Source organism: Rhizobium ruizarguesonis, from assembly GCF_012349115.1.
GTDB classification, from domain to species: domain Bacteria; phylum Pseudomonadota; class Alphaproteobacteria; order Rhizobiales; family Rhizobiaceae; genus Rhizobium; species Rhizobium ruizarguesonis.
On sequence record NZ_PQIG01000035.1, the window covers coordinates 56,470 to 112,412 of the forward strand.

Consider the following 55,943-nt stretch of genomic DNA (forward strand, 5'->3'; position numbering starts at 1 on the left):
CCAGATCAGCTCTGCTGTTGTTTCGCCCCTGACCCTTTCGAAGATGCTGGTGATATTGGCCTGGTAGGTATTGAGCGGCACTAGAGCCCGGGTCGTCCCCTCATCATGGCGAAGGTCGTGCAGCCCGCAATTTAGATGTACGACGTCCGGCCGTTTTGAAATCACCCAACGATCGAGGTTGCTCCATATGACATCTGACGACTGGCAATTTTCTTCTGGACCCCAGACGTTGGCTTGACCTTCAAAAGCCTTGATGACGTGCGGTTGATAATGCAGGCGGATGGAGTCGCCTATCAGGAGAACGGTCTTCATTGGCAAGCCTGAGTTTGGTTGCTGCGCTTCGACCTGATAGCCAGGGGATTTGTTGCTGTTGTGACAACCTCTTAGCTCTGGTGCGCGTTATTTGGCCGCCCGTTCTGGCGCAATCCGGCCGCTTTAGTTCCCCCTGAATGGCCTGGTGACATCATACTCTCATTTTTGATCTAGGAAGCGAACCGCCACACTGTCGTCTTCTTGATTTCGCTGTCCTCCAGCGCCCGCGTTACCGGCACCTCATAATCCGCGCAGAATTCCAGCCGTTCTCTCGGCAGGTAACTGCGTCCGGGGTCTCCGACCAGCACCCACTTGCCGTCGGCTGCCAGCTTCGCGAACCAGGGAACGAGCGCGCCGGCGAAAGCGCGATCGTAGAAGACGTCGCCGGCAAGCACGATATCCGCATCGACCGCCTCCCCGATCAGATCTGCGCCAATAAATCCGAGCGAAACGTGATTGGCCTCGGCATTCAGCCGGACTGCCGCCTCCGCCCAGGGATCGATATCGCTAGCCATGACCTCCCGGGCACCGGCCATCACGGCCGCAATGCCGACAAGGCCGGAACCGCTGGCGAAATCAAGCACCCGCTTGCCGCGCACCGCTTCCGGATGATCGAGAACGTAGCGCGCCAGTCCCTGGCCGCCCGCCCAAGCAAAAGCCCAGAAGGGCGGCGGCAGGCCGATCGCTTCCAGTTCCTCCTCCGTCTTCAGCCAGAGCTCATGCGCCTCGCTTGCCAGATAGAGCGAAATCTCCGGCACATGCGGCGGCGGCATCAGGCTGGTATTGGCGCGGATGAAGGCTTCTGGATCAGTCTTCAACGCGGCGGATTGTCCAGTCCGCCCATCCGGCAGACTTCGAGATATTCTTCCTCGGTGACTGGCTGCACCGACAGCCGCATCGAGGTGACGAGCGCCATCTTGGCGAGCTTCTCGCTCGCCTTGACATCCTTCAGCGTCACCGGCTTCGGCACGTCCATGACGGCGCGGATGTCGACGCAATCCCACTTCGGATCGCCCTTGGCGGAAGAATCGGGATGCGACAGGGCGCAGACTTCGACGATGCCGACGATCTCCAGCCCGTCATTGGAATGATAGAAGAACCCTTTGTCGCCGATCTGCATCGCCCGCATGTTGTTGCGCGCCAGATAATTGCGGACTCCGGTCCATTCCGTGCCCTTTTCGCCCGCAGCCTTCTGTTGCTCCCAGGACCAGGAAGCGGGTTCGGATTTATAGAGCCAGTGCGCCATGCTCACGCCTCCGGTTTGTTGAAGACCCAGTTATAGGCCTTGACGTCGACGCTTTCGAACAGTCCGGCCTTGGCATAGGGATCGGCATCGGCAAGCGCACGCGCCGCCTCTTTCGATTCCGCTTCGACGATGATCAGGCTGCCGCAGGGCTTGCCGTCATCATCGAGAAACGGGCCGGCGATCTTCAGCGTGCCCTCGGCATTCAGCTTGTTCAGATGCTCGATATGCGTCGGACGCGTATCCATGCGCACGTTCAGATGTCCCGGTTTGTCCTTGCAGAGAAGGGCGAAAAGCATGTCTGTCTCCTATTCGGTGGTGATCGGACGCGTCATCAGCTGCTCTATCGCCTCTGATATATCGAGCTTGCCGTCGATGATGGCGGAAATGGCATCGGTGATCGGCATGCTGACCTTCAACTCCGCCGCAAGCCGCGAGGCGACGGAGGCTGCAAAAGCGCCTTCCACCAGCGCACCCTGCAGGGGATCGGTCTTTTCGCCGCGCCCGAGCGCGATGCCGAAGCGCAGGTTTCGCGATTGATGGCTCGTTGCCGTCAGCACCAGATCGCCGAGGCCGGAAAGCCCGCGCACCGTGTCCGCCTGCCCGCCCTTGGCGACGACGAAACGCGACATCTCGGCAAGACCGCGCGCAATCAGCGCCGCGCGCGCGGAATCACCGATGCCACGGCCTTCGACGATGCCGCAGGCGATCGCCAGCACATTCTTCAGCGCGCCGCCAAGCTGCACGCCGATCCGGTCGTTGGAGGCGTAGAGCCGGAAGGTCCGGCCGGAAATCGCCTGCGCCAGCCGCTCCGCGGTCTCCATGTCGGCTGCCGCAATCGCCATCGCCGTCGGCAGGCCCTTGGCGATATCGGCGGCAAAACCCGGGCCGGAGAGCACGGCGACGGAATGGTCCGGCAGTTCCCGTTCCAGCATGTCGGTCAGAAGATTGCCCGTCGCCCGCTCGATGCCCTTGGCGCAGGTAACGACCACGGCATCCTTGGAAAGATAAGGTCCGTATTGCCGCACCGCATCGGCCTGCGCCTGCGATGGCATTGCAAAAAGCACGATGGAAGCGCCGGCGATCGCATCCGCCTCGGCCGAAAATTCCAGCGTATCGGGCAGGAGAATGCCGGGCAGCACCGCATCGTGCAGCCGTTCGGTCTTCAGATCGGCAATCAGTGACGGATCACGCCCGACGAGCGTCACGGCGCTGCGGCCGGCAAGCGCGATGACGGCGGCAAGCGCCGTGCCGAAAGCCCCCGATCCGACGACGGCGATGGTTTCGCTCATGCCTTGGCCCCTCGTTTTCCGAAGCCGATCAGCGTTTCCGCATTGGAATCGAGCGGCCAGCGCGAACGTGGTTGTACGTCGAGCGTATCCGGCGCGGCACCGGTCGCCATCCGTTCCAGTCCTGCCCAGGCGATCATCACGGCGTTGTCGGTGCAGAGGTGCAGCGGCGGCGCGACGAAGCGGAAACCGTTCTTGTCGCACAGCGCCTGCAGCGTGCCGCGCAGTTCGAGATTGGCGGCGACACCGCCGGCAACGACGAGCGCCGGCTTTTCGCCAGTAGCAGGGCCAGTAGCAGGGCCAGTAGCAGGGCCAGTAGCAGGGAATGTCGTCGGAAATTCCGCCTTGAACCGCTGCAGGCCACGGCCGATACGGTCCTTCAGCGTCCGCGAAACTGCCTTCTGGAACGAGGCGCAAATATCCGCCACGTCCTGATCGCTGAGCGGCGCGATATCCTGTGCCGCCTGCCGCACCGCCGTCTTCAGGCCGGAGAAGGAGAAGTCGAGCCGTGCCTCGCCGACCAGCGGCCGCGGAAAGTCGAAGCGATCGGAATTGCCGTCCCGCGCCATCCGCTCCACCGCCGGCCCGCCGGGATAAGGCAGGCCGAGCAGCTTTGCCGTCTTGTCGAAGGCTTCGCCGAGCGCATCGTCGATCGTCGTGCCCCAGCGCTCATACTGCCCGACGCCGCGCACCAGGATGAGCTGGGTATGGCCGCCGGAAACCAGCAGCATCAGATAGGGAAAGGACAGCCCGTCCGTCAACCGCGCCGTCAGCGCATGGCCTTCAAGATGGTTGATCGCATAGAGCGGCTTGCCGGCGGCTCTGGCGATCGCCTTGCCGGTCATCAACCCCACAAGCAGCCCGCCGATCAGCCCCGGCCCCGACGTGGCGGCGATGGCGTCGACATCGTTGAGCGACACGTTGGCGCGCTTCAGCGCCTCCTCGATCAGCTCGTCCAGCGCCTCGACATGGGCGCGTGCGGCGATCTCTGGCACCACGCCGCCATAGGCGCTATGCTCGTCGAGCTGGGAAAGCACCACGTCCGACAGCACGTTGGAACGCCCCTCAGCATCGCGCTCAACGACCGCGGCGGCGGTCTCATCGCAGCTCGTTTCGATGCCAAGGATGCGCAGAAAGGGAACCATGAAGCCTGTTCGTTGATTGCGATGGGATGGAAACCCGTTTACGAGAACTCCGGTAACAACGGAATAGAGCGGATGCAAACAAAACCTTTCCGGATCGGCACGCGGGGCAGCCCGCTGGCGCTTGCCCAGGCGCATGAGGCCCGCGACAGGCTGATGGCGGCGCATCATCTGCCCGAGGACATGTTCGAGATCGTCGTGCTGACGACCAAGGGCGACCGCATCACCGACCGGTCGCTGGCCGAGATCGGCGGCAAGGGCCTGTTCACCGAGGAACTTGAACAGAAGCTTACCGCCGGCGAGCTGGATTTCGCCGTGCATTCCGCCAAGGACGTGGCGACGAAGCTGCCTGAGGGGCTTTATCTCTCCGCCTACCTGCCGCGTGAAGATATCCGCGACGCCGTCATCGGCCGCACCGCGCGCAAACTGATCGACCTGCCGCATGGCGCCACCGTCGGTTCCTCATCGCTCCGCCGCCAGGCGCTGATCCGCCGCATGCGGCCTGACATCAACGTCATCACCTTCCGCGGCCTGGTCGAAACGCGCCTGCGCAAGCTCGAAGAGGGCGAGGTTGATGCGACCCTGCTGGCGCTTGCCGGCCTGAAACGCCTCGGCAAGGTCGACGTACTGACCGATATCCTCGATCCCGACACCTTCCCGCCGGCGCCGGCGCAGGGGGCGATCTGCATCGAAAGCCGCATCGGCGATGCCAGGATCGACGATCTGCTGGCGCCGGTCAACGATATCACGACCTTCGACACAGTCTCCTGCGAACGTGCCTTCCTCGCAGCACTCGACGGCTCCTGCCGCACGCCGATCGGTGGTTATGCCGTCTGCGAAGGCGACCTGATCCGGTTCTCCGGTCTCATCATCACTCCCGACGGCCGCAACCAGCATGCGGTGACGACCGACGGCCACCGCCGCGATGCGGCAGCGCTCGGCACCCGCGCCGGCCAGGACGTGCGCGCAAGAGCCGGCAGCGCCTTTTTCGACGACTGGCACTGAAGCGGCCATGCGTGTGCTCGTCACCCGCCCTGCGCATTCGGCGACGAGAACCGCACAACGTTTGCGCGATATGGGCCACGAGCCCCTGCTGCTGCCGCTGCGTCAGCCGCTGCACGACAGCGCCGCCGCCCTAGCCGCGCTTGCAACCACCAGCGGCGCTATCGCCGTGACCAGCGCCGAAGCCATCAGGGTCCTCTCCGCGCTCGGCGAAAAACTTCGTCCGCATCTCGCCCGCCCGCTTTTCGCGGTCGGCGAAACGACCGCGGAAGAAGCGCGCAGCCTCGGCTTCCGATCGGTCGCCTCATCCCAGGGCAACGGCCGCGATCTCGCCGATCTCGTCGCGACGCAGGGAGCGGACGGGTTGCTTTATCTTGCCGGCTGGCCCCGCGCCGAAACTTTCGAAGCAGGATTGCGCGAACTCGGCATCCGCTTTTCTATCGCCGAATGCTATCGCATGCAGCCGATCGTTCCCGGCCCGGCCGAGATCGAAGCGATTTTCTCAAGGTCTCGTCCTGAGGCCATTCTCTTCTATTCCCGGCAGACGGCCGAGGATTTCTTTCGTGTGCCGGAACTGCGATCAGCCGTGCCGGAACACAGCGGAATCCGCTTTCTCTGCCTTAGCGAGGCAGTGGCGGAGGCCATCCCGACGGCTCTGAAAAAAGCCGTAACGATTTCACCGATGACGGATGAGCAAAGCCTTTTGTCGCTGCTTTGAGGCTCCACCCGCCCAAATTTGATCTAACCTCTTCCCTTAACTGGCATCACTGTCTAGTTTCGTTGCAATGCAGAATAAAGAGGACCTCATGGTATCGGGAAACCCGCCACGCCATTCGAAGAGCGCCGACGAGCCGGTCACGATCGACCTCGATGCACAGGAATTCGCCTCTGCAGCCGATACCGAAAAACCGGTAGACAATGAAACTGCCGACGCCGACAGCACCGCCGCCGCCGATGCCGGCCTGCCGCCCGAAACCGAGCCTGCATCGCATGCCGAAGATGAAGAAAAGCCTGTGATGGATGCGCCGGAGGAGGAACCGGCAGCTCCAGAACCCTCCTTCACCCCTCCTCCCGAACAGCCTGCGCCGAAGAGCGCCGCCACCTCCGGTCTCATTGCCGCCGGCATCGTCGGCGGCCTCGTGGCGCTGCTTGGCGCCGGCGCTATCCAGTATGCGGGTTACCTCCCGGGCTCCGCCGTGCCGCAGACGACCTCGCCGGAGACTGCCGATCTTGCCGGTGAGATCGACGGCCTGAAACAGACCATCGCCAACCTTGCCGCCAATCCGGCGAGCGCGGATAATGGTGAGCTCGAGAAGCGCGTCGCTGCGCTGGAAACGGCTGCGAAGGCCCCCGCAGTCGCCGCACCGGCCGATTCGGGTAACGTCGAGGCACTCAACCAGAAGATTGCGGAACTGACCGGTCAGGTCGACCAGCTGCGCTCAACGCTTACCCAATCATCCGAGCAGCAGACGACGAGCGGCGCCGATATCGCCAAGCGCCTCGAAGAGGCCGAAAAGAAGCTGAACGAGCCGCGCGAGGACGTCGCCGTTGCCCGGGCGATCGCCGCTGCCGCCCTGAAGGCGGCGATCGATCGCGGTGGTCCTTTCCTGGCCGAACTCGACACCTTCGCCAGCGTCGCACCCGACGATCCGGCCGTCGCCGACCTTAGAGCCTTTGCCGAAACCGGCATTCCCTCACGCACCGAGCTGGTGCGCGAAGTTCCCGATGTCGCCACCGCGATCGTCGAAGCCGTCAACCAGCCGGACCCGAACCAAAGCTGGTCGGACCGGCTGATGTCGAGCGCCAAGTCGCTGGTGAGTGTCCGTCCCGTTGGCAATATCGAGGGCGAAAGCGTCGAAGCCATTGCCGCCCGCATGGAGGAGAAGGTGAAGAGCGGCGACCTGCCCGGCGCATCTGCCGAATGGAACAACCTGCCGGCTCTCGGCAAACAGGCCTCCGCCGCCTTCAAGCAATCGCTCGAAGCGCGCATCCGCGTCGAGGAACTGGTCGGCGGGGCGCTGTCGAAAGCGGTTTCCGGCACCGGCAAGGAAGGATAAGACCATGCTGATCCGCCTTGTCGTCTTCGCCCTCTTCGTGTTGCTTCTCGCCTATGGCTTCTCCTGGCTTGCCGATCGTCCCGGCGACCTCTCGCTGATCTGGGAGGGCCAGATCTACCAGACGACGCTGATCGTCGCCGCCAGCGCGATCATCGCTCTCATTGCCGCCGTGATGATCGCCTGGTGGTTCGTCCGTCTCGTCTGGACCTCGCCGCATTCGGTGACCCGTTATTTCCGCGCCCGCAAGCGGGATCGCGGTTATCAGGCGCTGTCGACCGGCCTGATTGCCGCCGGCGCCGGCAATGCGCTGCTCGCCCGCAAGATGGCTGCCCGCTCGCGTGGCCTCATCCGCGCCGATCAGGAACCGCTGATCAACCTGCTCGAGGCCCAGGCCGCCCTGATCGAAGGTCGCCATGACGAAGCGCGCGCCAAGTTCGAGGCCATGGCCAACGATCCCGAGACCCGCGAGCTCGGTCTGCGCGGTCTCTATCTGGAAGCCCGCCGTCTTGGGGCCAACGAGGCCGCCCGCCAATATGCCGAAAAGGCTGCCGACAACGCGCCCTATCTTCCCTGGGCCGCACAGGCGACGCTCGAATATCGCAGCCAGGCCGGCCGCTGGGACGATGCGATCCGCTTGCTCGAACAGCAGAAGGCCGCGCGCGTCGTCGAAAAGGCCGAAGCCAACCGTCTGCACGCCGTCCTCCTGACGGCGCGCGCCGGCGAGAAGCTGGAAAGCAACCCGACCGGTGCCCGCGACGACGCCCTGCAGGCGCTGAAGCTTGCCGCCGATTTCATTCCGGCAGCCCTCATTGCCGCAAAGGCGCTGTTTCGCGAAGGCGGCGTGCGCAAGGCCGCCTCGATCCTCGAACAGGCATGGAAATCGGCACCTCATCCCGAGATCGGCCAAGCCTATGTCAGGGCCCGCAGCGGCGATTCCACGCTCGACCGGCTGAAGCGCGCCGAGCGGCTGGAAGGGCAGCGCCCGAACAATGTCGAATCCCTTCTTGTCGTCGCCCAGGCAGCCCTCGACGCGCAGGAATTCGCCAAGGCGCGCGCCAAAGCGGAAGCGGCGGCCCGCATGCAGCCGCGTGAAGCCGCCTACCTGCTGCTGGCCGACATCGAAGAAGCCGAGACCGGCGACCAGGGCCGCGTGCGCCATTGGCTGGCCCAGGCGCTCAAGGCGCCGCGCGATCCGGCCTGGGTGGCAGACGGCTTCGTGTCGGACAAATGGCTGCCGGTATCGCCCGTGACCGGCCGTCTCGACGCCTTCGAATGGAAGGCGCCCTTCGGCCAGATCGAGGGTCCGCTCGAAGACGGTTCGGCGCCGGCCTCGATCGAAACGGCTTTGAAGACATTGCCGCCGCTGCGTGACGTCAGGCCGGAAAGCCCCGTCAACGACCATCGCATCATCGAGCTGGAACGCGCCGCGACGATTGCCGAGGCTGTGCGCCCCACGCCGGCACCGGCACCGGCACCGACATCGTCAAAACCGAAACCCGTCGAACCGGCCGCGGGCGATAAAGCGCCCGCGCCGAGCGAGGCGAAACCTTTCTTTGGCGGACTGCCGGATGATCCCGGCGTTCGCGATCCCAGGGTGGAACCGGAACCCAAGACACGGCTCCGCCTTTTCTGAAATGGAACGCAAACCGCATGTTCGAACGCTTTCAGGCATTCTTCCAAAATCTCACCGCCGACCACCCGAAGAAAGGTTTTGCCCCTGATGATCCGCGCATCGCAGTGGCAGCGCTCTGCATGCAGGTCATGGAGGCCGACGGTCAGATCAAAGCCAGCGAGAAGAAGCGGCTGCGCAAGCTCCTGAAGGAGCAGTATGCACTCGACGGCAAACAGCTCGATGCTCTGATAGCAGCCGGCCTTGAGGCCGAAAGCTCCGCCGTCGACTATTATCGCTTCACCGCCGACCTGAAACGTCATCTCAATACCGAGCAACGGCTGGAGCTGATCGGCGTCCTCTGGGACATCGTCTATGCCGATGGCGAACGCAGCGAGATGGAAGACCATGTGATCTGGCGTATCGCCGATCTGCTCGGCGTCTCCTCGCGCGAGCGCATCCAGAAGCGGCAGGAGGCCGCCGCCAGGGTGACAGACGTCCAGGTTGCGCAAGATGATACCGACTGAGCAAAACCCGAACCGCGACGGGCGCCCGATCCTCATCGTCCTGCATCAGGAACGGTCGAGCCCCGGCCGTGTCGGCCAATTGCTCGTCGAAAAGGGCTACCGCCTCGATATCCGTCGACCGGTTCTGGGTCAGTCGCTTCCGACAACGCTTAAAGACCATGCCGGCGCCGTCGTCTTCGGCGGGCCGATGAGTGCCAACGATCCCGATGACTTCGTCAAGAAGGAGATCGACTGGATCAACGTTCCGCTCCGGGAAAAGCGCCCCTACCTCGGTATCTGCCTCGGCGCGCAGATGCTGGTGCATCATCTCGGTGGCAAGGTGCAGCCGAATGCCGACGGATCTACGGAGATCGGCTGGTATCCGCTGCACCCGACCGAGAAGGGCCGCCTGCTGATGCACTGGCCGAGGATGGTCTATCATTTCCACCGCGAGGGCTTCGAGCTGCCGCGCGGCGCCGACCTGCTGGCCGAAGGCGATGCCTATCCGAACCAGGCCTTCCGCTACGACGACAACGCCTGGGGGCTGCAGTTCCATGCCGAACTGACCCGGGTGATGATGCATCGCTGGGTCGTGCATGGCGCCCATCGCTTCATCTTGCCGAACGCCCAGCAGGGCCGCGAACATCTCGAAGGCCGCATGCTGTTCGATGCGCCGCTGAGAGCCTGGCTCACCGAATTCCTCGACATCGTCTTCGAGGGAAAGACGGCGAAGGCGGCGTCCTCTATCGCTCTTCGCGCATAATCGGTTTCTAAATCGATTCCGACGATACAGTGGGCGCGTCCAGCGTATCGATCCCGCGCAGTTTGGGGAAACTCGACGCCCAGATCGCCGCCACGACAAGCGTTCCGATCCCGCCGATGACGACCGCCGGCACCGCGCCGAAGAGCGCCGCCATCGTGCCCGCCCTGAATTCCCCGAGCTCGTTCGAAGCGCCGACGAAGACCATGTTGACCGCATTGACACGGCCGCGCAGCTGGTCCGGCGTCCAGAGCGCAATCAGGCTCTCGCGGACATAGACCGACACCATGTCGGCCGCCCCCATCAGCGCCAGCGCCGCGATCGAGACCTCGGTATTGGTCGAGACGCCGAAGATGATCGTTCCGACGCCGAACAGGGCGACGCCGATGAACATGTAGATGCCGGCGCGATGTTTGAGCGGATAGGCGGCAAGGAAAATCGCCATGACGATGGCGCCAAGTCCCGGTGCGGCGCGCAGCAGTCCGAGGCCCCAGGGGCCGAGGGTGAGGATGTCACGTGCGAAGATCGGCATCAGCGCCGTCGCGCCGCCGAGCAGCACGGCAAAGAGGTCGAGGGAGATCGCTCCGAGCACCACCTTTTCGGCGCGGATGAAACTGAAGCCGCCGAGGATCATCGCCCAGCTCTTGGTTTCGCCCGTCGTCTTCTGCACCGGTTTCGGGATCATGTAGAGAAGGGCCGCACCGAGCACGGAAAAGATCACCGCCACCGTATAGGCGGTCGTCGCGCTGACGCCGTAGAGCAGACCGCCAAGCACCGGGCCGGTGATTGCCGCAAGCTGCCAGGACGACGAATTCCAGGCGATGGCATTGGAAAGATCCTGCTCCGGCACGAGATTGGGTGCCAGCGACTGCACCGCCGGCGACATGAAGGCGCGTTCGATGCCGAAGATCAAAAGCACCGCGAAAACAGGCAAGGGCGTGAAGGTCCCCATGACAGTCATGACCAGCAGCGCCAGCGTGCAGAGTGCGCTCACCAGCGAGCAGAGTGCGGCAATCGCCCGGCGATTGTACCGGTCGGCCACCGAACCGGTGACCAGGATGAGCAGCAGCGACGGCAGGAACTGCACGAGACCGATCAAACCGAGATAGATCGCGCTGCCCGTCTGGTCGTACATCTGCCAGCCGACGGCGACGCTGACGATCTGCTGCGAGAAGGAAAGCAGGAAGCGCGCGAAGAAGAAACGCGTGTAGGACGAATGCCGGAACGCGGCAAAACGGTCTCCGGTGGGCGAAAACGACATGGAGGTTTTCCGAGGAGACGGGCGCCGGAATAGCTGCAAAGCCGCCCCATGATTCACCGCGCGTTTCCACACGGCACTTGCCCGTTTAGTCGCCAATGTCTACATGTCTGTCAACAACGAATTGGAGACGATGATGTTTGCGCTGTTTCAAACCATTGATTTGGCTTTGAATATTTACACCTGGATCCTGATTGCCAGTGCCGTTTTTTCCTGGCTCTATGCCTTCAATGTTATCAATTCCAGCAATCAGTTCGTCAATTCGGTCGGCACATTCCTCTATAATGTCACCGAACCGGTGCTGAAGCCGATCCGTCGCCTGCTGCCGAACCTTGGCGGCATCGACATTTCGCCGATCATCCTGCTGCTGATCATCTTCTTCCTGCGCACCCTGCTCTGGACCACGCTGTACCCGCTGGTCGCTTGAGCCGTCCCTGGAGCCTTTTCGATGACCATCTGCGCCTCGCCGTCCGGCTGACGCCGAATGGCGGGCGTGACGCGATCGATGGCATTGAGGCCGACGGCGAGGGTGAAGCGTTGCTGAAGGCACGCGTCACCGCCGTGCCCGAAAAAGGCAAGGCCAACAAGGCACTCATCCTTTTGATCGCAAAATCCCTGCGCATTCCCAAATCCAGCATCAGTCTCGTCTCGGGTGAGACCGCGCGCAAAAAAATCCTCCGAATCGACGGCGATCCGGAGGATTTGGTAAAAAAGCTCGAGATATTTTTAGGCTGAACAATCAGCCTTTCTTCTTGGCGCGCTCGACGGCTTCGAGGATGAGTTCGCCGGCTTCCTTGGAGTCGCCCCAGCCGAAGATCTTCACCCACTTGCCGGGCTCCAGATCCTTGTAGTGCTCGAAGAAGTGCTCGATCTGCTTCAGGGTGATCTCGGGAAGATCGGTGTAGTCCTTCACCTTCTCATAGCGCAGCGTCAGCTTCGGCGACGGCACGGCGATGATCTTCTCGTCCTTGCCGGAATTGTCTTCCATCTTCAGGACGCCGATCGGACGCACATTGATGACGCAGCCGGGAACCAGCGGGCGGGTGCTGGCGATCAGTACGTCGATCGGGTCGCCGTCTTCCGACAGTGTGTGCGGCACGAAACCATAATTGCCCGGATAGGTCATCGGCGTATAGAGGAAACGATCGACCACCAGCGTGCCGGCTTCCTTGTCCATCTCATACTTGATGGGATGGCCGCCGACCGGAACCTCGACGATAACGTTGACGTCCTCAGGTGGATTGTTACCGATTGAAATGGCGTCGATGCGCATAAGAAACTCCCGCGAGGTTGAATTTGCTGGCAGCCAGATAATCAGTTTCATGTGGCAACGCAACATGGCAGAGCGTCAATGCTTAACTGCACCGGCGCACATTCACATCAAAAGTTTCTAATAGGAGATAGTCGTACGCTGACTCCAGCGCCGCGCATTTTTTCAGACGCGCAAAAGACTCTGCAGCATTTTGAAGTGCATAATTTAGGGAATGATGCAGCAGGCCGCTCAGCTCCAGATGAAGCCGATCTTCTTCAATTGCCTGTGGTCGAAACTTTCCATGCCTTCGCAGAAATCGACGCCGCCATGATTGCGGTAGAAGTCACTGGCGTTCTCGTTTTCCTCGAGGCACCAGACAACCAGCCCGTTGCAGCCGAGCGACTTCAAGAGCCGGCGCGCCTCGCCGAACAGCATCCTGCCGAGGCCGATGCCCTGATACTCAGGCCGAAGATAAAGCTCGTAAATCTCGCCTTCCTGCGGCAGAGCGCGGGCGCGATTGAGGCCGAGTGTCGCGTAGCCGGCAACTGTTCCGGCAACATCGAGAACCAGCAGCGTTGCCGGTCCGCGCGTCGCCTTGCGCCACCAGCTTTCGCCGCGCCGCTCGATCATCTGCGTCAGCGCGCGATGCGGAATGATGCCGGCGTAGGTGTGTTGCCAGGCAAGCCTGTGTGTTTCCGATATGGCTCGGGCATCTTGCGGCTCGGCCCGCCGGACATCGATCGACAACGTCTTCATAACGTTTACTCTGGTCCCGCCGAGGGCAATTAACCATATGCACAGGGGCATTGTGATCGATTGCCCACAGACTTGATATGTGGACGACAATCAAAAGTTAACGCTTTTTTAACGATTGTCACAAGATGGAATCGACGCGGCGCACAATAAAAAACCCCGGCGCGAAGGCCGGGGTTTCTAAGGTTTTCTGAAAGATTGCGACGCGCTCTAGGCTCTCAGAGGGCGGCCTTCGACTTTTCGAAACGCTTGCGATCGTTTGCGTCGAGATACATCTTGCGCAGACGAATATTCTTCGGTGTCACTTCCATCAACTCGTCATCCTGGATCCAGGAGAGAGCGCGATCAAGCGTCATGCGGATCGGCGGCGTCAGCTTCACCGCTTCGTCCTTGCCGGCGGCGCGGATGTTGGTGAGCTGCTTGCCCTTCAGGACGTTGACTTCAAGATCGTTGTCACGCGAATGGATGCCGATGATCATGCCGGCATAGACCTTTTCGCCCGGCTCGATGATCATCGGGCCGCGATCTTCCAGGTTGAACATCGCATAGGCGACGGCTTCGCCGGGAGCGTTGGCGAGCAGCACGCCGTTGACGCGGCCACCGATCACACCCTTGTAGGGCTGGTAGTCGTGGAACAGGCGGTTCATGATCGCCGTGCCGCGCGTATCCGTCAGCAGCTCCGACTGGTAGCCGATCAGGCCACGGGTCGGTGCGTAGAAACGCAGGCGAAGACGGTTGCCGCCCGACGGACGCAGCTCGACCATTTCGGCCTTGCGCTCGGACATCTTCTGCACGACGACACCGGAATGTTCTTCGTCGACGTCGATGACGACCTCTTCGACCGGCTCCAGAAGCTGGCCGCTTTCGTCCTTGTGCATCACGACGCGCGGACGCGACACGGCAAGCTCGAAGCCTTCGCGACGCATGGTCTCGATGAGAACGGCGAGCTGAAGTTCGCCACGGCCGGACACGTAGAACGAATCCTTGCCTTCGGCTTCTTCGATCTTCAGGGCGACGTTGCCTTCCGCTTCCTTGAAGAGACGGTCGCGGATGACGCGGCTCGTCACCTTGTCGCCTTCGGTGCCGGCCAGCGGGCTGTCGTTGACGATGAAGGACATGGTGACAGTCGGCGGATCGATCGGCTGCGCCTGCAGCGGCTCGGTGATCGAGGGATCGCAGAAGGTGTCGGCGACCGTGCCCTTGGAAAGGCCGGCGATCGCGACAATATCGCCCTGATGCGCTTCTTCGATCGCCGTGCGCTCGATGCCGCGGAAGGCGAGGATCTTGGAAATACGGCCGGTTTCGATCGTCTTGCCGTCGGCGTGGAGAACCTTCACTGCCTGGTTCGGCTTGATGGAACCGGAATTGATACGACCGGTGATGATGCGACCGAGGAAGGGGTTGGCTTCGAGGATCGTGCCGATCATCGTGAACGGACCTTCGTGGACGGTCGGCTCCGGAACATGCTTGAGCACCAGGTCGAGAAGCGGCGTAAGACCCTGATCCTTCGGACCTTCCGGATTGACGTTCATCCAGCCGTCGCGGCCGGAACCGTAGAGGATCGGGAAGTCGAGCTGCTCGTCGGTCGCGTCGAGGTTCGCAAAGAGGTCGAAGACTTCGTTGATGACTTCTTCGTGGCGGCCATCCGGACGGTCGATCTTGTTGATCGCGACAATCGGACGAAGACCGACCTTCAAGGCCTTGGAGACAACGAACTTCGTCTGCGGCATCGGGCCTTCAGAGGAGTCGACGAGAACGATCGCGCCATCCACCATCGAGAGAATGCGCTCGACCTCACCGCCGAAGTCGGCGTGGCCGGGGGTGTCGACGATGTTGATGCGGACACCCTTCCATTCCACCGAGGTCGCCTTGGCGAGAATGGTGATGCCGCGTTCCTTTTCGAGATCGTTCGAGTCCATCACGCGTTCAGCGACACGCTGATTTTCGCGGAACGAGCCGGACTGCTTGAGAAGCTCATCCACCAGGGTCGTTTTGCCATGGTCAACGTGCGCGATGATCGCGATATTGCGAAGTGACATATGTGAAATCTCTGAGGCTGGGGCGCACGCTCTAGAGGACGCGCCTATTAGTTTGGGGCGTCCATACAGTTTTTTTTGCGTTTGCGAAAGGGGGGAACGCGCAAAAGCTGCGGCAAGGCTGTCGCCCCGCCGCATCATGGCATGTCATCAAATTGTCTTAGGCGTCGCTGCCTGTCAATTCCTCGAAGGTCGAAAGTCCCTTTTTGACAAGCATTGCATCCGGGCTCGGCAGCTTGCCGCGGAAGGCCTTGTAGGCGTCCTCCGGATCGACCGAGCCGCCGACCGAATAGATATTCTCCTTGAGCTTACGCGCCATCTCGCCGTTGAAGGCGTCTCCCGTCTCCTCGAAGGCGGCAAAGGCGTCGGCGTCGAGCACCTCCGACCACATGTAGGAGTAATAGCCGGCCGAATAGCCGCCGGAAAAGATGTGCTGGAAGTGCGGCGTCGCATGGCGCATGACGATCGACTTCGGCATGCCGATCTCGGCCAGTACCTCGGCCTGCACCGCCATCGGGTCCTCGACGGCCGTTCTCGTGTGAAACGCCATGTCGACCAGCGCCGACGAGGTGAACTCGACGGTATTGAAGCCGGCATTGAAGGTCCGGGCGGCAAGCACCTTCTCGAGCAGGGCCTGCGGCATCGGCTCGCCGGTTTCGACATGCACGGCGTAACGCTTCAGGATAGCGGGCACCGTCAACCAGTGCTCATAGAGCTGCGACGGCAGTTCGACGAAATCGCGAGAGACGCCGGTGCCCGCAACCGAGGGATAGGTGACGTTCGAAAGCATGCCGTGCAGCGCATGGCCGAATTCGTGGAACAGCGTACGGGCATCGTCGAGCGACAGCAGCGCCGGCTTGCCTTCCGCCGGCTTGGCGAAGTTGCAGACATTATAGATGATCGGCAATTCGCCATGGCGGCCGTTCTTCAGCTCCAGCCGGTGCTGCGATTGCAGCGAGCTCATCCAGGCGCCTGATCGTTTCGAGCTGCGGGCAAAATAATCGCCGAGGAACAGGGCGACGAGCTTGTCTTCGCGGTCCCTGATTTCGAACGCCCTAACGTCAGGGTGATAGGCGGCCACGCCCTTCTTCTCGACGGCCCGGATGCCGAACAGCCGTCCGGCGACGTCGAAGCAGGCTTCGATAATCTTCTCGAGCTGCAGGTAGGGCTTGAGCTCGGCCTCGGAGAAATCGAACTTCCGCGCCCGGATCTTTTCGGCATAGTGGCGCCAGTCCCAGGGCATGACCTCGTGGTTCCGGCCCTCCTCGGCGATCAGCGCCGCAATATCGGCCTCCTCCTCGCCGGCGCGTTTCACCGCCCGCGCCCAGACGGCCCTCAGCAGGCCGTTTACGGCTTCCGCCGTCTTCGCCATCGTATTGTCGAGCTTCAGCTCGGCGAAATTGCCGTAGCCAAGCAGCGTCGCCACCTGATGGCGCAGCGCCAGCGTTTCCCTGATGACAGCGCGATTGTCCGTCTCACCATCATTTTCACCGCGCGCCACCCACGCCTTGAAAGCCTGCTCGCGCAGATCGCGGCGCTCCGAGAATGTGAGGAACGGCTCGATGATCGAGCGTGACAGCGTCACCGCATATTTGCCCTCCTCGCCGCGTTCGCGCGCTGCCCCCGCCATCGCGTCACGAAGGAATTCCGGCAGGCCCTCGAGCTCGGCGTTGTCCGAAAGGACCAATGCCCAGGCTTTCTCGTCGGCCAGCACGTTCTGGCCGAATTGCGTCCCGAGGCCGGCAAGCTTTTCATTGATCGCGGCGAGTTTTTCCTGCTCGGCCTTTTCAAGCTTGGCGCCCGATTTGACGAAGCCTTTCCAGTGGCGTTCCAGCACCCGTGTCTGTTCGAGCGTCAGGCCCAGGCTGTCGCGGCTCTCCCAGAGCGTGTCGATGCGGGCAAAAAGCGCGGCATTCATCCCGATCTTCGAATAGTGGCGCGACATCTTCGGCGAGATCTCCCGCTCCAGCGCCTGGATCACATCATTGGTATGGGCGCCCGCCTTGTTCCAGAACAGCGCCGAAACGCGCGACAGTGCATCGCCGGCAATCTCCAGCGCCACGACCGTATTCTCGAATGTCGGCGCATCGTCGTTTCCGGCAATCTCATCGATCTCCCTTTCATGCCCGGCAAGCGCGGCTTCGAAAGCGGCGGCAAAATCACCGTCATCAAGGGCATCGAAACGCGGCAGGCCGTGAAGACCGTCCCAGGTCACCAGCGCCGGATTGAAATCATGTGGAGAAGGCATCGGAGAATTCCTTTTGGCATGCAGATGGATCGTCAATATAGGAGGGCTGTCGTAGAATTGGTATGTTGACGGTAAGGACCTTTTGCCTCGCCTGCCGAATTTTGCGGGCGCCAGCCAAATCTGGTGGACAACAATTGATACGTGAAAATTAACCAATCGTTAACGATTGACGCGAATCACGCGCAGGCGCTAGTTTTCCGATGTTCTTCTTGTAAGGGGACATGCGCCATGGAAATTTTTTCTGTGCGGTCTTCTCAGAGTTTGCTTTTTAAAAACAATCCTAATAACGCAAAAAGTTCGAAGACCTCTGATATTGAAATCGAGACCAGAGCTGTCGCCCCGGCCTCGTTCCAGATCGAAGACGAAGTTGGCGAAGGCCCGGATTTCACCGCGGTCAGCCCTGGAGAGCTGCGCAATTACGCACGCCAGAGTTTCGATAGCGGCCTGATCGATCAGAATACCTACGCCGCGATCTCCGAACCGCTGCCGATGCATGCGATCGATCCGCTCGGCAACATCGTCGATCTCTCCAGCGTCACCGACGGCACCAGCTTCAATTTTTTCGATTATTACAAGAACCAGCTGCAGGTCGCCATGTCGATCGGCGATGCTGACGAGGTCCAGACGCTAAAATCGATCGTCAATTTCCTGGATGGCTGATCTCATGCATGACGCCCAAAAGTGCGCAGCGGTTTTGGGATAGCGACATGCATAACGACAAAGACAACCGCGTCGCATGATTCAAGTTTGGCGCGACGCGCTTTAATCAGGCCTTGCGCCAGCCGAGCAGGCCGGGTGTTGCGTGCCAGAGCGCCTGGGCGGCAAATCCCATGAAAAGCACGCCGGAGCAGCGCACGATCAGCCGCTCATGGGCGCGATAGAAGCGCCGCACAGTACCGGCGCCGATGATGCCGATCAGGATGATGTCGGCAGTCACGAAGCCGACGAAGGACACGCCGAGCAGCACCGGCAACGCCTCGAAATCGAGCGCGCCGGCCGAGCCGGCAACCAGTGCTGTGAAGGTGGCGAGCGCCACCGGATAACCCTTCGGATTGGTGACGCCGAAGATCAGACCGCGGCGAAACGGCCGCTCGACCACGACAAGCGCCTGCCCTTCCGCCTTCGGCTTGGCATTGACGGCGCTCCAGCCGATCCAGGCGAGGTAGAGACCGCAGGCAAGGCCGAGCAGATCGAAGACGAAGGTTCCGATCGTCTTTGCGCCGACGATCGCGATCAGCGCCAACGACGACCAGATGAGATCCCCGACCAGATGCCCCATCATGAAGAAGGCGCCGGCCTTGCGCCCCTGCCCGGCGCCGATGCCGAGCAGCTGCAGGAAGGCGGGTCCCGGAATGAGCACGTAGAAGAGCGCCGCCAGAAAGGCGCCGAAGAGCAAAGACTGCGTCATGGAAATGCTCCGGAGGATGATTGCAGCAGACTAAGCGATCCCGGGTGTTCGTCAAGGGTAGTGTACTGCCATGAAGAGTGGGATCAGGTAGCAAACGCTACCGGAGGCGGCTTTCGGCTCGAGGCGGACATCTGTTCGTTGTTGAAGGATGCGGCTGCTTTGCGCCCTCTTATCGGTCGTAGAGCCCGCCATGGCCGTTTCCGAAAGCGGTCATTTGAGCGACCAAGCAGGACCGCTTGTTCACTGCAAAGGCCGACTTGACCAGATCGTAGGCAACACATCAGCCATCCGGCGAGTGAAGCGACAAGGCTTGACTTCCCATCACAATGAGGCGACGGCCCGTGTGCTGGTTAGTCATGGATACTGTTAACCTGAAGTCGTTCTAGGAGTGCGCCGGGATCTCCGGTTTCGCCTTGGCAGCCGTCTTGATTGCGGGGACGCAGCCCCCCTGAAACGGTTGTCAATCTGATCGAGCGTCGCCCGCGCAGAATAGGCATTCACCTCAAGCAGTTCCTCAAAAAGAGTTGTGCCGATGTTGCGAGTGCTGGGTCCAAGCCGATGAAGCGTCACCGCTATGTCGACAAAATCGGGAGCGACTGCAGACGTCCCAGTCCGGATATCCCCGAGATCGCTGCGCCACTTTTCGACGAGGGCCGTGGCGATCCTGCCAACCAGTAGAGCTTGATGCGGTAATAGCGTTTGAAGACGATCCACGATGAAGGTGGACTCTCGGCTGCTCGCCCCTTTCAGATTATCGGCAAGAATGGAGAGTAGTGGTGTCCAATTTTCGTCCGGCTCGATTTCATCGACTAGCCTAAACAAGTCGAGGATCGCGTGCCAGATTTTGGGTGTCGCGATTGGCGCTAGCTGCTGAAGTATCTGCGACGAAGCCGCGGCCGATCGCGACTCACGGTCCGACCAGACATTTACAGCAGCGTACGCGACACCAACGCGCTCGTCTTCTGTGCCCTCGGAAATGATATCCGACAACATCGGTTTCGGCCAGTCGAGTTCGGGGCGAATGAGCGCCGCGAGTGCAATAAGCTCGCCATATGCCTGGCGCACCAGCGGCGCTTCCGCTGCTTTCCAGTCGGCTACAATTGCGCGGACGAGGTCGGGGACTGTCCATAGTGAATGAGTCAACATCATCGCAGCCTCGCGTGTTGTTGACAAATTGGGGTAGCGTTTGAAAAGCGTGTCAATAAGCGTTGCGAGCTTACTGAGGTCCGTAGGTCGGATATAGGCGAACCAGCGCAGTAGAGCGCTCCATATCCGCTGTCCTTCATCGCGCTTCAGCTGCGAGGTCAAAAGGTCTACGATACGGTCAGGGTCCTTCCGCTGAAGAAATATCCGGATCAGAGTCTCGATGATGGGAAAGTTGCCGTGGGGCAGGATCGAGAGTCCTCCCATGCCCCACAAGACGCTCCCCTCTCTCTCGCCTTCCTGCACCGAAGAGATTTTTTGGTCAGATGGCTTGGTGAGGTCGTCGTCTTCATCGCCATCGTGGTCCGGCTCGTCGATATTAGGACTGGATAGCCAGGCCGTCACCAGCTCGATTGTTGCGTCGTCAACAGGGTAGTCTCGCCGGATTAGTCGTTCGATGGCTCCTGCCGCACGGCCCCTGAATTCTTCCCCTTCGAAACCGCGGGCATCGGTGTCCTTGATCAGGTCAATTACCACCGCTGGGTCACTAGACTCAGCCATCGCGTCAATGGCGTAACCCGCCGCACGTGTCCCGTAAGAAGGCTCAAATTGATCGATAAGACGCTTGGCGCGCTCCGCGTTAGTTTTGGAGAACTCCGCGAATTCGCGCGCCAGCTGGATGTTTCCGCCCTTGCGCCAATGCTTCGGATTGTCCCAACCAGTCGCGTCTGGCAATTGTTTGAACGCGTTGACAATGTCTTTGTCACTCGCCAGCGCAAGGCTCTTCGCCTCGATGGTCGATCCGATAAAGGTTGGTCCATAGAAGGTCGCGCCGGTGCGGTCGTCCGGAAAGCGCCGGCGCTCTTCGGTGATGTGGCGTTTCACTGCATTTGACGTCCGCTCCTCAGGAAGTGCCGAGAGAACTCGCAGCTTCAGCTTTCGAATGAGCTGGTCGAAGTATTGCCTGCCCTTGGCATCAAGTCCTTCTCTGGGTCGGGGTCTATAACTGAGCACAGCAGTTTCAAATTGCTGTAGCTCTTCATCTGACCAATAGGGGCTTACCGCCCCGACGAGGCGTACCGCCGTTGCCGTCATGTCCTGAGAATTGCCAAGGTGCAGGCGATTTAGATTGTCGATAAAGAACCGGAGCGAACGAGTTGCGAAACGCTGAGGTTGGCTCGCCAGACCATGAGCAAACAATCTCTGAGCGGGCACGGCATCTTCGGTCTCGATCTCGCTCAGCCACTTCTCAAATCCAGCTGGATCCTGCTCTGCGAAACTCTCCATTGCTACGCGGAACGCGCCGAGGATAGATTTCTCAGGCAACTCGATGTCGTCACGTTCTCCTTCAAATCGGAGGTCCAACAGATAGGAGATGGCAAAGCCCGGACCGTCCATGGCTTTTAGAAATCGGCGAAGCGCGGTGAATACCTTGGTGAACCAAGGCCAAAGATGCTGTAGGAATAGCGAAGGGCTTTCAACTGCCAACGCTTCGAGACTGTCCCAGCCATCAGACTCCACGACGCTAGTTATCGGCTCTGCAGTTGAGTTCCTCATTTGCCAGAGAACTCGGGTTGTCTCGTCTCCCTCTGGCTCCGCCAGCGATGTGCGCCGCTCTGACTCGGCGATCCCTTTATCTAGCTCCGCGTACAGCTTCTTTGCGACAAGCCTGATCGCTAAGTCAGGATGTGAAACACCTACCACCCCAACCATGTCGTCAAATGCGTATGGTGACAAGGTCGAACGACTTGCAACGACCTCAGCGATCCTTAAGACGTCTTCGGACCAAGCCGGGCAGCCTTTAATGACTGTCCATATGGCATTGTCGTGGTTTACATCTGGTAGCCAATATTCCTGAATCAGCGCTATGACATCGGCAGGTGCAAACTTCCAGGCGGCATCGAGAATGCCAGCCGCGACATTCCCCTCACTATGAGAGGCCATGGCTTCTGCGATCGTTGAGCGGAACCGTTCGAACCACCCTTGACTACCGATCATTGCTTGCAGCGCTGTGCGACGATGCCCCGACTTCAGGGCCTCAGCGAACAGAACCGCTTCCGAGTCGGTAGGAGAGTTTTGCTGCCCGAGAAACTCGATCAGCAGGATTCTCAAATGTTTGCGAAGTGTAGCGACCCCCCAGATCGTGCGCAGTTCCGCGAGATATGTATCGGGTTCGACGCCGCGCAAATAGGCTAGCGAGGTCCACAGTTTTGGTCTGATGAAGAGCGATGACTCGCGCTCTAGAACGTATGCGGACAGGCTTCCAGTTTGCTGAGCGAATGCCCGAGCAAGAGCGTGCTCGAAGACGGTTTGGTGTGAGAAGCCAATGCTGCCTGGACCGCCGAAATACGCGAGGACTCCGCTAGCGACAAGCGAAGCAAGTGCTGGTGCTTGGCCGTCGTAGCGGGCCGATGCAAGCCAAAGCGCCTCTTTCTCCGCCATGTCTTCGGCGATGGAAGACGCCAAGGAGGACAGCTGTGGTCCATTGGGTTGGTTGAGAATTCGCTCGCGCCACAGATAGTCCAGCATCTCGTGGTACTTGAGAAAGGGCTCAATCGATGCCGGACGCTCCAGTTTCAGGAAGGTGGACAGCGCTTGCGGCGTGCGCATAACCTCTTGTGCGTCGAGTGGCCAGCCAGCTGCCGCCACACCGTGCTCCTCAAGAATTTTGAGAACAGTGCTCCAAGGCGGAAGGGCAAGCGTAATACTCTCAGCCTGCACAGTTTTTAACCGTGTGTCGTGCTCATACTCAAACGAGCGTGCCGAAAGCACGATGTGAATATTTCGTTCGCCACCAAGCCGCCGAACCAGATTCAAGAGGACGCTCAATCTACCCGTGGACAGATCGACGTAGGTGGCTAGCGCGTCAAGTTGATCAATGACCAGCACGACCGAACGAAGCGAGGCAATTTCGCGCAGCATGACGCTTGGCCGCTTGGACAGTCCGAGGAAGTCTTTAAGATCGTCCTCTGTGTCGACGGACGGATCCAACAGGTCGGCCTTGATTGCCAATATGGGAATGCTTCTTTTTCGCAGCTCGATGCCCAGTGCCGCTAGAAGAGCGGATTTGCCTGAGCCTGGAAGTCCGAGCAGCGCGGTCGTGCTGCTGTCGGTACTCTCTATTGTCGAAAGAATCTGCTCGAGCTCGGGTCTAGAAATCTCCGTGCCGTCAGGAAGTGAGCGCGGCCAGTTGAGGAGCGAACGCGAGGCAATTTCGAGAGTTCTTCGATCCTCTGTGGCCCGTTCGTAGTCTTCCTCCCGCAGAACAGAGATGACGTTGACGCCAAATTCTTTGCGCAGGTACGTCGCGGTCTCAGCGCTCTTAATCGTCTCAACGTCATCTTCGGTCACCCGCAAGAAAAGCGAGAATGACCCAACCTTGGTCCTGATAACGCTGATGTGCGGGTTTCCGGTCAGTGCCTTCAAGCCGGCTACGATGCTCTCGACGCGTTCGGTCGGATAGTCAGCCTCACGGCCTTTCAACGTAAGGACGAGATTGCAATCGGGTATTGCGTCTGCCTGGACAACATGCGCAAGAGGTCCTTCCGGCTGCTCTTGGCCTTTCACGTCAGCAGGAGAGCTCGCTGGAAAAGGTGGCGGTGACGTTATTGACATCACTTCCCCGTGACGTGGATTGCTTGCGCCATAAGCGTCGATGAGCTCGAAAGCAAATGCGCTGGCGTGCGCCGCCGCGATTGGTTGGTCGATGAGGTCTTGTCCGGGTTCTTTGCCTTCACGCAAGTCGGAAATACCTCTGATGACTATCAGCGGTTTGCTTTCTCGCTCTGCCGCAAAGACGGCACCGTATCCCTCCATCTCCAGCCCAGTAGCATCGCCGTAATGCTGGGTTATCCGCTTCTCGAGCTGAACCCTTGAGTTGGATACGACGGCCTCTACGGACACTATAGGGGCAGTGAGTGCTTTCGGCGGAAAGAGAGCGGGATAGTCCGGCGAACCGGGCTTCGCAAATCCAGCCGGGGCATGCACTCGTGTCGGCCAGTCACCATCTCTTGCTATTTTCCGCGCCAGGTGAACAAGGGCGGGCTTAACCGGTATCGAATGCGGCCTCGCACTGAATGCTTTTGCCTCTTTGCCTGAATACGGCCAGTAGAGGTGGGTAGCGGCAAGTACACTTCCGATTCCGGCATCCTTCGGTTTTCTGGACGCAGCAACCCCGACAAATACGATTAGCTCTGCATCACCGATCGTAACGAGCGCGTTAGTGACAGCACCCGACGCTTCAAGGTTGCCCGCGCCACTCTCTACTACCACCACCAGCCAGTCATTTCCGGTACCGGAGAACCGACCTAACTCGAGAAAATTGCCGTCACGCCCCTTAATCGTACCGAGATTGGCGAGGTGTGCTCGAACTGCCTCCATTTCCAGCCCAAGCGCAGTAACAACGACCACGCGGCGAAGGCCCTGCGCATCCGCCTCGGTAAGTATCTGGGTTGGATCAACAAGCTTCATACGATCTCCAGGCTAGACAGATGCGTTATCGCGTGTTGCCAATTTTTTCATCCGAAAAGTGTGGACGCACCTAGTTATTCAGTCTTTTTCCACTCACGGTTTGCGATGCGAATTCGGACATCAGCGCAGTCGACTTGCTTCGCTCGTCCGTGGCATTTGCATGGAAACTGCACTGAGGCACGCCATTGGGGAGTGCAGCCGAGTTCGCAGGTGTGGAAATGTGGGTTTTTGAGATAAACTAGAACCCCGTACATTGAAAATGTACGTCAGCTATTGACGACGTAGCGCATAAAGCCGCCAGTCTTCGTTCCGATTTCCGCGGCCAGAACCGGACGGTCCGCTTCCGGCCCCGTAGCGGTCGTTTATCCAAGCCGAGCCGATGTCCGTTGTTGATGCAATCCAGCCATCCAAAACGCTCTAAGAGTTTGGTGGTGTTTGCCACCTCACTCCACGAAAAAGCCCGCGCGGCGATGCCGGCGGGCTCATATCCGGTTCGAAGGCGAACCGTGATTACTTCACGAGGTTGCGCTTGGCGAGCGTGCGCAGGCGCAGCGCATTGAGCTTGATGAAGCCGGCCGCATCCTTCTGGTCGTAGGCGCCCTGGTCGTCCTCGAAAGTGACGAGTTTGTCGGAATAGAGCGACTTTTCGCTTTCGCGGCCGATGACCATGACATTGCCCTTGTAGAGCTTCAGCGTCACCTCGCCTTCGACATGCTCCTGGCTCTTGTCGATCAGCGCCTGCAGCATCTCGCGCTCCGGCGAAAACCAGAAGCCGTAATAGATCAGCTCGGCGTAACGCGGCATGATGTCGTCCTTGAGATGGGCGGCGCCGCGGTCGAGCGTGATCGATTCGATGGCGCGATGCGCCGTAAGCAGGATGGTGCCGCCTGGTGTCTCGTAGACGCCGCGCGACTTCATGCCGACAAAGCGGTTCTCGACGAGGTCGAGACGGCCGATGCCGTTGTCACGTCCGTAATTGTTGAGCGCAGCCAAGAGCGTCGCCGGGCTCATGCGCACGCCGTTGATCGAAACCGCGTCACCCCTCTCGAAGCCGACCTTGATGGTCGTTGCCTTGTCGGGTGCGGCCTCAGGCGAAATGGTGCGCATATGCACATATTCAGGCGCCTCCTTGGAGGGGTCCTCGAGAACCTTGCCTTCGGAAGAGGAATGCAGAAGGTTGGCGTCGACCGAGAACGGCGCCTCGCCCATCTTGTCCTTGGCAACCGGGATCTGATGCTGTTCGGCAAAGGCCAGCAGGTCGGTGCGGCTCTTGAACGCCCAGTCGCGCCACGGCGCGATGATCTTGATGTCGGGGTTCAGGGCATAGGCGGAGAGCTCGAAACGGACCTGGTCGTTGCCCTTGCCGGTCGCGCCGTGGGCAATCGCATCGGCGCCGGTCTTCTTGGCGATATCGATCAGATGCTTGGAAATCAACGGACGGGCGATCGAGGTGCCGAGCAGGTAGACGCCCTCATAGACGGCATTGGCGCGGAACATCGGGAAGACGAAATCGCGCACGAATTCTTCGCGCACATCCTCGATGTAGATCTCCTTGATGCCGAGCATCTCGGCCTTCTTGCGCGCCGGCTCCAGCTCTTCGCCCTGGCCGAGATCGGCGGTGAAGGTGACGACTTCGGCGCCGAGTTCCGTCTGCAGCCACTTCAGGATGATCGAGGTGTCGAGGCCGCCGGAATAGGCGAGAACGACTTTCTTCACGTCTTTGTATGATGCCATGATGATGAGGTCCGTTGCATAAAAGGCCGGCGAAAACCCGGTGTCGCGGCACTTTTAGCGAGATTGGCGCGTGACGCAAGACCAAGTGCGACGGGATGGTGCCGATAGCGTTTGACAGCGCCAAAGCGGAGCCCATATTCGCCAGCGTCCGCAAATGCTCGAGGAGAGGTTGCCCCCGTGACGAATATTCAAGACATTTTCAAGAAGTCCAATGTTGCCGTCATCACCGGCGGCGCCTCCGGCATCGGTCTTGCCGCGGCGAAATATTTCGCCGGACGCGGCATGAGCGTCGCCATTGCCGATCTCGGCGGCGATCGGCTGGCCGACGCCGCCAACGACCTCAAGGCCATTGCCGGCGAGGAAAATGTGATGGCGGTCGAGACCGACGTCGCAGTCAAGGAATCCCTGGAGGCGCTCGAGCGCGCCGTGCTCCAGCGTTTCGGCCGTGTGCACGTGCTGATGAACAATGCCGGCATCGGCCCGGAAACCTCGATCTTCAGCCCGCAGGCGAACTGGGACAATATCTTCGCCGTCAACCTGATGGGTGTGATCAACGGCACGCGCACCTTCGGCCCGAAGATGCTGTCGCATGGCGAGCCCGGCCTGATCATCAACACCGGCTCCAAGCAGGGCATCACCACGCCGCCCGGCAACCCCGCCTACAACATCTCCAAATCAGGGGTGAAGGTCTTTACCGAAGCGCTGCAGCACGAGCTTCGCAACACCGAAGGCGGAAAGATCTCCGCCCACCTTCTGATCCCCGGCTTCGTGTTCACCGGCCTCACCAAGGGCGACCGCGCGGAAAAACCGGCCGCCGCCTGGACCGCCGAGCAGACGGTCGATTTCATGGTCGAAAGCCTCGAACGCGGCGATTTCTATATCCTTTGCCCTGACAATGATGTGGCGCGTCCGGTCGACGAACGCCGGATGGCCTGGGCGGCCGGCGATATCATCGAGAACCGTCCGCCGCTGTCACGCTGGCACAAGGACTACGCCGACAAGTTCAAGGCCTTCCTCGAACAGAAGTGATCGGCGCCAGAGCATGATGCCGAAAAGTGTGCGCGGTTTTCGGATGACATCATGCTCTACTTCTTTGACTTAGCTTCGAATGATCTTAGGCTTTGTCGGCCTAAAATCATTCGAATCTAGAAGGTTTGATTGGTAATTTTCTGAAAGCCGGGTAAGAGATCCGCAGATCCTTTCCGGCTTCAGAGTGTGTCATGGATTTCCTGCCCAGCCTGCCGACCCTTCTGGCCTTCGCCGCCGCGACGCTGCTGCTTGCGGCAACCCCAGGCCCCGACATGACGCTGTCGATCAGCCGCGCTCTCGCCCAGGGCAAAAAGGCGGCTCTCTTCGTTGTCGTCGGCACCAGCCTCGGCATCGTCGTCCACACCATGCTGGTCGCTTTCGGCATTTCGGCGCTGATCACCGCCTCGCCGACCGCCTTCCTGATTCTGAAGACCGGCGGTGCCGCCTATCTGCTCTGGCTGGCGGTGCAGGCTATCCGCTTCGGCTCGAAGCTCACCGTCGCCAAGGTCGAGGAGCAGAAGGGCACGCCACTTTCCAACATCTCCTCGGGCTTCTGGGTCAATCTTCTGAACCCGAAGGTCATCATCTTCTTTATGACCTTCCTGCCGCAATTCGTCAGCGCCGGCGATCCGGCCGTCACCCAAAAGCTGCTCTTTCTCGGCTTCTGCTTCATCCTGATCGGCATGCCGGTCAACGCCAGCGTCGTCTTTGCCGCCGACTGGCTGGCCTCATGGCTGCAGAACAACAAGAAAGTGCTGCGCGGCATGGACTACACCTTCGCCGGCGTCTTCTCGATCTTCGCCGCAAAGATCCTGCTCACCCAGGCGAGATAGCCGCGGTTGCGCAGCAATCCCGCGGTTGCGCAGCAATCCGCCCGAGGTCGGCTTATCGATCCGCCCGCGGTCGGTTGATCGATCCGCCCGCGGTCAGTTGATCGATCCGCCCGCGGTCGTGAAACGATCCGCCGCCAGCGACACCAATATTCGCGAGACGCCGAGCCGGAGCAGGCATTGACCGCGAATTTCGTCGTCTTCCAAAATTATTCCATGCCTTTCGCGCGAGTACTTGTGATCAACATATGATCGTAAGTCGGTAAATGTGGCTAGGCCACGCCACCTTCGCTGCCCACATATCCTTTACGGCTCACGAAGAGCTACCTTGAAAGGATAAGTCCATGATTACGTTCCGCAATATCATAACAGCAGGAATTGTTGCGCTGACGTTTGCCGCCACGTCCCTTACAGCGACAACACCTGCCTTAGCTCACGGCGGCGGAGGCCATGGCGGTGGCGGCTTCTCGCGGGACGGCGGCCATTTCGGCGACGGTTCCCATATGGGCGGCGGCACTTTCGCCGATCGCGGCTTCGAAGCGCATCATTTCGGCGGAGCCGGCCATTTTGGCGGACACCGCGACGGCCGTTTCGCCTTCCATGATAGAAATCGCCTGTTGTTCGGCGATGACGACTATGACCCGGAACAGTGCCAGCCGGAATGGCTCAACCAGTACGGCCATCGCGTACTGGTGGAAGTCTGCTCTTGATGACGGTCCCCCTGGCCTCTGAGGAGTCGTGAAACGATCAGCTGCCCGCTAACCGATCAGCAACGCTGTAGGCCTTAGCCGATCAGCAAGGCGTCATCATCCAGCGTCTGGCCGCGCATCTTGCGGAACATCGCGATCAGATCCTCGACCTGCAATGTCTTGCGGCTGTCGCCGGCGACATCGAGCACGATCTCACCGCCATGCAGCATCACCGTGCGGTGGCCATAATCGAGCGCCTGGCGCATCGAATGCGTCACCATCAGCGTTGTCAGCTTGCGCTCGGAAACGATTTTCTGGGTCAGACCCATGATGAATTCTGCCATGCCGGGGTCAAGCGCCGCAGTATGTTCGTCGAGCAGCAGCACTTCCGAGCCCGCCAGCGTCGCCATGACGAGCGAGACCGCTTGGCGCTGGCCACCGGAAAGCAGGTCCATGCGGTCCTTCATGCGGTTCTCCAGCCCGAGATTGAGCTCGGCGATCCTCGCGCGAAAATGGTCGCGCCGTTTTGCGCCAAGCGCCGAGACGAGCCCGCGTCGTTCGCCGCGGCGCGCCGCAAGCGCCAGGTTCTCCTCGATCGACAGCGCACCGCAGCTTCCGGTTAGCGGGTCCTGGAAGACACGGGCAACCAGCCCGGCGCGCGCCGCCGTCGTCTTGCGGGTCACGTCGGCATTGCCGATCAGCACCTGCCCTTCGCTTGCCAGCACATCGCCGGCGAGCACACCGAGCAGCGTCGATTTGCCGGCGCCGTTCGAGCCGATGACGGTGACGAAGGAGCCCTCCTCGATCGTCAGGCTGACACCTGAGAGCGCCTGCTTCTGCAGCGGCGTGTCGCGCCCAAAAACGACCTTGATGTTCTTGAGGTTGATCACGACGCGGCACCTCCGCGCAAACGGGGAAGGATGAGCGCCACGGTCACCAGCACGGCCGTCACGAAATTGAGGTCGGACGCCTGCAGGCCGATGACGTCGCTCGAAAGCGCCAGCTGGATCGCGATGCGATAGAGGATCGAGCCGAGCACGCAGCCGATTAGCGCGATCAGCAGACCACGCCGCCCGAGCAGCGTCTCGCCGATGATAACGGCGGCCAGACCGACGACGATCGTGCCGACGCCCGAGGTGACGTCGGCAAAGCCGTTCGTCTGGGCAAACAGCGCGCCGCCGAGCGCCACCAGCGCATTGGAGATCGCCATGCCGAGATAGATCTGCCGGCTGGTATCGACACCCTGGGCCCGCGCCATCCTTGCATTGGCGCCTGTCGCCCGCATTGCCAGGCCGGCATCACTCTCGAGGAAACGCCAGACCAGGATGAGCGCGATGACGACGAGAACACCGACGAAGAGCGGCCGCACGTAGAAATCGCGAAGGCCATGGCCGAAGAACGGGCTGATCATCGTGTCGGCATTGATAAGCGCGACATTGGGTTTTCCCATCACGCGCAGATTGACGGAAAACAATGCGATCATCGTCAGGATCGAAGCGAGGAGGTTGAGGATCTTGAAGCGCACGTTGAGCAGCGCCGTCACCATGCCCGCGGCGGCACCGGCCGCCATGGCGATCAGCGCCGCAAGCCAGGCATTGACGCCGGCAATGATCAGCACGGCCGTCACCGCCGCGCCAAGCGGAAAGGAGCCATCGACCGTCAGGTCGGGGAAATCCAGAACACGGAAGGCGAGATAGACCCCAAGGGCGACGAAGGAATAGACCAGTCCGAGTTCGACGGCCCCCCAGAATGCGATTTGGCTCAAGGCTTCCGCCCCTCTTCTATCCGCTTCCGCTCCGCGCCTTGCGCAAAACATCAGGCTTTTAATACCATCAGCCGCCCCCGTGTGGAACGGAAGCGGCTGCAAACTCGATCAGCGACGGCAGTCGCCTTGTTTATTCGATGACTTTGGTAGCGCGGGAAAGCACGCTCTGCGGCAGTGTGACCCCCATCTTCTCGGCCGCCGCCTTGTTGACGACGAGGTCGCTGCCGGCGGCAGCCTTGACGGCGATGTCGCCCGGGTTCTCGCCCTTCAGCACACGAACGACGATCTCGCCGGTCTGCTTGCCGACATCATAATAGTTGAAGCCGAGGGCGGCGATCGAGCCGCGCGAAACCGAATCCGTATCGGCGGTAAAGAGCGGCAGCTTGCTCTCCTCGGCAACCGCGACAGCGCCTTCAAGCGCAGAGATGATGGTGTTGTCGGTCGGAATGTAGATCGCATCGGCGCGGCCGACGAGTGCGCGTGCCGCACCCTGGACCTCGGCCGATTTGGTGGCGGCCGATTCGACCACCTTCAGGCCAGCCTTTTCGGCTTCAGCCTTCAGCACGGCGAGCAGCGAAACGGAATTCGCCTCGCCGGAATTGTAGAGATAGCCGATGGTTTTCACATCAGGCAGGATTTCCTTGATCAGCGCTATGTGCTCGGCGACCGGCGACATATCGGAAAGGCCGGTGACATTGCCGCCGGGCTTGTCCATGTTCTTGACGAGTTGGGCGCCCAGCGGATCGGACACGGCCGTGAAGACGACAGGAATGTCACGCGTCGAGGAGACGACGGCCTGGGCCGAGGGCGTCGAGATCGGCACGATGACATTGGGCTCGTCGCCGGCGAACTGGCGGGCGATCTGGGCCGCCGTCGCCGGATTGCCCTGCGCCGATTCGAACACGAATTTCAGGTTCTCGCCTTTCTTGTAGCCCGCAGCTGTCAGCGCATCGAGAACACCCTTGCGCGCCGCATCCAGCGCCGGATGTTCGACAATCGCCGTCACGGCGACGGTGACATCATCAGCCTTTGCCGGCAGGGAAAGGGCCAAACTGGCGGCAAGAGCGAGCAAAATCGGGCGCATGGGGATCCTCCTGAATGATTTTGGGGGCACTTTTAGGAAAAGCGCCCCCTGAAATCAATCGCGGAGAATTGTAGCGAGGATCAAACTTGCTGATCAGTCGTCGGCGCCGTGATTGGCGATCATCATCGCCTCGAAGGCCAGACGTTCGGTCTTGCGCATGCGTTCCGATTCCGATTTCAGCTGGCCGCAGGCGGCGAGAATGTCGCGGCCGCGCGGCGTGCGGATCGGCGAGGCATAACCTGCCGAATTGATGAAGTCGGCGAACTTCTCGATCTGCTCCCAGTCGGAACACTGATAATTGGTGCCGGGCCAGGGATTGAACGGAATGAGGTTGATCTTCGCCGGCACGCCCTTCAGGAGCTTGATCAGCCCCTTGGCATCTTCCAGGCTGTCGTTGACATCCTTCAGCATCACATATTCGAAGGTGATGCGCCGCGCGTTCGAAAGGCCAGGATAGGTCCGGCAGGCTTCGATCAGCTCCTTCAGCGGGTACTTCTTGTTGATCGGCACGAGAATGTCGCGCAGATCGTCGCGCACCGCATGCAGCGAAATCGCCAGCATGACGCCGATTTCCTCGCCGGTGCGGAAGATCTCCGGCACGACACCGGAGGTGGAAAGCGTCACGCGGCGCCTGGACAGCGACAGGCCGTCACCATCCGTGGCGATCAGCAATGCCTGCTTGACGGCATCGAAGTTATAAAGCGGCTCACCCATGCCCATCATGACGATGTTGCTGACCTTGCGGCCCTCGGCAGGCATGATCGTGCCCTGCGGCGCTTCACGGTCCGGGAAATCCCCAAGCCGGTCGCGGGCAAGCAGCAGCTGCGAAAGAATTTCCTCCGCCGTCAGGTTGCGCACCAGACGCTGCGTCCCGGTGTGACAGAAGGAACAGGTGAGCGTGCAGCCGACCTGGCTGGAAAGACAGAGCGTGCCGCGGCCCTCTTCCGGAATGTAGACGGCCTCGATCTCGACGGGACGCCCGGCGCCGCGGGCGGGAAAGCGCAGCAGCCACTTGCGCGTGCCGTCGTTGGAGACCTGCTCCTCGACGATCTCGGGACGTTCGATGGTGAAATGCTGCTTCAGCATCTCCCGCATGTCCTTGGCGACATTCGTCATATGGTCGAAGTCGGAGACCCCTCGCACATAGATCCAGTTCCAGAGCTGCGAGACGCGCATCTTGATCTGTTTCTCGCCCACACCCTTTTCCCGGAGTGCCGCCCCCATCTCCTCGCGCGACAGGCCGATCAACGACGGCTTCTCGACGCCGGAAGCGGCGCGGGGCGCCTGAGGCTTGATGACATCAATCGCATCCATGACGGACATAGTCTTTCATCCCGAATTCGAACACGTAACCGCCCCGCAAACCCTGCGAACTTCAGGGCTAAGCCGGAAGACTGGCGGGTGCATGACGGCACATTGGCAGAAATTGAATGGCGGAACGGCGACTGAAATCGCGATCTGTCCGCTGTTGCGCGGCCTTTAGCATCATTTTGCCCGCACGTCACTATAGATGGAAACGACAAGAGCCGGCGCAAGGCCGGCCCTCGAAGCTCTGACAACAAAAAAAGCTTACTTGCAGGTTTCGATCTGCTTCAGCGCAGCCGAGATACCCGAGAGCGAATAGCTGTAGGAGGTACCGGTGCCCTTGCGCGAAACGGCATTGACCGTCATCGAATGACCGGTCTTCATCGCGGCGACGAGGGCCGGCTCCTGCGCCGCGTTCTCGACCCAGCCGGCCTTGTCCTTGGTGAACATTACGAAGGTCTTGTTGTCGATGACGACGTTGATCTTCGAATTTTCCTTGACCGTGTAGCCCATCATCGCCTGCGGCTCGTAGGAGATGTTCTGGCCCGGACGCTGGGAGACGATGAAGAAATTGTCACCGTGGTCGACGCTTGCCGGCTGCTTTGCCGTCGGAACGGACAGCACATAGCAGACGGTGCTGCTGCCCGACTTGTAGGAGTAAGCGCCCCATGCCTGGAACTGCTGGATGCGGTTCGGCGCGGCCTGCTGCGCTGTCGCAACTCCGGCCATAACAAGGGTGAGTGCGAGAGCGGATACGATACTTTTTACAAACATGGATTCCTGCCGGTTCTTGCGATTCAAGGCCCGAAGCGATCATAGCGGGCGCCGCATAATCACGATCTGCTTTATTTTGACTTAATTCAGGTTACCAAATGGTCAACAATAGCTGCGATTTGTATGTGCCTGTGTCATTTCAGCTCGAGTGTCAATTTTCGCCCCTTTGACGGTATCGACCGCGACACCGTGCCCCAATGGCACTGGCCGTCCGTTCGGCTGAATTTAAGACACAAAGATTCAGGCAAGAGTTTGACCTTTCCCAAATCCGTTGTACCTCATTAAGACTTGGAAATCCGGGACGAAATTATTGCCGCAGGGGGCTGGTGAGGGGACATGGATGCCGAGGAAAGACAGCGTTTCGCTGCCCTCGCGAAGGCCGTCGCGAACGATCGCGACCAGCAGGCCTTTTCCATCCTGTTCGACTATTTCGCACCCCGCCTGAAGGCCTGGCTGATGCGCCAGAGGATGACACCAGGCGAGGCTGAGGAACTGGTCCAGGAGATCATGATCGTGCTCTGGCACAAGGCAGACCTCTATGATGCCACGCGATCTTCACTTTCGACCTGGCTTTTCCGCATTGCCCGCAATCGCCGCATCGACATGCAACGCCGCGCCAATACCCGCATCTTCGATGAGACTGATCCGGCCCTGCAGCCGCCGGGCGATATCGGCGCGGAAGAAATCATCGCCAATGACGATCGCGACGCCAAGATACGCGCCGCCGTCGGTCAATTGCCGGAGGAACAGCGCGACATGCTGCGCGCCGCCTTCTTCCTCGGTCAATCGCATTCGGAGATCGCCGAATCGACCGGCCTGCCGCTCGGCACGGTGAAGTCGCGTATCCGGCTTGCCTTCGGCAAGCTCCGCAAGGTGCTGGAACGCGAAATCGCCTGACGCAGGTCGCCCAAAAGTGTGTGGCGGACACGCGTTAAATCGTCTTCATCGCTTCTTCCGGCCGATCGGCGAGAACGCGGTCGGCCGCTTCGTAATGGCCCGGCCGGATATGGCCGCGCACCATGGCGAAGGCAGCCGAAAGCACGGCGATGTCATCGGAAAAGCCGATGACGGCGAAAATATCCGGGATCATGTCGATCGGCACGACGAAATAGGCGAGTGCTGCAAGCAGTACGCCGCGCACCTTCGTCGGCGTCTGCGGATCGAGCGCGCAATAGAAACCGGCAACGACATCGCGCGAGAACGGGATCTGCCGCACGGCCCGCCGGAATGTCGGCCAGAATTTCTGCCTGACGGTCTTCTCGCGCCGGCTCTGGGTGTCCTCGTCGCCCGGCAAGAGGATTTCCCCGAATTTGACCTCGTCCATCCCTGCATCCCTTTTGTCCATGCGAACATATGGTGACGGCGCCCAGTCTTTCAATCGGCCCCTTTCAATCGGCCCCGCTTTCAAGCAACACGTCGCGCCGCAGCCTTCTCCATGGCTTTGGCGAGCTTGAAATCCAGCTCCGTCAGCCCGCCGGCATCATGCGTGTTCAGCGTCACATCCACCCTGGAATAGACGTTGAACCATTCGGGATGGTGGTTGAGCTTCTCGGCCGCAAGTGCTGCCTGCGTCATGAAACCGAAAGCCTCGACGAAATTTGCGAACTTGAACGTCTTCGATATCGACGAACCCGCATCATTGAGCGCCCAGCCCGAAAGCTCGGTCAACTCAGCCTCAACCGCCGTCCGTTCCAGTTTTTCCATTTTCATGCCATGCTCCTCTTCTCTGTCCGACAGGTTCACCGATGAAACGCATCAGCATCCTTTTCGTTTGCATGGGCAATATATGCCGTTCTCCGCTCGCGGAGGGAATTTTTGGCCATCTCGTCGCCGAGGCCGGCTTGACCGGCGCTTTTACGGTCGCTTCCGCCGGCACCGGCGACTGGCATGAAGGCGATCCGCCCGACCAGCGTTCGATCGGCACCGCGAAAAACCACGGCATCGACATATCGGGGCAGCGCGCCAGGCGCATTCAGTCGAGGGATTTCATGGATTTCGATCTGATCCTTGCCATGGACCGCGACAACCTGGCGGCGCTCAAAAAGAGCGCGCCGCATGGGGCGAATATCCACCTTTTCGGTGATGCCGCGCTGGGAACGGGAGAGGATATTCCCGATCCCTATTATGGCGGTCCTGAAGGTTTCGAGCTGGTCTACACCAGGCTCTTGACCGGCTGCTGCAGGCTGCTCGAAACGCTGGGCGTCGAGCGTGCCTCGTGCAGCGGGAACACTTCCTCGGTGAGGTAAGGCCCTCCACCGACCGATTCGCGCGACGAAAGCAGCACGAAGCGCGGTGCGGTGAAGGTTGCCGTGTGGAAGTTGCCGCGTCCGGCCAGATATTGCACGACATCATCGAGCCGCGAGGATTTGAGCCGCGCCAGCGTCACATGCGGCATGAATTTGCGGGGATCCGGCGGCAGGCCGATGCGCTGGCAGATCCGCTCGATCTCGCCCTGCAGGGCATACATTTCAGGCGATTGCGAGACGCCGGCCCAGACCGAATGTGGTTTCTTCGAACCGAACGAACCGATGCCTTCCAGCCGGAACTGGAATTCCGGCCGGTCGATCCGGTCGAGACGTTCAACGATTTCATCGGCCGTGCGGCCGTCGACATCACCGATGAAGCGCAGGGTGATGTGGTAATTCTCCACATCGATCCATCGTGCTCCGGGGAGGCCACCGCGCAGCAATGAAAGACTCATCGCCGCATTGCGCGGAATTTCGAGGGCGGTAAACAGTCTCGGCATCACGAGCACTCCCCGAATCTTTTGCAGGTGCTCACACGGAATCATGCAATCAATAACCGCGCAAGCCCCTATTTCTTCACAGAAGAAATCGTTTCGACGAAATTTGTGACAGCAGGCTCCATCTTTTCGACCATGACGTCGACGCCTTTCGTATTTGGATGCATGCCGTCGTCAAGCTTCAACCCAGCCTCCAGCGCGACGCCGTCGAGGAAGAAGGCATAGAGTGGAAGCCCATGTTTTTCCGAGAGCTTCTGGTAGATCGGGTTGAATCGTGCGGCATAATCCGCTCCCATGTTCGGCGGCGCTATGATACCGGCGAGCAGCACGGCAATCCCACGCTCCTTTAGCCGGATAATCATCTGATCGAGATTCTTCGCGCTCTCTTCCGGCGGGATGCCGCGCAACGCATCATTGGCGCCAAGCTCGAGAATGACGCCATCGGTGCCGTCGGGTACCGACCAGTCGATGCGCGCAAGGCCCCCTGTCGTCGTGTCGCCGGAGACCCCGGCATTGGCGATGGTGACGTCGAGCCCCTTCGCTTTCAGGGCCGCCTGCAGCTTTTCCGGAAAGCCGTCGCCGGGCGGCAACTGATAGCCCGCCATCAAACTGTCCCCGAAACCGACGAGATTGATTGTCCGGGCATTGGCTCCAGTGGCAAGGATCAGCGAGACGGCGATGACGGTGAATTGAAGGGCGGCAACTTTAAATCTCATGCTGGCTTCCCTAGATTGGCGAAGTGCCGTTATGCGGCCATTCGATTACGGACTTATATAGGGCGATTTCTGTTGGCAAAAACCATTATCGAGTTGAAGGGCGCCGATCTGACCCTTGGCAGCGCAGCCGCCTCCGTCCATGTGCTGAAGGGCATCGATCTCGATATTGCGGCCGGCGAATCCGTCGGCATCGTCGGCCCTTCCGGTTCCGGCAAATCCACCCTGCTGATGGTGCTTGCCGGGCTGGAGAAGCTCGACAGCGGCGAGATCAACATCAATGACACGCCGCTCCATAGCCTCACTGAGGACCAGGTCGCCGATTTCCGCGGCCGCAACATCGGCATCGTCTTCCAATCCTTCCACTTGATCGCCAACATGACGGCGCTGGAAAACGTCGCCGTGCCGCTCGAACTCGCCAATGTCGGCAACGCCTTCGAGATCGCTCATCGCGAGCTGAAATCAGTCGGCCTCGGCGAACGGCTGAACCACTATCCCGGTCAGCTTTCCGGCGGCGAACAGCAGCGCGTGGCGATCGCCAGGGCGCTCGCCCCGTCGCCGGCCCTGCTGATCGCCGATGAGCCGACCGGCAATCTCGATACCGAGACCGGCCGCCAGATCGCCGACCTTCTGTTCTCCAAGCAGGCCGAACGCGGCATGACCCTGCTTCTCGTCACCCACGACGTCTCGCTTGCAAACCGATGCTCGCGCCAGATTCGCGTCCGCTCCGGCCGGATCGAAGGCGACAGCGCCGCCCGCCGCACCGAAGCGGCGATCGCATGAGGATCATCACGCCACGCGTCTCGCTCGCTTTTCGCCTGGCACTGCGCGAGCTGCGCGGCGGCATTCGCGGCTTCTACATCTTCCTTGCCTGCATCGCGCTCGGCACCGGCGCGATTGCCGCCGTCAATTCCGTTTCGCAGTCGATCACCGATACGATCGCCTCGCAGGGGCAGGAACTGCTGGCCGGCGACGTCCGTTTCGAACTCAACAACCGCGAAGCCACGTCTCAGGAAATCGGTTTCCTCGAAGGCCTCGGCACCGTTTCGGTGTCGACAGGCCTGCGCTCGATGGCCCGCAAGCCCGACGGGTCCGATCAGGCGCTGGTCGAGGTCAAGGCCGTCGACGACGCCTACCCACTCTACGGCAAGTTCGTGGCCGAGCCGGACTATCCGCTTGCAGCACTGCTTTCGGGCCAAGGCGGCACCTATGGCGCGGTCGCAGCGCCGCTGCTTCTCGATCGGCTCGGGCTTGCGGTCGGCGACGAATTGCTGCTCGGCAACGTCAAGCTCAGCATCACCGGTACGGTGAAAACCGAGCCGGATGCGCTGTCGGAAGGTTTTGGCTTTGCGCCGCGTCTCCTCGTCAGCCGCCAGGCGCTTCAAGCCTCCGGGCTGATCCAGACGGGAAGCCTGGTTGAACACGCTTACAAGATCCGGCTGGAAGACAAGGCCGCGATGTCGGGCATCCAGGCGCGCGCCTCCAAGGAATTCCCCTCCGCCGGCTGGGCGATCCGCACCAGCGACCGTGCCGCGCCCTCGCTCACCGAAAACATCACCCGCTTCTCGCAGTTCCTGACGCTGGTCGGCCTCACCGCACTGATCGTCGGCGGCGTCGGTGTCGCCAATGCGGTGCGCGCCTTCCTCGATTCCAAACGCACCACCATCGCCACTTTCAAATGTCTCGGTGCGCCGGCGCAGGTCGTCGTCCTGATCTATCTCATCCAGATCGCCATCATCGCTCTCGGCGGCATCCTGATCGGCCTCGTCATCGGCGCCCTGTCGCCGATGCTCGCCGCGCAGTTCCTGGCGCAATTCCTGCCGGTCTCCACGACGCCGACCCTCTACCCCGGCGCCCTGCTGCTCGCCACGCTCTTCGGCATCCTGACGACGCTCGCCTTCGCCATCCTGCCGCTCGGCCACGCCCGCGAAGTGCCGGCGACCGCACTGTTCCGCGAGCAGGGCTTCGAGGCCCGCCGCCTGCCCTCCTGGCCCTACATCCTGCTTGCCGCCTTGTTCATGGTCGCCCTTGCCGGGCTTGCCATCCTCACCGCCTATGATCGCTTCATCGCCGTCGTCTTCGTCGGCGCGATCGTCTTCGCCTTCGTCGTCCTGCGTCTGGTCGCCGCGCTGATCGCCTGGCTCGCGCGCCGCAGCCCGCGCGTCAATTCGCCAGCGCTGCGGCTGGCAATCGGCAACATCCACCGCCCCGGCGCACTGACCCCTTCGGTCGTGCTCTCGCTCGGCCTTGGCCTGGCATTGCTGGTGACGCTCACCCTGATCGACGGGAACCTGCGCCAGCAGCTGACCGGCCGGATGAACGAGGGGGCGCCGAACTTCTTCTTCGTCGATATCCAGAGCGCCGAGGTCGATGCCTTCCGCGATCTCGTCCAGGCGCAGGCGCCCCGGGGCAAGCTTGTCGAAGTGCCGATGCTGCGCGGCCGGATCATCGCCTTCAACGGCGAGGACGTCACCAAGATGAACGTGCCGGCGGCCGGCCGCTGGGTGCTGAACGGCGATCGCGGCATCACCTATGCCGAAACCCTGCCGGAGAACGCCGCCCTCACCGAAGGCAAATGGTGGGACAAGGATTACAGCGGCGAGCCACTCGTCTCCTTCTCCTCGGAAGAGGCGCATGAGCTGGGCCTCAAGATCGGCGATACGGTCACCGTCAACGTGCTCGGCCGCAACATCACCGCGAAGATCGCCAATCTGCGCCGCGTCGAGTGGGAATCGCTGTCGATCAATTTCGTCATGGTCTTCTCGCCGAATACCTTCCGCGGCGCCCCGCATGCGTGGCTCGCGACGCTGACCGATCCGTCTTCGACACCGGCCGAAGATGCGGCGATCCTGAAATCCGTCACCAATACCTATCCGACGATCACCAGTGTGCGCGTCAAGGACGCGATCGATATCGTCAACCAGCTGGTCGCGCAGCTTGCGACCGCGATCCGCGCTGCGGCCTCGGTCGCCCTCATCGCCTCGATCCTCGTCCTTGCCGGGGCGCTTGCCGCCGGAAACCGGGCGCGCACCCACGATGCGGTGGTGCTGAAGACGCTCGGCGCCACGCGCGCCATGCTGATCCGCGCCTTCAGCTACGAATATCTGATCCTCGGGCTTGCGACCGCGATCTTCGCGCTGATCGCCGGCGGCGTTGCCGCCTGGTTCATCGTCGCCCGCATCATGCGCCTGCCCTCGACCTTTCTGCCCGACGTGGCGGGACTGACGCTCGTCACAGCACTCGTCCTCACCGTCGGCATCGGCCTCATCGGCACCTGGCGCATCCTTGGGCAGAAGGCGGCCCCCGTTTTGCGCGAACTTTGATCAAGCCGCGGCACTCAAACCCTTCACCTTACGGCGATTTAACCGGCCGAGGCTTTGCAAGCCTCTTGTTTGCAATGGGCGAAAGCCTCATATTGTTCGCAGGCATGCTGGAGCTCCGCAGCGGCGCCCGGGTCGAAAACCCCGACACCGTATTTCCATCGGAGCTTGTAAGAGGAAACTATGGCTGATCTTCGTAACTATCAAAGCCGCGCTCAGACCGGCGAGATGATTGATCAAGGCCTGCGCGCTTATATGCTCAAGGTCTACAACCTGATGGCGCTGGGTCTGGCGATCACCGGTGTGGCCGCATATCTGTCGTTCCAATTCGCCTTCGCCAATGGCGAGCTGACCGCTTTCGGTCAGGCGATCTATGTGAGCCCGCTGAAGTGGGTGGTCATTCTGGCGCCGCTCGCTCTGGTGTTCTTCCTGAGCTTCCGGATCAATACGATGACGGTGGCTGCCGCCCAGACGACCTTTGCGGTCTACGCAGCGCTCGTCGGCCTGTCGCTCTCATCGATCTTCCTGATCTACACGGGTCAGAGCGTCGTTCAGACCTTCTTCGTCACCGCCGCCTCCTTTGGCGCGCTGTCGCTTTACGGCTACACGACGAAGCGTAACCTGTCGGCGATGGGCTCGTTCCTGATGATGGGTCTGTTCGGCCTGATCATCGCTTCGCTGGTCAACATTTTCCTGGCGTCGTCTGCCGTGCAGTTCGCCATCTCGGTGCTCGGCGTTCTGATCTTCGCAGGCCTCACCGCCTACGATACCCAGCGGATCAAGGAATTGTACCTGGAAGCTGATGACGTTGCCGTGGCCGGTCGCAAGGCGATCATGGGCGCTCTGACGCTCTATCTCGACTTCATCAACCTCTTCATGTTCCTGCTGCAGTTCATGGGCAACCGTAAATAAGCAGGGCAGACTGAGATCGAAAAGGCGGCTTCGGCCGCCTTTATTGTTGTGGGTGAATGCCGGAGGGGGTAGGGCATGCTACTGCAAGGATTTGTTTTCATCCCGTGCATTGTCGTTGCAGTACTATTTGCGAAGCGACTGCCTGATAGCCTGCTCTATTCGGTCGTTGTTTGGCTCAGCGCCACCATTGCCGCCTTGGCCGGCGCAATTTTAGGGGTTCTGGCTATCGACTACTGGCACCTGATACCTATCGACCCGATTAGAGGAAGTGACCTGGTGCTCTCTGCTGTGGTGCACGTCGTCATGGCTTTCGTCTTCTCGCCATTGCTGGTCCTGTATGTGAGGCGCCAGGCGCGCAAGCAAGCCGAAAGGTTGAGGATCCAAATTCTAGAGTAGCTGCGGCAGGGCATGTCGTTGATGATCATCTGCACATGGGCTTGCATAGGCTTTTTTTGTTGCGCCGGCTTTGCAGGAATGGTTTTAGAGGAGCCCTGCCCTCCCGCTGGACCAGCCGCCGATGTCCTTCCTCCTGCGCAAAGCCTCGCAAGCCGATATTCCCGCCATCGCCGATATCTACCGCGAATCCGTCCTGAACGGCGTCGCGAGCTATGAGATCGTACCGCCGTCCGAGGCCGAGTTGGCGCAACGTTTTGCGGCCATCGTCAGCCAGCAATATCCCTATATCGCCGCCGTCGATGCGGGCGGCGTCCTGCTCGGCTACGCCTATGTCTCGGCGTTTCGCACGCGTCCCGCCTATCGCTGGCTGGTCGAGGATTCGATCTATCTGGCGCCTGAGGCCCGCGGCCGGGGCATCGGCAAGGCGCTGCTTGCTGAACTGATCGACCGCTGCACCGGACTCGGTTTCCGTCAGATGGCAGCCGTCATCGGCGGCGCCAGCCCCGCCTCGATCGCGCTTCATCGAGCAGCCGGCTTCGAGGAGGTCGGTCTGATGAAGGGCACCGGCTATAAGCATGGCCGCTGGCTGGACACGATGTTCATGCAGCGCGCGCTCGGCGAAGCCATGACGAGCGATCCGGATCCGTCCGTCTATCCCGGCACGCTGTTTGCCGGCTGATGCGGGTTTATTTGTCGACCAGCTTCAGGGCCTTGTCGAACACCTTCAGCACCTGGTTCAGCTCGTGACCGCGCTTCAGGATGGTGCCGTTGGTGTTGATCACGGAATAGGCGCCCTGCTTCGCGGCGAGCTTCGGGTTTTTCTCGATGCGGAAGAGCGGCATTTCGCCGGAACGCTTGAAAACGGAAAAAACCGCCCTGTCCTTCAGGTGATCGATGGCGTAGTCGCGCCATTCACCGTCACCGACCATCCGGCCGTAGATCCAGAGGATCGCATCCAGTTCACGCCGGTGGAAGGTCACCGGAAGCGGGTCCTTGCTTTGCTTGTATTCCCTGAGATCGACGACGACTGAGGAACTATGGTCGACGGAACGGCTTTCGCCGTGTCGCAAATCCGGCTGATCTGTCATCAGTCTCACAAGGCCTCCACATGTGACAGGAGAGTGACAGTTTGCCCGAGCCGCCGCAAATTGCAAGAGTGCCGGCCGTCACATTCAGCCGCACGACAGCGCCGCGCGTCTCTCGCGCAAGGACGCTGTAGCACTTTGAGTCTGCGCATCATGCCTTCCGAAAGTTGGTCCGATTTTCGGAAGGCATGATGCGCTGGGCAGGCTAACGCTTTCTCCGCAGCGCCGCATTTCAGTCAAAACAGCGCCTCATTTGCAGGAGATTTATGAATTCCAGTTTGGCGCCAGCGCGCCAAAGGGCCCGGCGGAGCGTATCGACCTTAACCCCAGCCCCGAATACGCTCGGCCGGGCCGCCCCAGCATTTCATCCGTACCCGGATGAAATTTCAAATATTTTTGCCAGCCATCACCACGGTCGCGCCAAGGATCGCAGCCGGGTCGCCGTCTGCGGTCGCCGATTGCAGCAGAATGGCGCAGCCCTCGAGCTGCGGCCTCTGCAACACGCTGGCCGGCAGCGTCAGACTGGTCGCCTTGCCGTCCCACATGCCGACGGTTTCGACATTGGTGACGCTGTGCAGATAGGAGATCTTCTGGCCGCTGTTCTCGCCCTTTTCGACGTCGATGGTCTTTTCCTTGTCGAAATAGACCATCACGACATTGGCTTTGCCCTGTCCCGCGCCGATCTTGATCTCCAGCTCGTCGCCGCGCATAGCGGCACTGATCGGAACGGTCAGCCCATTGCCTTCGCTGCTATAGGTGTCGATCTGGCTGTTGATGCCATTTAGATCGGCGCCAGCCAGATGACCACGTCCGTTGACGATGGCCTGCGGCGTGTAGACGTTGCTGCGGCCCATTGTCTTGGCATAGCCATACTGCCGCTCGGTATTTTCCTTGGAACTCAGCGTATCGGCCCAACCGAGATAGTTCCAGTAATCGACATGATAGGCGAGCGCGATGACATCGCCCTGGTTCACCAGCTTGCGGAAAGCGGCATCAGCGGGAGGACAGGAAGAGCAGCCCTGCGCCGTGAAGAGTTCGACGACACCTTTCGGCGTGCCGTCTTCGGCCTGCAGCGGGCCTGAGAGAACAACGCCGGCGATCAGCGGAATCAAAAAACGGGGGGACATTCACCTGCACCTCTTTTTCAGCGCCGACGGCATGTTGGAACCGAAGGCTCTGACATATGAACGTACGAATAATCCTTCCGGGTCCAAACGAAAAGTCACGAACGGGTGAGACCTAGCTCGACGGGAACTTGCGCAAACAAATCATCGTGAGCCCCGTTTAAAGACCGTCGCCGCAAAGAAAAACCGCCGGAAACTGCTCTCCGGCGGCCATTGTCAGCTAAGTGTCTTAAAAATCAGGCAGCGAGATCGCGCAGAACCGTCTGCAGGATGCCGCCGTTGTTGAGGTAGACCACCTCGTCGAGCGTATCGACGCGCGACAGCAGCGGAACCTCCTTCACGGTGCCGTCGCCATAGGTGATCTTGGCGATCTTCTTCTCGCGCGGCTTGATCTTTTCCAGACCTTCGATGGTGACGAGTTCATCGCCCTTGAGGCCGAGGCTCTGCCAGGTCGTGCCCTCTTCGAAGACGAAGGGAATGATGCCCATACCGACCAGGTTCGAGCGATGGATGCGCTCGAAGGACTGGGCGACCACTGCCTTGACGCCAAGCAGGTTGGTGCCCTTGGCAGCCCAGTCGCGCGAGGAGCCGTTGCCATATTCGACACCGGCGAAGATGACGAGCGGCACGCCTTCCTGCTTGTACTGCATCGCGGCGTCGTAGATCGAGGTCTCTTCCTTCGACGGGTAATGGATGGTGTAGCCACCTTCCTTGCCGTTCGGGCCGAGCATGTGGTTGCGGATGCGGATATTGGCGAAGGTGCCGCGCATCATCACTTCATGGTTGCCGCGGCGCGTGCCGTACTGGTTGAAATCGGCAACGGCGACGTCGTGGTCGATGAGGTAGGCGCCAGCGGGCGATGCCGCCTTGATCGAACCGGCCGGCGAGATGTGGTCGGTGGTGATCTTGTCGCCGAACAGGCCGAGAACGCGGGCGCCCTTGATGTCGGAGACGCCGCTGCCCTTCTTGCCCATGCCGACGAAGTAGGGCGGGTTCTGCACGTAGGTCGAATTGTCGTCCCAGGCATAGGTCTGACCCGGCGGAACCTGAACGGCCTGCCAGTTGACGTCGCCCTTGAAGACATCGGCGTACTTGGATTCGTAGAGTTCGCGCGTCACGTATTTCAGGATGAATTCCTGGACTTCCTTAGAGGTCGGCCAGATGTCCTTGAGATAAACAGGGTTGCCGCTCTGGTCCTCACCGATCGGCTCCTTGGTCAGATCCGTCTGCACCGTGCCGGCAAGCGCATAAGCGACAACCAGCGGCGGAGATGCGAGATAGTTCGCCTGCACGTCGGGCGAGATGCGGCCTTCGAAGTTACGGTTGCCGGAGAGAACGCCGGAAACGATAAGGCCTTTGTCGTTGATCGTCTTCGAGATCGGCGCCGGCAGCGGGCCGGAATTGCCGATGCAGGTGGTGCAGCCGAAACCGACGAGGTTGAAGCCGAGCTTGTCGAGATCGGCCTGCAGGCCCGACTTGGCGAGATATTCGCCGACGACTTGGCTTCCCGGTGCCAGCGAGGTCTTCACCCACGGCTTCGTCTTCAGGCCCTTGGCAACGGCGTTGCGGGCAAGAAGGCCGGCGGCGATCAGCACTGACGGGTTGGAGGTGTTGGTGCACGACGTGATAGCAGCGATCGCCACGTCACCGTGGCCGAGATCGAAGTCGGTGCCTTCAACCGCATAGCGGTTGTTCAACTGGCCGGGTTTCTTGTAGTCGGCATCCATCGAGCCGGCAAAACCGGTCGCGATATTCTCGAGCGAGATACGGCCTTCCGGACGCTTCGGGCCGGCCATCGACGGCACGACGTCGTTCAGATCGAGTTCCAGCGTATCGGTGAAGACGAGCTCGGAACCGTCGCCCTCACGCCACATGCCCTGCGCCTTCGAATAGGCTTCGACGAGGGCGATCCGGTCATGAGTGCGGCCGGACATGGTGAGGTAGTTGATGGTTTCGCCGTCGACCGGGAAGAAGCCGCAGGTGGCGCCGTATTCCGGACCCATGTTGCCGATCGTCGCGCGGTCGGCGAGCGGCATGTTGTCCATACCGGGGCCGAAGAATTCGACGAACTTCGAAACGACGCCCTTCTTGCGCAGCATCTGCACGACGGTGAGAACGAGGTCGGTCGCCGTGACGCCTTCCTTGAGTTTGCCGGTCAGCTTGAAGCCGATGACTTCGGGCAGCAGCATCGAGACCGGCTGGCCGAGCATCGCAGCTTCCGCTTCGATACCGCCCACACCCCAGCCGAGAACGCCGAGACCGTTGATCATCGTCGTGTGGCTGTCGGTGCCGACGCAAGTATCCGGATAGGCGATCGTCTCGCCGTCTTCTTCCTTGGTCCAGACGGTCTGGCCGAGATACTCGAGATTGACCTGATGACAGATGCCGGTGCCGGGAGGCACGACGCGGAAATTCTTGAAGGCCTGCTGGCCCCACTTCAGGAAACGGTAGCGCTCGCCGTTGCGCTGGTATTCCAGCTCGACGTTGCGCGCGAAGGCCTGCGGCGTGCCGAATTCGTCGACGATGACGGAGTGGTCGATGACAAGATCGACGGGAACGAGCGGGTTGATCTTCTCGGGATCGCCGCCGAGCGACACCATCGCGTCGCGCATAGCGGCAAGATCGACGACGGCGGGAACGCCGGTGAAGTCCTGCATCAGCACGCGCGCCGGGCGATAGGCGATCTCGTTTTCGACCGCGCCCTTATTGTTCAACCATTCGGCAACGGCCAGGATGTGCTCCTTGGTGACCGACTGGCCGTCTTCGAAGCGCAGCAGGTTTTCAAGCAGCACCTTCATCGAATAGGGAAGCTTCGACACACCGGCCAGACCGTTTGCCTCAGCCTTGGGCAGGCTGTAATAGACATAGTCCTTCCCGTTCACGGAGAGCGTGGAACGACAATTGAAACTGTCAAGAGATTTAGACACGAGAGACCCCGTTTCTGATAGCCAACACAGTCGTGCGAACGCCTATGCACTTAATGCACATCAGGATGCGGGTACGGCCATTTCCGCTGTCCGCACGTGGAACAGACGCTCCAAGTTCGGCGCAAGGATGAAATTCACGCCGACCGCTGGCGTGGTTGCAGGTCTTATAGATAATTTCCTAAAAACTTGCCATACCCGAGGACAGTCAAAATCGGACATTTTTTGACCCCGCCGGAAGCCGAAACCGAGAAAGAGCCGACGCATGCATCTCACCGCCGAAAATCTGGCTGCAAGGCGCGGTGAGGATCTCATTTTCGTTAACATTTCCTTTCACTTGGCGGCCGGCGAGGCGCTTGTCCTCACGGGTAGAAATGGATCGGGAAAGTCCACTTTGCTGCGTGTGGCCGCCGGACTGCTGAGGCCGGAAAAAGGCACTGTCATATTTCACGACGAAGGGAGCCCGGGAGGTAGCCATCCGGGCGAGGTCAGCCACTACCTTGGCCATCGAAACGCGATGAAGAATGAACTTACGGTTGCAGAAAATCTCGATTTCTGGCGTGTCTTTCTCGGTGACACAGGCGGCGCTGCCAGCCTCGCCGTCGAGGACGCCGCCGAAGCGGTCGGTCTTTCGGGAATCACTCACCTTCCCTTCGGTTATCTCTCCGCCGGCCAGCAGCGCCGATTCGCCTTCGCCAAGTTGCTCGTTGCCCACCGCCCGGTCTGGATCCTCGACGAGCCGACCGCGGCACTCGATGCCAGCGCCTACCGGCTGTTTACCGATTTGATAACGGCGCATCTGGAAAAGGGCGGCATCGTGCTGGCGGCGACGCATCAGCCGCTGCGGCTGAGGAATTCGCAGGAATTGAAGATGACGGGCTTTGCCGGGGTCGATCATGGGGTATGGGGTTGATGCTTCTCGACGTAGCTACCCCGTCAACCGCATATCTAGAGAGCTGCCTCGCATGACCGCCCTCTTCCTCCGCGACCTGAAACTTTCCATCCGCGCCGGCGGCGGTGCGCTGATCGGCGTGCTGTTCTTCCTGACCATCGTCGCCGTCATTCCCTTCGGCGTCGGCCCCGATCTCAAGCTGCTTTCGCGCATCGGCCCCGCCATCGTCTGGATCGGGGCGCTGCTCGCCGCCCTTCTCGGCCTCGACCGCCTGTTCCAGGCCGAGCGCGACGACGGATCGCTTGACCTGATGCTGATGCAGGAAACGCCGCTCGTCCTGACCGTGCTGGTCAAATGCTTTGCCCATTGGACGGCCACCAGCCTGCCGCTCGTCATCGCCTCGCCGCTGCTCGGCCTCTTCATGAACATGGACGAGACAGCGATCGGCGCGACCATGCTGACGCTGCTGGTCGGCTCGCCCGCCATCACCTTCATCGGCGCCGTCGGCGCCGCCGTTGCCGTGGCGCTGCCCCGCGGCGGCCTGCTGGTCTCGATCCTCGTGCTGCCGCTGACCATCCCAGTGCTGATCTTCGGCGTCAGCGCCACCTATGCTGCAGTCGAGGATCCCGCCCCGTTCCTGCCACCCTTCCTGATCCTCATTGCGCTGACACTCTTCTTCGCGGTCATCGGCCCGGCAGCCGCGGCCCTGGCGCTACGAAACACAGCGGATTGATGGGGCGTTCGATTGCGGGAAAAGCCGGATCAAGGTAAGGAAACGATCATGAGCGAAACGAGCCTTGCCATCAGCAAATTCAGCGATCTCGCCAACCCGACGCGGTTTCTGGCGCTGGCGGCGCGCGCCATTCCGTGGCTGGCTGGCATCACCGCCCTCTGTTTCGCGGTCGGCCTCTATCTGAGCTTCGCCACCGAAGGCGATTACCAGCAGGGCCAGACCGTGCGCATCATGTATGTGCATGTGCCCTCGGCCTGGCTTTCGATGATGTGCTATACGATCATGAGCGTCTCGGCGATCGGCACGCTGGTCTGGCGCCATCCGCTGGCCGATGTCTCCGCCAAGGCCGCAGCGCCGCTCGGCGCCGCCTTTACCCTGCTTGCACTCGTCACCGGTTCGCTCTGGGGCAAGCCGATGTGGGGCACCTGGTGGGTCTGGGATGCGCGGCTGACCTCCGTCTTCGTTCTCTTCCTGATGTATCTCGGGCTGATTGCACTCGGCCGCGCCATCGACGATCCGTCGAAGGCCGCGCGCGTCACCGCCGTGCTCATCCTTGTCGGCTTCGTCAACATTCCGATCATCAAATTCTCCGTCGAGTGGTGGAACACGCTGCATCAATCGGCAAGCGTGCTGCGCCTCGACGGCCCGGCGATCGATCCGGAATTCCTGCGCCCGCTCTTCATCATGGCGATCGCCTTCACCCTGCTCTTTTTCACGCTGCACATCATGGCGATGAGGAACGAGATCTGGCGCCGCCGCATTGCCGCTCAGCGCCGTCTTGCCGCCCGCATGGCGAGCCGGGAGGAATAGAGCCGTGACGCATGACTTCTACGTCTACGCTTCCTATGGCTTTGCAGCCCTGGTGACGATCGCCGTCACGGCCTGGACCTGGGCCGACGGCCGCGCCCGCCGCAGGGAACTTGCCGCCCTTGAGGCTGCCGGCATCCGCCGCCGTTCGGCGCGCCCCAAGAACAGTGTGGGGGATGGCGAATGAACGACACGCCGGAAAACACCGCCGCCAAGCCGCGCGGGCTTAGCCGTTACGCATTGGCGCTGCTGCCGCTCGTCGTCTTCGGCGGCATCGCTGCCACGGCCGCAAAGATGCTCTACGACCAGGATTTCCATGGCAAGAACATCGCCGAAATTCCCTCCGCCCTGATCGGCACCAAGGCGCCGGCGCTGAACCTGCCGCCGCTCGACGGCGCCAACCTGCCGGCGCTGACCGATGCGGCAATCAAGGGTAAGCTGACCCTCGTCAACGTCTTCGCCTCATGGTGTCTCCCCTGCCGGGATGAACATCCAGTATTGAAAGAACTGGCAAAGGACGGACGGTTGAACATCGTCGCCATCAATTACAAGGACCAGAGCGACAACGCCCTGCGTTTCCTCGGCGAACTCGGCAACCCCTATCGTGCGATCGGCGTCGATCCGAACGGCAAGGCAGCGATCGACTGGGGTGTCTACGGCATTCCGGAAAGCTATCTGGTCGGGCCTGACGGCACGATCCTCTACAAGCGCGTCGGCCCCTTCGACGATATCAGCCTGAAGGAAGGGCTTTTTCCTGCGATAGAAAAGGCGCTCGGCAAGCCGACTTCCTGAGTGATCCACAAAAGGCCCCTCCCCAACCCCTCCCCACAAGGGGGAGGGACTTAACGTGCGGCTCTTGCCGTGCGTCCTATCGAACGTCCAGTGTGCAGTTGGCTGGTTTGCGAGGCGGTGCCACGAGTTAGTCCCTCCCCCTTGTGGGGAGGGGTTGGGGAGGGGTTTATCGGGACAAAAAAAGCCCTACACCCCGCCCTGCCAGACCTTGATCGCCTCCACCGGCCAGATCAGCATGACAACGTTGAGCGTCAGGTTGTCGCGGATCACGTAGCCAGTGAAAATCTCGAAGAAGATGGCGATCGCTACCGTCAGCGCCACCGGTGCGCGCCGCGCGAAGAAGAAACCGACGCACATGAAGACAGTGTCCATCGCCGAATTCAGGATGCTGTCGCCGTAATAATCAAGCGCAATCGTCGCCGTACGGTAACGGTCGATGATGAGAGGCGAATTCTCGAGCAGCTCCCAGCCGGATTCGATCACCAGCGCCAGCAGCAGCCTTGCCGCCAGCGGCTTGCGGCGCAGGATGAGATGCCCGAGCCCGTAGAACAGGAAGCCGTGGATGATGTGTGACGGCGTGTACCAATCCGACAGATGCTGCGAATTGCCGCTGGTATTGACCCCGCCCTCCCACAGCTTGACATAACCACAGGCGCAGATCGGAACGCGGCCCATCATATATTCGGCGGCGATCTGAATGATCAGAACCGCAAGGCAGGCGACAAACCAGAAGTTCTGGTGTCTTACGCGAGACTCTGCATCGACAGCGCTCACTTCTCGCCTTCCGTTTCCAGGTTGATACTATGCTTCAGCACCAGCGGCATCTGCGCCAGCGTGAAGATGATGGTGATCGGCATCGTGCCCCAGACCTTGAAGGCGACCCAGGTACCGTCGGAAAAATTGCGCCAGACGACTTCGTTCAGCACGGCGAGGAAGAGAAAGAAGATGCCCCAGCGGATGGTGAGCTTGCGCCAGCCCTCGGCATCGAGCTGAAAGGCGGCGTTAAAGACATAGCCGAGCAGCGACTTGCCGAAGGCCAGTCCGCCGAGCAGCGCCACCCCGAAGAGCGCGTTGACGATGGTCGGCTTCATCTTGATGAAGGTCTCGTTCTGCAGCCAGATCGACAGCGAGCCGAAGATGAGGACGACGATGCCTGATACAAAAGGCATGATCGGCAGATGGCCGAGCACGATCTTCGAAACGATCAGCGAGAGGATCGTCGCCGCCATGAAGAGGCCGGTCGCGACGAACAGCGGTCCGCCCAATTCGGAAAGAGCAGGAAACGTCTCCACCAGCCACTGGCCACGCAGATTGGCGAAGAAGAAGATCAGCAGCGGTCCGAGTTCCAGCGCCAGTTTCAGCAGCGGATGATGCCGGTCGGCAGCAGACGGGGTGATATCGCTCTCTGTACTCATGCGTTCTTCAAACCTGTTTTCCTGGAAACTGTTCCGGCCGTGCCTTGCAGGCTTTCGGCGGCATATCTGTGGCATCATTGCCCAAGCCCGGCAATGGCATGGGCAAAATCCTCGGCCTCGAACGGCTCCAGATCCTCGACGCCCTCGCCGACGCCGATGAAATAGACCGGCAGCTTATGCTTGGCCGAGATGGCGACAAGAATGCCGCCGCGCGCCGTGCCGTCGAGCTTTGTCATGATCAGCCCGTTGACGCCGGCGACGTTGCGGAAGATCTCGACCTGGTTGAGCGCGTTCTGCCCCGTCGTGGCATCGAGGGTCTGCAGCACGGTGTGCGGCGCATCGGGATCGAGCTTGCCGAGCACGCGCACGATCTTCTCGAGCTCGGCCATCAGCTCTGCCTTGTTCTGCAGGCGGCCGGCGGTATCGACGATCAGCACGTCGCATTTTTTCGCCTTTGCCTGTTCGAAGGCATCATAGGCAAGGCCGGCGGCATCGGCGCCGAGCTTGGTGCCGATGAATTCGGATTTCGTCCGGTCGGCCCAGATCTTCAGTTGCTCGATCGCAGCCGCACGGAAAGTATCGCCGGCTGCCAGCATCACCTTCAGCCCGGCGCCGGAAAGCTTCGCCGCAAGCTTGCCGATCGTCGTCGTCTTGCCGGTGCCGTTGACGCCGACGACGAGGATGACATGCGGCTTGTGCGAGAGGTCGAGCTGCAGCGGCTTGGCGACCGGCTTCAAGACCTTGGCGATTTCGGACGCCATGATCCGGCTGACATCCTCGCCGGTGACATCCTTGCCATAACGCTCGGAAGCGAGTGTGTCGGTGACGCGCATGGCGGTCTCGACGCCGAGATCGGCCTGGATCAGCAGATCTTCGAGATCCTGCAGCGTCTCGTCATCGAGCTTGCGCTTGGTGAACAGCGCGGTGATCTGGCTCGTCAGCTGCGAGGAGGTGCGCGCAAGGCCGTTGCGCAGGCGCTGGAACCAGCTGAGTTTCGGCTGCAGGACAACCGGCGCCGGCTCGACGACCTTAGGGCCGGTGGCGAAGCCTTTGGGGAGGATGGGGGATTCTGGCCTCGGCTCCTCGATCGCCGCCTCGGAGGGTTCTGCAGGCAGGATATCGTCTTCCGCCTTGTCCGGCATCTCCACAGCGGGAGGGGTCGACGGAATGGAGATGTCGTCTTCCACGTCCGGCGCCAAAATCTCTTCGGGCAACGTCTCTATAATCTCGACGACAGCTTCGACAGCATTGGGCGTTTCATCCTCAATGGCATCGACCGAGGAACCGGAAGGCAACGCGCCCGCAACTTCTTCGACTTCGGCTTCGGCCTCCAGCAGTGAAAGCGGCACCAGGCCGAAATCGCTCATCTGATCCGCAGGAGGAAGTGGCACGGCTTCCTCAAGGATGCTTGGCGCCTCGACCCCGCCCTCGCCGATATCGGCGGCCGGGCCGCCGGCCATGTCCATTTCCTCGGGCAGAACGGGATCGTCGGCGACCGGCAGAACCTCGTTCGGCGACCGCTGTTCGAGCTCGGCCTCCACCGCACTCGTCTCCGCCGGCTTGTCCTTGCCGAAGGTGAAGACCTTTTTGATGAAACTGAGCGCCATGGGGATTCCGTGAAAGTCAGGCCGCTGCTGCGGCCGTCAATTGCATGTCGAGATGCTTGCCATTGTGGCCGGTGATCGTGACCGGCACAAGTTCGCCAGGACGAAGGCCGGGGGCTGCGACCAGCGTGAAGTTCTCCGTATGCGCCAGGCCGTTGTTTTCAACAAGCAGCCATTGCCGGGTTCCAATCATCCCATCGAGATGGGATCGATGCAGCCTATGTCCAGCGGCGCGCAGCCTTGCGGCGCGATCCTTGACCAGCGACCGGTCGAGCTGCGGCATGCGGGCGGCCGGCGTGCCGGGACGCGGACTGTAGGGAAAGACATGCAGATGGGCGATACCAGCCTCTTCGGCCAGCCCCACGGCATTCTCGAACATCGCTTCGGTTTCTGTGGGAAAGCCGGCGATCATGTCGGCGCCGAAACTCATCTCGGGACGAAGCCGGCGCGCATCCTCGATGAAACGCAGCGCATCGGCGCGTAAATGCCGGCGCTTCATGCGCTTCAGAATCATGTCGTCGCCATGCTGCAGCGACAGATGCAGATGCGGCATGAAACGTGGCTCGTCGGCGATGAGATCCATCAGGTGGGCATCGGCCTCGATGCTGTCGATCGAGGAAAGCCGCAGGCGGCGGATATCGGGGATCTGCTTCAGCAGCGTCTTCGCCAAAAGCCCGAGCGTCGGGGCGCCCGGCAGATCGCTGCCATAGCTGGTGGCATCGACGCCGGTCAGCACGATCTCGCGGTAACCGCCGTCGACGAGCTTGCGGGCCTGATCGACGACGGCTCCCATCGGTACGGAGCGGGAATTGCCGCGGCCATAGGGAATGATGCAGAAGGTGCAGCGGTGGTCGCAACCATTCTGCACCTGGATGAAGGCGCGCACATGGCCGTCGATGTGTCTGACCATCTGCGGCGCCGTCGCCTTGACGCTCATGATGTCGTTGACCCGGAGCTTCTCTTCGGCCGAAACGCCGAAATCCGGCAGGCTGCGATAGGAGGCGCTCGTCAGCTTCTCCTCGTTGCCGAGCACGGCATCGACCTCCGCCATGGCGGCGAAAGTCTGCTTTTCCGTCTGCGCGGCGCAGCCGGTGACGATGATGCGGGCATGCGGATTGTCGCGCCGTGCCCGGCGGATCGCCTGGCGGGCCTGGCGCACGGCCTCGCCGGTCACGGCACAGGTGTTGACCAGGATGGCGTTGTTGAGCCCGGCCTTTTCAGCCTGCGCCTTCATCACTTCGGATTCATATGTGTTGAGGCGGCAGCCGAAGGTAATGACCTCGACGCCGCTCACTGCGCCTCCGCCTCTCGCGTACCCTCGCGCCACCAGAGACCGGTCGAAGGATCGAGCGTACCCGACCATTCCCATTCGGCAGGGCCGGTCATGATGACGTGATCGTCGTGCTCGCGCCATTCGATGGAAAGCACGCCCGGCGGCTTGGCGCTTGCCACATTGATCGTCACCTTCCGGCCGGTGCGGCCGGTGCGCGCGGCACTGACGGCCGCCGAACAGGCGGCCGAACCGCAGGCAAGCGTCAGCCCCGCGCCACGCTCCCAGGTGCGCGTCGTCACCGATGTCGGCGATGTCACCTGCGCCAGCGTGATATTGGCGCGCTCAGGAAACATCGGATGGTTTTCGAGCAGCGGTCCGAAGCGGGCGAGATCATAGGACATCACGTCCCTGTCTACCCAGAAGATCGCATGCGGATTGCCCATCGACATCGCCGACGGCGAATGCAGCACCGGCTTGTCGATCGGGCCGATCTGCAGTTCGATGCGGCTGGTGTCATGGAATTCTTCCGCCAGCGGGATCCTGTCCCAATCGAACACCGGCCGGCCCATATCGACCGAGATCGTCCCGTCCTCGTGCTCGACGGCATTCAGGATGCCGGCGACCGTCTGGAAGGTAAAGACCTTCCTGCCGGTCTCGGCGGCAAGCGCCTGCACGACGCAGCGCGTGCCGTTGCCGCAAGCCTGCGCCTTCGAGCCGTCGGAATTCAGGATATCGATGAAGGCATCGGTGCCTTCGGCCTTCGGATCATGGATCGCCATGATCTGATCGAACTCGGTCTGTGGATCGGCATTGAGCGCGACCGCCGCCGCCGGCGTCACCTTGTCCGGCCGGCCGCGCATGTCGACGACCAGGATCTTGTTGCCAAGCCCGTTCATCCTCGCGAATTCGACCGTTGCGCTCATGGTATCATTCCGTCTGTCTTTCCGGTGTATATGGCGGAAATGCGAAGGAATTACCAGTGGGTGAGTGCCGGGCAGGCGTTGCGGTCTGCCGATCCTTTCGAGGCAGTTTGGCTTTTACCGCTGTGCACCGTCGGGATCGAAAGACGCAGCATGGGCTTCGACAATAGCTGCGGTGATGACCTTTCTCAGCTCGTAGACCAGCGAGCGGGACCGCTTGCGATCCAGATCCTGTGCCGCCTTCGCAAGATTCAGGCCTTCGTTCAGGACAATATGATGGGCCCGCGCCAGCGCCCAGCTCTCAATATCAGGATTTAACATTCGATATCTCCGCCGATTCATTCGGCATCAAGGATATTCACGAATCATTTTACAGGACGCACTTAAGTAGAAAGTAGAATCATAAGCAGAATAATTTGCAACTGGCGTTGACAGCGAATTCGGCCGCCGGAGTGGCAATATTTATCGGCAAAACCCGAAACGCTGGCAGATTGCGCAAGCCAATACATCACTTCGTTTGAGTATGTACTTTTGCTGCAACCGCTGGATGAGACACTAGCGTCCTCTCGTCACCTAGCTGCCATGTGGTCAT

The 55,943-nt window shown here is 60.9% G+C and carries 56 protein-coding genes (1 of these 56 running past the window's edge); 24 read left to right on the top strand and 32 right to left on the bottom strand.

The genetic code is table 11. The features are described 5' to 3' along the window. The 6 genes from C3Y91_RS04655 to tsaD form a co-directional block, all read right to left on the bottom strand. Positions 1 to 312, bottom strand: the 5' portion of a protein-coding gene (locus C3Y91_RS04655) for an SGNH/GDSL hydrolase family protein (RefSeq protein ID WP_168575087.1). The gene continues 267 nt to the left of window position 1, outside the view; 312 of the gene's 579 nt are visible here — the first part of the coding sequence; its start codon is at positions 310 to 312; its stop codon lies off the left edge, out of view. A 170-nt stretch (positions 313 to 482) separates the two neighbouring features. Next, entirely contained in the window at positions 483 to 1,130 is a 648-nt protein-coding gene (locus C3Y91_RS04660) for a class I SAM-dependent methyltransferase (protein WP_130665225.1), read from the bottom strand. Further along, positions 1,127 to 1,558 carry an EVE domain-containing protein gene (locus C3Y91_RS04665; RefSeq protein ID WP_003543603.1) on the bottom strand — a complete coding sequence of 144 codons (432 nt, stop codon included), beginning with the start codon at positions 1,556 to 1,558 and terminating at the stop codon, positions 1,127 to 1,129. The genes C3Y91_RS04660 and C3Y91_RS04665 overlap by 4 nt, the downstream gene beginning before the upstream one ends. A 2-nt stretch (positions 1,559 to 1,560) precedes the next feature. After that, on the bottom strand, positions 1,561 to 1,854 hold the full coding sequence (locus C3Y91_RS04670) for a YciI-like protein (RefSeq protein WP_003543605.1): 294 nt from the start codon (positions 1,852 to 1,854) through the stop codon (positions 1,561 to 1,563). A 9-nt stretch (positions 1,855 to 1,863) separates the two neighbouring features. Then, entirely contained in the window at positions 1,864 to 2,847 is a 984-nt protein-coding gene (locus C3Y91_RS04675) for an NAD(P)H-dependent glycerol-3-phosphate dehydrogenase (RefSeq protein WP_075224998.1), read from the bottom strand. Beyond that, positions 2,844 to 3,989 (bottom strand): tRNA (adenosine(37)-N6)-threonylcarbamoyltransferase complex transferase subunit TsaD, encoded by a 1,146-nt coding sequence (gene tsaD, locus C3Y91_RS04680; RefSeq protein WP_131588999.1) that lies wholly within the window; start codon positions 3,987 to 3,989, stop codon positions 2,844 to 2,846. Before tsaD ends, C3Y91_RS04675 begins: the two co-directional genes overlap by 4 nt. 72 nt (positions 3,990 to 4,061) lie before the next feature. On the opposite strand from tsaD, the gene hemC reads away from it, so the two are divergent. The 6 genes from hemC to C3Y91_RS04710 all read left to right on the top strand — a co-directional run bounded on the left by hemC (position 4,062) and on the right by C3Y91_RS04710 (position 9,923). Beyond that, positions 4,062 to 4,991 carry a hydroxymethylbilane synthase gene (gene hemC / locus C3Y91_RS04685; protein ID WP_130682560.1) on the top strand — a complete coding sequence of 310 codons (930 nt, stop codon included), beginning with the start codon at positions 4,062 to 4,064 and terminating at the stop codon, positions 4,989 to 4,991. Positions 4,992 to 4,998: 7 nt separating this feature from the next. Beyond that, the gene (locus tag C3Y91_RS04690) at positions 4,999 to 5,706 is read left to right on the top strand and encodes a uroporphyrinogen-III synthase (protein ID WP_075224995.1); all 708 of its coding nucleotides are present in this window, start codon (positions 4,999 to 5,001) and stop codon (positions 5,704 to 5,706) included. A gap of 67 nt (positions 5,707 to 5,773) precedes the next feature. Further along, positions 5,774 to 7,045: a COG4223 family protein gene (locus C3Y91_RS04695; protein ID WP_174826944.1), complete on the top strand. Its 1,272-nt coding sequence runs from the start codon at positions 5,774 to 5,776 to the stop codon at positions 7,043 to 7,045. Between the two features lie 4 nt (positions 7,046 to 7,049). Beyond that, positions 7,050 to 8,678 (top strand): heme biosynthesis protein HemY, encoded by a 1,629-nt coding sequence (locus C3Y91_RS04700; RefSeq protein WP_168575088.1) that lies wholly within the window; start codon positions 7,050 to 7,052, stop codon positions 8,676 to 8,678. Between the two features lie 17 nt (positions 8,679 to 8,695). Beyond that, positions 8,696 to 9,181 (top strand): tellurite resistance TerB family protein, encoded by a 486-nt coding sequence (locus tag C3Y91_RS04705; RefSeq protein WP_012759325.1) that lies wholly within the window; start codon positions 8,696 to 8,698, stop codon positions 9,179 to 9,181. Beyond that, on the top strand, positions 9,159 to 9,923 hold the full coding sequence (locus tag C3Y91_RS04710) for a glutamine amidotransferase (RefSeq protein WP_174826945.1): 765 nt from the start codon (positions 9,159 to 9,161) through the stop codon (positions 9,921 to 9,923). The genes C3Y91_RS04705 and C3Y91_RS04710 overlap by 23 nt, the downstream gene beginning before the upstream one ends. Before the next feature lie 7 nt (positions 9,924 to 9,930). Here the strand turns inward: C3Y91_RS04710 and C3Y91_RS04715 are convergent, their stop codons facing one another. Continuing rightward, positions 9,931 to 11,181, bottom strand: coding sequence for an MFS transporter (locus tag C3Y91_RS04715; protein WP_168575090.1), 1,251 nt, complete (start codon positions 11,179 to 11,181; stop codon positions 9,931 to 9,933). Between the two features lie 133 nt (positions 11,182 to 11,314). Between C3Y91_RS04715 and C3Y91_RS04720 the strand changes: the two genes are divergently transcribed. After that, positions 11,315 to 11,605: a YggT family protein gene (locus C3Y91_RS04720; protein ID WP_246780175.1), complete on the top strand. Its 291-nt coding sequence runs from the start codon at positions 11,315 to 11,317 to the stop codon at positions 11,603 to 11,605. Continuing rightward, positions 11,602 to 11,913: a DUF167 domain-containing protein gene (locus tag C3Y91_RS04725; RefSeq protein ID WP_130809530.1), complete on the top strand. Its 312-nt coding sequence runs from the start codon at positions 11,602 to 11,604 to the stop codon at positions 11,911 to 11,913. The genes C3Y91_RS04720 and C3Y91_RS04725 overlap by 4 nt, the downstream gene beginning before the upstream one ends. Positions 11,914 to 11,917: 4 nt before the next feature. Here the strand turns inward: C3Y91_RS04725 and ppa are convergent, their stop codons facing one another. The 4 genes from ppa to C3Y91_RS04745 all read right to left on the bottom strand — a co-directional run bounded on the left by ppa (position 11,918) and on the right by C3Y91_RS04745 (position 17,467). Next, on the bottom strand, positions 11,918 to 12,451 hold the full coding sequence (gene ppa, locus C3Y91_RS04730; RefSeq protein ID WP_011653868.1) for an inorganic diphosphatase: 534 nt from the start codon (positions 12,449 to 12,451) through the stop codon (positions 11,918 to 11,920). A gap of 228 nt (positions 12,452 to 12,679) precedes the next feature. Then, positions 12,680 to 13,186: a GNAT family N-acetyltransferase gene (locus C3Y91_RS04735; RefSeq protein WP_018243937.1), complete on the bottom strand. Its 507-nt coding sequence runs from the start codon at positions 13,184 to 13,186 to the stop codon at positions 12,680 to 12,682. Between the two features lie 215 nt (positions 13,187 to 13,401). After that, complete coding sequence (gene typA, locus C3Y91_RS04740; RefSeq protein WP_168575092.1) at positions 13,402 to 15,222, bottom strand: translational GTPase TypA; 1,821 nt, start codon at positions 15,220 to 15,222, stop codon at positions 13,402 to 13,404. Between the two features lie 157 nt (positions 15,223 to 15,379). Further along, positions 15,380 to 17,467, bottom strand: a complete 2,088-nt coding sequence (locus C3Y91_RS04745) for a M3 family metallopeptidase (protein ID WP_168575093.1) — start codon at positions 17,465 to 17,467, stop codon at positions 15,380 to 15,382. A 228-nt stretch (positions 17,468 to 17,695) separates the two neighbouring features. Here C3Y91_RS04745 and C3Y91_RS04750 point away from each other — a divergent pair, with 228 nt between their 5' ends. After that, positions 17,696 to 18,127 carry a hypothetical protein gene (locus tag C3Y91_RS04750; RefSeq protein WP_168575094.1) on the top strand — a complete coding sequence of 144 codons (432 nt, stop codon included), beginning with the start codon at positions 17,696 to 17,698 and terminating at the stop codon, positions 18,125 to 18,127. 106 nt (positions 18,128 to 18,233) lie between these two features. Here C3Y91_RS04750 and C3Y91_RS04755 read toward each other — a convergent pair whose 3' ends face one another. The 3 genes from C3Y91_RS04755 to C3Y91_RS04765 form a co-directional block, all read right to left on the bottom strand. Then, positions 18,234 to 18,875 (bottom strand): LysE family translocator, encoded by a 642-nt coding sequence (locus C3Y91_RS04755; protein ID WP_075224987.1) that lies wholly within the window; start codon positions 18,873 to 18,875, stop codon positions 18,234 to 18,236. A 366-nt stretch (positions 18,876 to 19,241) separates the two neighbouring features. Further along, a complete protein-coding gene (locus C3Y91_RS04760) occupies positions 19,242 to 24,488 on the bottom strand; it encodes a phosphorylase family protein (RefSeq protein WP_164020595.1) in 5,247 nt (1,748 codons plus the stop codon). Between the two features lie 510 nt (positions 24,489 to 24,998). After that, positions 24,999 to 26,222: an argininosuccinate synthase gene (locus C3Y91_RS04765; protein ID WP_075224985.1), complete on the bottom strand. Its 1,224-nt coding sequence runs from the start codon at positions 26,220 to 26,222 to the stop codon at positions 24,999 to 25,001. Between the two features lie 177 nt (positions 26,223 to 26,399). Here C3Y91_RS04765 and C3Y91_RS04770 point away from each other — a divergent pair, with 177 nt between their 5' ends. The 3 genes from C3Y91_RS04770 (at position 26,400) to C3Y91_RS04780 (ending at position 28,791) form a co-directional block, all read left to right on the top strand. Beyond that, positions 26,400 to 27,251 (top strand): SDR family NAD(P)-dependent oxidoreductase, encoded by an 852-nt coding sequence (locus C3Y91_RS04770; protein ID WP_164020593.1) that lies wholly within the window; start codon positions 26,400 to 26,402, stop codon positions 27,249 to 27,251. Between the two features lie 191 nt (positions 27,252 to 27,442). Further along, positions 27,443 to 28,084, top strand: coding sequence for a LysE family translocator (locus C3Y91_RS04775; RefSeq protein ID WP_075224983.1), 642 nt, complete (start codon positions 27,443 to 27,445; stop codon positions 28,082 to 28,084). Between the two features lie 341 nt (positions 28,085 to 28,425). After that, complete coding sequence (locus C3Y91_RS04780) at positions 28,426 to 28,791, top strand: hypothetical protein (protein ID WP_168575095.1); 366 nt, start codon at positions 28,426 to 28,428, stop codon at positions 28,789 to 28,791. Between the two features lie 74 nt (positions 28,792 to 28,865). Here the strand turns inward: C3Y91_RS04780 and C3Y91_RS04785 are convergent, their stop codons facing one another. The 5 genes from C3Y91_RS04785 to C3Y91_RS04805 all read right to left on the bottom strand — a co-directional run bounded on the left by C3Y91_RS04785 (position 28,866) and on the right by C3Y91_RS04805 (position 33,698). Next, positions 28,866 to 29,660, bottom strand: a complete 795-nt coding sequence (locus C3Y91_RS04785; RefSeq protein WP_130692965.1) for an ABC transporter ATP-binding protein — start codon at positions 29,658 to 29,660, stop codon at positions 28,866 to 28,868. Next, positions 29,657 to 30,535, bottom strand: a complete 879-nt coding sequence (locus tag C3Y91_RS04790; RefSeq protein ID WP_011653881.1) for an ABC transporter permease — start codon at positions 30,533 to 30,535, stop codon at positions 29,657 to 29,659. Before C3Y91_RS04790 ends, C3Y91_RS04785 begins: the two co-directional genes overlap by 4 nt. Positions 30,536 to 30,665: 130 nt before the next feature. Then, a complete protein-coding gene (locus tag C3Y91_RS04795) occupies positions 30,666 to 31,619 on the bottom strand; it encodes an ABC transporter substrate-binding protein (protein ID WP_164020591.1) in 954 nt (317 codons plus the stop codon). Positions 31,620 to 31,712: 93 nt separating this feature from the next. After that, a complete protein-coding gene (gene rlmN / locus C3Y91_RS04800) occupies positions 31,713 to 32,942 on the bottom strand; it encodes a dual-specificity RNA methyltransferase RlmN (protein WP_075224979.1) in 1,230 nt (409 codons plus the stop codon). A 246-nt stretch (positions 32,943 to 33,188) separates the two neighbouring features. Beyond that, the gene (locus C3Y91_RS04805) at positions 33,189 to 33,698 is read right to left on the bottom strand and encodes an invasion associated locus B family protein (RefSeq protein ID WP_003543638.1); all 510 of its coding nucleotides are present in this window, start codon (positions 33,696 to 33,698) and stop codon (positions 33,189 to 33,191) included. A 336-nt stretch (positions 33,699 to 34,034) separates the two neighbouring features. Between C3Y91_RS04805 and C3Y91_RS04810 the strand changes: the two genes are divergently transcribed. Beyond that, a complete protein-coding gene (locus C3Y91_RS04810; protein ID WP_075224978.1) occupies positions 34,035 to 34,595 on the top strand; it encodes a sigma-70 family RNA polymerase sigma factor in 561 nt (186 codons plus the stop codon). Between the two features lie 34 nt (positions 34,596 to 34,629). On the opposite strand, the gene C3Y91_RS04815 is transcribed toward C3Y91_RS04810, so the two are convergent. Continuing rightward, on the bottom strand, positions 34,630 to 35,022 hold the full coding sequence (locus C3Y91_RS04815; RefSeq protein WP_024320421.1) for a YkvA family protein: 393 nt from the start codon (positions 35,020 to 35,022) through the stop codon (positions 34,630 to 34,632). A gap of 80 nt (positions 35,023 to 35,102) precedes the next feature. Continuing rightward, entirely contained in the window at positions 35,103 to 35,408 is a 306-nt protein-coding gene (locus C3Y91_RS04820) for a 4a-hydroxytetrahydrobiopterin dehydratase (RefSeq protein WP_012759348.1), read from the bottom strand. Between the two features lie 35 nt (positions 35,409 to 35,443). Between C3Y91_RS04820 and C3Y91_RS04825 the strand changes: the two genes are divergently transcribed. Then, complete coding sequence (locus tag C3Y91_RS04825; protein WP_168575096.1) at positions 35,444 to 35,944, top strand: low molecular weight protein-tyrosine-phosphatase; 501 nt, start codon at positions 35,444 to 35,446, stop codon at positions 35,942 to 35,944. Here the strand turns inward: C3Y91_RS04825 and thpR are convergent. Further along, a complete protein-coding gene (gene thpR / locus C3Y91_RS04830; protein ID WP_003543644.1) occupies positions 35,851 to 36,444 on the bottom strand; it encodes an RNA 2',3'-cyclic phosphodiesterase in 594 nt (197 codons plus the stop codon). The genes C3Y91_RS04825 and thpR overlap by 94 nt on opposite strands. Before the next feature lie 68 nt (positions 36,445 to 36,512). Beyond that, positions 36,513 to 37,157, bottom strand: coding sequence for an arylesterase (locus tag C3Y91_RS04835; protein WP_018072062.1), 645 nt, complete (start codon positions 37,155 to 37,157; stop codon positions 36,513 to 36,515). A gap of 72 nt (positions 37,158 to 37,229) precedes the next feature. Between C3Y91_RS04835 and C3Y91_RS04840 the strand changes: the two genes are divergently transcribed. The 5 genes from C3Y91_RS04840 (at position 37,230) to C3Y91_RS04860 (ending at position 42,461) form a co-directional block, all read left to right on the top strand. Beyond that, positions 37,230 to 37,937, top strand: a complete 708-nt coding sequence (locus C3Y91_RS04840) for an ABC transporter ATP-binding protein (RefSeq protein WP_018072061.1) — start codon at positions 37,230 to 37,232, stop codon at positions 37,935 to 37,937. Then, complete coding sequence (locus C3Y91_RS04845; protein ID WP_024320423.1) at positions 37,934 to 40,477, top strand: ABC transporter permease; 2,544 nt, start codon at positions 37,934 to 37,936, stop codon at positions 40,475 to 40,477. Before C3Y91_RS04840 ends, C3Y91_RS04845 begins: the two co-directional genes overlap by 4 nt. A 180-nt stretch (positions 40,478 to 40,657) precedes the next feature. Next, entirely contained in the window at positions 40,658 to 41,386 is a 729-nt protein-coding gene (locus tag C3Y91_RS04850) for a Bax inhibitor-1/YccA family protein (RefSeq protein ID WP_011653891.1), read from the top strand. A gap of 75 nt (positions 41,387 to 41,461) precedes the next feature. Continuing rightward, positions 41,462 to 41,782: a hypothetical protein gene (locus C3Y91_RS04855; protein ID WP_018072059.1), complete on the top strand. Its 321-nt coding sequence runs from the start codon at positions 41,462 to 41,464 to the stop codon at positions 41,780 to 41,782. Between the two features lie 121 nt (positions 41,783 to 41,903). Continuing rightward, on the top strand, positions 41,904 to 42,461 hold the full coding sequence (locus C3Y91_RS04860) for a GNAT family N-acetyltransferase (RefSeq protein ID WP_024320424.1): 558 nt from the start codon (positions 41,904 to 41,906) through the stop codon (positions 42,459 to 42,461). A gap of 7 nt (positions 42,462 to 42,468) precedes the next feature. On the opposite strand, the gene C3Y91_RS04865 is transcribed toward C3Y91_RS04860, so the two are convergent. The 3 genes from C3Y91_RS04865 to acnA form a co-directional block, all read right to left on the bottom strand. After that, positions 42,469 to 42,870 carry a DUF2794 domain-containing protein gene (locus C3Y91_RS04865; protein WP_018448249.1) on the bottom strand — a complete coding sequence of 134 codons (402 nt, stop codon included), beginning with the start codon at positions 42,868 to 42,870 and terminating at the stop codon, positions 42,469 to 42,471. 383 nt (positions 42,871 to 43,253) lie between these two features. Beyond that, complete coding sequence (locus tag C3Y91_RS04870) at positions 43,254 to 43,994, bottom strand: DUF1223 domain-containing protein (RefSeq protein WP_012759356.1); 741 nt, start codon at positions 43,992 to 43,994, stop codon at positions 43,254 to 43,256. A 233-nt stretch (positions 43,995 to 44,227) separates the two neighbouring features. Next, on the bottom strand, positions 44,228 to 46,918 hold the full coding sequence (gene acnA, locus C3Y91_RS04875) for an aconitate hydratase AcnA (protein ID WP_024320425.1): 2,691 nt from the start codon (positions 46,916 to 46,918) through the stop codon (positions 44,228 to 44,230). Between the two features lie 262 nt (positions 46,919 to 47,180). Between acnA and ccmA the strand changes: the two genes are divergently transcribed. The 5 genes from ccmA to C3Y91_RS04900 are packed head-to-tail and all read left to right on the top strand — an operon-like array spanning position 47,181 to position 50,139. Further along, positions 47,181 to 47,828, top strand: coding sequence for a heme ABC exporter ATP-binding protein CcmA (ccmA, locus tag C3Y91_RS04880; protein ID WP_024320426.1), 648 nt, complete (start codon positions 47,181 to 47,183; stop codon positions 47,826 to 47,828). A gap of 52 nt (positions 47,829 to 47,880) precedes the next feature. Next, positions 47,881 to 48,540, top strand: a complete 660-nt coding sequence (gene ccmB / locus C3Y91_RS04885) for a heme exporter protein CcmB (RefSeq protein ID WP_024320427.1) — start codon at positions 47,881 to 47,883, stop codon at positions 48,538 to 48,540. A gap of 48 nt (positions 48,541 to 48,588) precedes the next feature. Next, positions 48,589 to 49,350, top strand: coding sequence for a heme ABC transporter permease (locus C3Y91_RS04890; RefSeq protein ID WP_024320428.1), 762 nt, complete (start codon positions 48,589 to 48,591; stop codon positions 49,348 to 49,350). A 4-nt stretch (positions 49,351 to 49,354) separates the two neighbouring features. Further along, the gene (gene ccmD / locus C3Y91_RS04895) at positions 49,355 to 49,534 is read left to right on the top strand and encodes a heme exporter protein CcmD (RefSeq protein ID WP_024320429.1); all 180 of its coding nucleotides are present in this window, start codon (positions 49,355 to 49,357) and stop codon (positions 49,532 to 49,534) included. After that, positions 49,531 to 50,139 (top strand): DsbE family thiol:disulfide interchange protein, encoded by a 609-nt coding sequence (locus C3Y91_RS04900; RefSeq protein ID WP_130665243.1) that lies wholly within the window; start codon positions 49,531 to 49,533, stop codon positions 50,137 to 50,139. The genes ccmD and C3Y91_RS04900 overlap by 4 nt, the downstream gene beginning before the upstream one ends. Positions 50,140 to 50,325: 186 nt before the next feature. Here the strand turns inward: C3Y91_RS04900 and C3Y91_RS04905 are convergent, their stop codons facing one another. The 6 genes from C3Y91_RS04905 to C3Y91_RS04930 all read right to left on the bottom strand — a co-directional run bounded on the left by C3Y91_RS04905 (position 50,326) and on the right by C3Y91_RS04930 (position 55,693). After that, positions 50,326 to 50,913 carry a DUF2585 domain-containing protein gene (locus tag C3Y91_RS04905; protein WP_130665244.1) on the bottom strand — a complete coding sequence of 196 codons (588 nt, stop codon included), beginning with the start codon at positions 50,911 to 50,913 and terminating at the stop codon, positions 50,326 to 50,328. Beyond that, on the bottom strand, positions 50,910 to 51,554 hold the full coding sequence (locus C3Y91_RS04910; protein ID WP_168575097.1) for a septation protein A: 645 nt from the start codon (positions 51,552 to 51,554) through the stop codon (positions 50,910 to 50,912). Before C3Y91_RS04910 ends, C3Y91_RS04905 begins: the two co-directional genes overlap by 4 nt. A gap of 74 nt (positions 51,555 to 51,628) precedes the next feature. After that, positions 51,629 to 53,161 (bottom strand): signal recognition particle-docking protein FtsY, encoded by a 1,533-nt coding sequence (gene ftsY, locus C3Y91_RS04915; protein ID WP_130665246.1) that lies wholly within the window; start codon positions 53,159 to 53,161, stop codon positions 51,629 to 51,631. A 16-nt stretch (positions 53,162 to 53,177) separates the two neighbouring features. After that, a complete protein-coding gene (gene mtaB / locus C3Y91_RS04920) occupies positions 53,178 to 54,452 on the bottom strand; it encodes a tRNA (N(6)-L-threonylcarbamoyladenosine(37)-C(2))-methylthiotransferase MtaB (RefSeq protein WP_168575098.1) in 1,275 nt (424 codons plus the stop codon). Continuing rightward, complete coding sequence (dapF, locus tag C3Y91_RS04925; protein WP_018072047.1) at positions 54,449 to 55,354, bottom strand: diaminopimelate epimerase; 906 nt, start codon at positions 55,352 to 55,354, stop codon at positions 54,449 to 54,451. The genes mtaB and dapF overlap by 4 nt, the downstream gene beginning before the upstream one ends. Before the next feature lie 114 nt (positions 55,355 to 55,468). Next, the gene (locus C3Y91_RS04930; protein WP_017989736.1) at positions 55,469 to 55,693 is read right to left on the bottom strand and encodes a hypothetical protein; all 225 of its coding nucleotides are present in this window, start codon (positions 55,691 to 55,693) and stop codon (positions 55,469 to 55,471) included. Between the last annotated feature and the right edge of the window lie 250 nt (positions 55,694 to 55,943).

Excerpts from the sequence above, each read along its gene's own strand:
- C3Y91_RS04665 (WP_003543603.1), bottom strand. The coding sequence starts at position 1,558 with ATGGCGCACTGGCTCTATAAATCCGAACCCGCTTCCTGGTCCTGGGAG.
- C3Y91_RS04670 (WP_003543605.1), bottom strand. The coding sequence starts at position 1,854 with ATGCTTTTCGCCCTTCTCTGCAAGGACAAACCGGGACATCTGAACGTG.
- C3Y91_RS04675 (WP_075224998.1), bottom strand. The coding sequence starts at position 2,847 with ATGAGCGAAACCATCGCCGTCGTCGGATCGGGGGCTTTCGGCACGGCG.
- tsaD (WP_131588999.1), bottom strand. The coding sequence starts at position 3,989 with ATGGTTCCCTTTCTGCGCATCCTTGGCATCGAAACGAGCTGCGATGAG.
- hemC (WP_130682560.1), top strand. The coding sequence starts at position 4,062 with ATGCAAACAAAACCTTTCCGGATCGGCACGCGGGGCAGCCCGCTGGCG.
- C3Y91_RS04690 (WP_075224995.1), top strand. The coding sequence starts at position 4,999 with ATGCGTGTGCTCGTCACCCGCCCTGCGCATTCGGCGACGAGAACCGCA.
- C3Y91_RS04695 (WP_174826944.1), top strand. The coding sequence starts at position 5,774 with ATGCAGAATAAAGAGGACCTCATGGTATCGGGAAACCCGCCACGCCAT.
- C3Y91_RS04700 (WP_168575088.1), top strand. The coding sequence starts at position 7,050 with ATGCTGATCCGCCTTGTCGTCTTCGCCCTCTTCGTGTTGCTTCTCGCC.
- C3Y91_RS04705 (WP_012759325.1), top strand. The coding sequence starts at position 8,696 with ATGTTCGAACGCTTTCAGGCATTCTTCCAAAATCTCACCGCCGACCAC.
- C3Y91_RS04715 (WP_168575090.1), bottom strand. The coding sequence starts at position 11,181 with ATGTCGTTTTCGCCCACCGGAGACCGTTTTGCCGCGTTCCGGCATTCG.
- C3Y91_RS04720 (WP_246780175.1), top strand. The coding sequence starts at position 11,315 with ATGTTTGCGCTGTTTCAAACCATTGATTTGGCTTTGAATATTTACACC.
- ppa (WP_011653868.1), bottom strand. The coding sequence starts at position 12,451 with ATGCGCATCGACGCCATTTCAATCGGTAACAATCCACCTGAGGACGTC.
- C3Y91_RS04735 (WP_018243937.1), bottom strand. The coding sequence starts at position 13,186 with ATGAAGACGTTGTCGATCGATGTCCGGCGGGCCGAGCCGCAAGATGCC.
- typA (WP_168575092.1), bottom strand. The coding sequence starts at position 15,222 with ATGTCACTTCGCAATATCGCGATCATCGCGCACGTTGACCATGGCAAA.
- C3Y91_RS04745 (WP_168575093.1), bottom strand. The coding sequence starts at position 17,467 with ATGCCTTCTCCACATGATTTCAATCCGGCGCTGGTGACCTGGGACGGT.
- C3Y91_RS04750 (WP_168575094.1), top strand. The coding sequence starts at position 17,696 with ATGGAAATTTTTTCTGTGCGGTCTTCTCAGAGTTTGCTTTTTAAAAAC.
- C3Y91_RS04755 (WP_075224987.1), bottom strand. The coding sequence starts at position 18,875 with ATGACGCAGTCTTTGCTCTTCGGCGCCTTTCTGGCGGCGCTCTTCTAC.
- C3Y91_RS04760 (WP_164020595.1), bottom strand. The coding sequence starts at position 24,488 with ATGAAGCTTGTTGATCCAACCCAGATACTTACCGAGGCGGATGCGCAG.
- C3Y91_RS04765 (WP_075224985.1), bottom strand. The coding sequence starts at position 26,222 with ATGGCATCATACAAAGACGTGAAGAAAGTCGTTCTCGCCTATTCCGGC.
- C3Y91_RS04775 (WP_075224983.1), top strand. The coding sequence starts at position 27,443 with ATGGATTTCCTGCCCAGCCTGCCGACCCTTCTGGCCTTCGCCGCCGCG.
- C3Y91_RS04780 (WP_168575095.1), top strand. The coding sequence starts at position 28,426 with ATGATTACGTTCCGCAATATCATAACAGCAGGAATTGTTGCGCTGACG.
- C3Y91_RS04795 (WP_164020591.1), bottom strand. The coding sequence starts at position 31,619 with ATGCGCCCGATTTTGCTCGCTCTTGCCGCCAGTTTGGCCCTTTCCCTG.
- rlmN (WP_075224979.1), bottom strand. The coding sequence starts at position 32,942 with ATGTCCGTCATGGATGCGATTGATGTCATCAAGCCTCAGGCGCCCCGC.
- C3Y91_RS04805 (WP_003543638.1), bottom strand. The coding sequence starts at position 33,698 with ATGTTTGTAAAAAGTATCGTATCCGCTCTCGCACTCACCCTTGTTATG.
- C3Y91_RS04810 (WP_075224978.1), top strand. The coding sequence starts at position 34,035 with ATGGATGCCGAGGAAAGACAGCGTTTCGCTGCCCTCGCGAAGGCCGTC.
- C3Y91_RS04815 (WP_024320421.1), bottom strand. The coding sequence starts at position 35,022 with ATGGACGAGGTCAAATTCGGGGAAATCCTCTTGCCGGGCGACGAGGAC.
- C3Y91_RS04820 (WP_012759348.1), bottom strand. The coding sequence starts at position 35,408 with ATGAAAATGGAAAAACTGGAACGGACGGCGGTTGAGGCTGAGTTGACC.
- C3Y91_RS04825 (WP_168575096.1), top strand. The coding sequence starts at position 35,444 with ATGAAACGCATCAGCATCCTTTTCGTTTGCATGGGCAATATATGCCGT.
- thpR (WP_003543644.1), bottom strand. The coding sequence starts at position 36,444 with ATGCCGAGACTGTTTACCGCCCTCGAAATTCCGCGCAATGCGGCGATG.
- C3Y91_RS04835 (WP_018072062.1), bottom strand. The coding sequence starts at position 37,157 with ATGAGATTTAAAGTTGCCGCCCTTCAATTCACCGTCATCGCCGTCTCG.
- C3Y91_RS04845 (WP_024320423.1), top strand. The coding sequence starts at position 37,934 with ATGAGGATCATCACGCCACGCGTCTCGCTCGCTTTTCGCCTGGCACTG.
- C3Y91_RS04850 (WP_011653891.1), top strand. The coding sequence starts at position 40,658 with ATGGCTGATCTTCGTAACTATCAAAGCCGCGCTCAGACCGGCGAGATG.
- C3Y91_RS04855 (WP_018072059.1), top strand. The coding sequence starts at position 41,462 with ATGCTACTGCAAGGATTTGTTTTCATCCCGTGCATTGTCGTTGCAGTA.
- C3Y91_RS04860 (WP_024320424.1), top strand. The coding sequence starts at position 41,904 with ATGTCCTTCCTCCTGCGCAAAGCCTCGCAAGCCGATATTCCCGCCATC.
- C3Y91_RS04865 (WP_018448249.1), bottom strand. The coding sequence starts at position 42,870 with ATGACAGATCAGCCGGATTTGCGACACGGCGAAAGCCGTTCCGTCGAC.
- C3Y91_RS04870 (WP_012759356.1), bottom strand. The coding sequence starts at position 43,994 with ATGTCCCCCCGTTTTTTGATTCCGCTGATCGCCGGCGTTGTTCTCTCA.
- ccmA (WP_024320426.1), top strand. The coding sequence starts at position 47,181 with ATGCATCTCACCGCCGAAAATCTGGCTGCAAGGCGCGGTGAGGATCTC.
- ccmB (WP_024320427.1), top strand. The coding sequence starts at position 47,881 with ATGACCGCCCTCTTCCTCCGCGACCTGAAACTTTCCATCCGCGCCGGC.
- C3Y91_RS04890 (WP_024320428.1), top strand. The coding sequence starts at position 48,589 with ATGAGCGAAACGAGCCTTGCCATCAGCAAATTCAGCGATCTCGCCAAC.
- C3Y91_RS04900 (WP_130665243.1), top strand. The coding sequence starts at position 49,531 with ATGAACGACACGCCGGAAAACACCGCCGCCAAGCCGCGCGGGCTTAGC.
- C3Y91_RS04910 (WP_168575097.1), bottom strand. The coding sequence starts at position 51,554 with ATGAGTACAGAGAGCGATATCACCCCGTCTGCTGCCGACCGGCATCAT.
- ftsY (WP_130665246.1), bottom strand. The coding sequence starts at position 53,161 with ATGGCGCTCAGTTTCATCAAAAAGGTCTTCACCTTCGGCAAGGACAAG.
- dapF (WP_018072047.1), bottom strand. The coding sequence starts at position 55,354 with ATGAGCGCAACGGTCGAATTCGCGAGGATGAACGGGCTTGGCAACAAG.
- C3Y91_RS04930 (WP_017989736.1), bottom strand. The coding sequence starts at position 55,693 with ATGAATCGGCGGAGATATCGAATGTTAAATCCTGATATTGAGAGCTGG.